The organism is Bradyrhizobium sp. SZCCHNGR1005, from assembly GCF_032489995.1.
In the GTDB taxonomy this organism is placed as follows: domain Bacteria; phylum Pseudomonadota; class Alphaproteobacteria; order Rhizobiales; family Xanthobacteraceae; genus Bradyrhizobium.
The window spans coordinates 1,312,748-1,362,255 of the sequence record NZ_JAUEZC010000002.1; the positions used below are offsets into that span (position 1 = coordinate 1,312,748).

Below are 49,508 nucleotides of genomic sequence, written 5' to 3' on the forward strand. Positions count from 1 at the left end.
GACCATCCGTGCGCTCGAAGACCGGCTCGACGTTCGGTTGTTCAATCGCACGACGCGGAGTGTCGCGCTTACGGAAGCTGCCGAACGCCTGCTGCGCGAGGTGCAGCCGATCCTGCGCGCCGTCGATGACGCGCTCGAGAACGTCAATCTCTTCCGCGACAAGCCGATGGGAACGCTGCGCCTGGCCGTGGTCCGCGCTTTCGCATCTCGCGTGCTCGTTCCTCTCATCGAGCCGTTCCTGCTTGCCTATCCGGACATCCGTCTGGAACTCGCGGTCGACGATACCGAGAGCGACATCGTCAGGAATCGCTTCGATGCGGGTGTCCGGCTCGGCAGCATGGTCGAGCGCGACATGAAGATCGTCAGGGTCACCGACGACTTCCGGCTGTTCGCGGTTGCCGCGCCGGCCTATCTCGCGTCCCATCCCGCTCCGCTGCAGCCGCAGAACCTGCATGCTCACAACTGCATCCGCTATCGGCGCCCCGGTGACGGCGCGATACAACCATGGGCCTTCGCGAAAGGCCGTCAGCGCGTTGAGATTTCGGTGGAGGGGTCGCTCACGATCAACGACGTCGAATTGCAGCTGGATGCGGCTCTCGATGGCGTCGGGATCACCTATCTCCCTGAGCCGATCGTGAGCGGGCATGTCGCGACCGGCCGGCTGGTCCGAGTTCTGCACGGTTGGGAAGATCTGGTTCCCGGACTGTTTCTCTATCATCCGAGCCGCCGGCAGACGCCGGCGCCACTCCAGGTGTTTCTCCGCTTCGTCAAGGATTGGCGCAAGAAGCAGCCGGCATAGGGCACTCTCCTGAGTGCTGTGTCCATCTGTCCGCGGATGTCTCGGTGATCGCGGCCGCGCCAGGCGTTGATCACGCGCATCATCGTCTCGATACCTGCCTTGTCGTTCTGCAGAGTTGTAGGGTGCACAAAGGCGCGGAGCGCCGTGCCCACGGCCTATCGAGCTGGAAAAAATTGGTGGGCACGCCTCCGCCTTCGCCCTTCGGGCTACGGCGGACAAGTCGCTTTGTCCACCCTACCCGATTTGTTGCACGCGCGATCGAAACAAGCGGAACTCCATTTGGGCGTGCGAGTCTGCTAGAGCTTGAGCGCGCACCTGAAGCCGGAGCAGAGCATGTCAGCCAATCCGCCCCAATTCCCGTCCCGCCTTCTCGACCGCTACGCCCTCGTCACCGGGGCGCCGCAAGGCATCGGCCGTGCGGTCGCCATTCGCTTCGCGCAGGAGGGGGCGCATGTCGCCCTCAACTACATCGGTCCGCGCGCGGCGGCGGAAGACGCGCTGGCGCGGGTCCAGGCGGCCTCGGCCGCGCGCGGACATGAGAAGCGCGACCATGTCATCGTGCATGCCGATATCGGCGTCGAGGCCGATATCGACGCCATGTTCGAGACGCTGCTGTCGCGCTGGCCGCGGCTCGACTGCCTGGTCAACAATGCCGGCTTCCAGCGGGAGTCGCCGAGCGAGGCGCTGGACGTCGAAACCTATCGCAAGATCCTCGAGGTCAATCTCACCGGCGCCGTGCTCTGTGCGCGACATGCGCTGGCGCATTTCGTTGCGCGCGGCGAAGGAGGCAACATCATCAACACGTCGAGCGTCCATCAGATCATCCCGAAACCAGGCTATCTCGCTTATTCGATCTCAAAGAGCGCGATGGCGGGTCTCACCCGTACGCTGGCGCTCGAGTTCGCCGGCCGCGGCATTCGCGTCAACTCCGTCGGCCCGGGTGCCATCGACACGCCGATCAACGCGGCCTGGACCGACGATCCGGTCAAGCGCGCCGCTGTTGAATCCCACATCCCGATGGGGCGGGTCGGCACGGTGGAGGAGATTGCCGCCGTGTTCGCATTCCTTGCCTCGGACGAGGCGAGCTACATCACCGGCCAGACCCTCTATGCCTGCGGCGGCGTCTCGCTGTTTCCCGAATTCCGCGACAACTGGGCGAGTTAACTCTGCGGGGACAGTGCTACGACGGGCTTGATGAATGGCCTGAGGAGGCGCAATGTCGAGCCGGTTTCGTGATTGTGATCAGGGAACAATTCGTCGCGCTTAACGGGTCCGGCCAGTCGATGAACGTGGTGAGCAGGACATCGAACATCCGAGTCATCCTGTTGCTGGTGGCGATTGTCGTCAGCGGTAGCTTGGCGCCGCTCTATTTCAGCGACCTGTTCACACGCCATGATCAGCCGGCCCCCGTCGCGCCTTCGGCGAGTAACGACAGCGATGCTGCGAAGCCGCCGACTTCGCAGCAGGCCGCCCCCACGACCCTCGCCGGGGTGCAGAAACAGGCCAGCGATCTCGCCGCGACGCTGGGACCATCGCCATCTCCTTCGGCACCGGACGACGGCACCCCGTCGTTCGATGTCGTCAGTGTCGAGCCGACGGGCGAGGCCGTGGTCGCCGGCCGGGCGGCGCCCGGTGCGACGGTCGAGCTGTTGCGCAATGGCGAAGTGCATGATCGGGCGGTTGTGGACAAGTCCGGACAGTTCGCGATGGTGCCGCGCCCGCTGCCACCCGGAACCTACGACTTGACCCTGCGCGCCAGGCAGCCGGACGGCAAGGAGATCGCGTCCAAGCAGAGCGTGGCAGTGGTGATCGATCCCACCAGCGAGCGCCAGAAATCTGCCGGCGAGCGGCCGATGGTGGCGCTGATGACCCCCGATAAGCCGACGGTCGTGTTATCGCGCCCGACCGGTCCGGCGGAGAGCGTGGCGGTGGAGACGGCCGACGTCGATGCCTCCGGCAAGCTCCAGGTGAGCGGCCGCGCGCATCCCGGCGCCGATGTCAGGCTCTATCTCAACGACAGCTTCATCGCGTCTGCGACGGCCGGCGCAGACGGGCGGGTTGCCATCACGATCAAGGAAGGCGTGGCGCCGGGCCGCTATCGTGTCAGGCTCGACGAGGTGGAGTCCGGATCCGGAAAGGTCCGCAGCCGCGCCGAGGTGCCGGTCACGGTGCCCGAGATGACGGCTGCGCTGTCGCCCCGGGAGCCTGCAGCGGCCGCGCCGGAGAAAGGTGCGGCGCGGCAGACGGCATCGGCCGACGCCTCCGGCACTGTCCCGCCGGATGAAGGCAATCCGTCGTCCGTGGTCGTATCCAAGATCGCCACCGTCACCGTGTCCCGCGGCGATAGTTTGTGGCATATCAGCCGGAAGGCGCTTGGCATCGGCGCGCATTACGCCGTCATCTACAAGGCTAACCGCGAGCAGATCCGAAATCCCGACCTCATCTATCCCGGCCAGGTCTTCGTGCTTCCAAAGCGGCCGTAATTACGCATAGGGGTCGATCAGCTTCTGGTGCTCGGCGCTGTGCCGAACGAGCATGTCGATGAAGGCCCGGACCTTGGCGGACAGGTGATGCCGGTGTGGGTAAACCGCATTCATCGACATCTCCACCGGCCGGTACTCGGGCAAAAGGCGCACCAGCCGTCCGGCTTCGAGATCGTCGCGCACCAGAAAGCCGGCCGCGAGCGCAATTCCGACGCCCTCGAGCGCTGCACGCCGCAAGGCCTCGCCGCTGCTCGATACGAGATTGCCGGACACGCGTACTGATGCCGGGTGCCCGTCCCGATCGACGAAGCGCCATTCGGTGCCGAACGGATAGTTGGCGTGACGGAAGCAGTTGCGTGCGCTCAACTCGTCCAGCGTTTGCAGCGGCCCATGCTTTTCCGTGTAGCCTGGCGAGCAGCACAGCACATGCCGCCAGGTCGCGAGGCTGCGGACGATCAGGCTGGAATCCGGCGGCGTCGTCAGCCGTAGCGCCACGTCGAAACCCTCCTCGATCAGATCGACACTGGTCTCGCCCATCATCAGCTCGACCTTGACGTCTGGATAGCTGGAGAGGAAGTGCGCCACCACCGGTGCGATGAACGGCACGATATGGGTCGCCGAATGGACCCGGAGGGTGCCGCGCGGGGTCGCGTGCAAGGCGCTCGCGATGTCGTCCGCCTGCTCGAGATCGGCGAGAATCTGCGCGGTGCGGTCGTAATAGGCCTTGCCGATCTCGGTGAGGCTCACCTTCCGGGTGGTCCGATTGAGCAGCCGGACGCCCAGGCGGTCCTCGAGCGCCTGCACATGGTTGCTGACCATGGTGGTCGACATGTTGAGGCGGCGCGCCGCGGCTGAAAAGCCGCCGGTTTCGACCACCCCGGCGAAGGCGGTCAGGCTGGCAAAGCGGTCCATGTCCGATCTCCGATTGTCCGCTCTGACCGGATAATCCTTTCAGATTTGGACGGATTATCACGAGCCGCAGGACATCGCATCTGCAGCTGCAAAGGACGGCGCCTCTGTCACGCGCAGCGTCCGGAGCAAGCCATGTCAAATGTTGCCTATGTCTCTGAAGCAAAACAGAAAACGAGTCTCCGCCCATCGCGCACGGCGATCAAGCGGGCTGGGCTCGGGCTGCTGCTGGTGCTCGGCGCCGTTGCCGCCTCCCGTTACGGCTACGATTATCTGACCGTCGGGCGCTACCTGGAGTCGACCGACGACGCCTATGTGAAGGCGGATTCCACGATCATCTCGCCCAAAGTGTCCGGCTATATCGCCAAGGTGCTGGTCGGCGACAACGAGAAGGTCAGCGCCGGCCAGGTGCTGGCGCGGATCGACGATCGCGACTTCAAGACGGCGCTCGACCAGGCCCGCGCCGACGTCGCCGCGGCTGACGCCTCGGTCCATAACCTCGATGCGCAGCTGGAACTGCAGCAGCAGATCATCGCGCAGGGCAGCGCCGATGTCGCCGCCGCCGAGGCCAATCTGAAATTCGCGCAGGAGGAGCGCGCCCGCTACGACGATCTGATGAAGACCGGCTCCGGCACGGTGCAGCGGGCGCAGCAAACCGATGCCGCATTGCGCGCCGGCAACGCGCAAGCGCAGCGCGCGAAGTCGGGGCTCGCTGCCGCGCAGCGGCAGGTCGATGTGCTCACCACCGAACGCGCCAAGGCCGTGGCGCAGCTTGCCCGGGCCCGCGCGGTCGAGCAGCAGGCGTCGTTGAACCTCTCCTATACCGAGATCACTGCGCCGGTTGATGGCACGGTCGGCGCACGGTCGCTGCGTGTCGGCCAATATGTGCAGGCGGGCACGCAGCTGATGGCCGTGGTGCCGCTGGATGCGGTCTATGTGGTCGCCAATTTCAAGGAAACCCAGCTCACTTACGTGCGCGCCGGCCAGCCGGTCGAGATCAGCATCGACGGCTTCCGCGACCAGACCCTGCGCGGCCATGTCGACAGCCTGTCGCCGGCCAGCGGGCTCGAATTCGCGCTGCTTCCGCCGGACAATGCGACCGGCAATTTCACCAAGATCGTGCAGCGCGTGCCGGTGAAGATCGTGCTCGACGATCACGGCCTGACCGGCCTGTTGCGTCCGGGCATGTCGGCGGTGCCGACCGTCGATACCAAGGCCACCGTGCTCGCCGCGCGCGACGAAGCCAAGCGGCTGGCCGCCAACGCCATCCGGCCGCACGGCGGCTGATGTTCTTACGTCCCGCGAGCAAGAGCTGCTCGCGGGCAAAAGACTGGATCGCGTCGCTGCGCTCGCGATGACGAGAGTTGTGGGCGCATGACGGCGAACCCCGGCCGTCATTGCGAGCGAAGCGACGCAATCCAGACTTCATCCACGGACGAATCGTCCGAGATTTATCTTCCAGGAGGCGCCGATGAGCGCTCGTCATCCCTCAACTGCGGTGCAGTCCGCGGCTTCGGCCTCGCCAAATTCTCCGAGTTCAGCCGCTTCTGCGACCGTCTCAGCCAAGACCTGGATCGCGGTGATCGGCGCCACGCTCGGCGCCTTCATGGCGGTGTTGAACATCCAGATCGTCAATGCCTCGCTCGCCGACATACAAGGCGCGATCGGCGCCGGTATCGACGACGGCGGCTGGATCTCGACCTCCTATCTGGTCGCCGAGATCGTCGTGATCCCCTTGAGCGGCTGGCTCGCCCAGGTGTTCTCGATCCGCCTCTATCTCTTGACCAATGCGATCCTGTTCCTGGTGCTGTCCGCGGCCTGCGCCCTGGCGCAGGACCTGCCGCAGATGATCGTGCTGCGCGCGGTGCAGGGCTTCACCGGCGGCGTTTTGATCCCCATGGCATTCACCTTGATCATCACATCGCTGCCGCGCGCCAAGCAGCCGGTGGGGCTCGCGCTGTTTGCGCTGTCCGCGACGTTCGCGCCGGCGATCGGCCCGACCATCGGCGGCTATCTGACCGAGAATTTCGGCTGGCAGTACATCTTCTATGTCAACCTGGCGCCGGGCGCGATCATGGTCGGCATGCTCTGGTATGCGCTGGAGCCCAAGCCGATGAAGCTTGCGCTGCTCCGCCAGGGCGACTGGCCGGGCATCGTCACCATGGCGATCGGCCTGTCGGCGCTGCAGACCGTGCTGGAGGAGGGCAACAAGGACGACTGGTTCGGCTCGCCCTTCATCGTCAAGCTCTCGGTCATTGCGACGCTCGCGCTGACGGCGTTTTTGCTTATCGAGCTCAGCGTCGAGAAGCCGCTGCTCAACCTGCGCCTGTTGTTCCGGCGCAATTTCGGCTTCGGCATCCTCTCCAACTTCCTGCTCGGCATCGCGCTGTACGGTTCGGTGTTCATCCTGCCGCAATATCTGTCGCGCATCCAGGGCTACAATGCCGAGCAGATCGGCATGGTCTTGGCGTGGACGGGGTTGCCGCAGCTCGTGCTGATCCCGTTGGTGCCGCAGCTGATGCAGCGCTTCGACGCGTGCGTCGTGATCGGAATCGGCTTCGTGCTGTTCGCCGGCTCCAACTTCATGAACATCTTCATGACCAACGATTACGCCGCCGACCAGCTGTTCTGGCCCAATGTCGTGCGCGCCATCGGGCAGGCGCTGGTGATGGCGCCGCTGTCGGCGGTTGCGACCGCCGGCATCGAGCCGGAGAACGCGGGCTCGGCCTCCGGCCTGTTCAACATGATGCGCAATCTCGGCGGTGCGGTCGGCATTGCTGTGCTGCAGACCGTGCTGACCAAGCGCGAACAGTATCATTCCAACGTGCTGACGCAGTCGGTCACCGTGTTCGAGCCGGCGACGCGGACGCGGCTCGATCAGCTCACACAGTATTTCGTCAACCATGGCATCGCCGACCGCACTGATGCCTCGCGCCGCGCCTTCGTCGCGATCGGTCACATCGTGCAGAAGCAGGCATTCATCCAGGCCTTCAGCGATACGTTCTATTTGCTCGGACTGGCGCTGATCGTGGCGCTGGTCGCGGCCATGTTCCTGAAGAAGCCCGGCCACGTCGCGGCGGGCGGGGCGCATTGAGCCGCGCCACCATGGAGCGAGCGTCTCCTTCCCTCGAAGCCCGCAAGCCAGGCAAAACCCGTCATCGCGATGCGATGGGCTGGCCACGGTCGGTCCATCCTGCGATTTTGTGACAAGCTCGCGTCAACCCATCCGACGTTTCAATCACGTTTGCGCATGCCTCGTGACTGACGTCATGCACGCACCTGCTTGCGGCCGTCAGGCGGGCCTGTTCTAGTTCGAGCATAAGCGGACGTTTGAGATCGCACCACAAGCGCTTCTGATCCGCCACTCGGGAGGAACGTATGAGGACAAGAACGAAGACGCTCGTCATGGCGGCGGCTGCGGCCGCCTTCGCATTCCACGCCGCCAGCGCCGCGCCGTTGCCCGAAGCCAAGCCGGACGATGTCGGCTTCTCGCAGGCCGGTCTTGCGCGGATGGATGATTTCTTCGCGCGCGAAATCGCTGCCAAGCGTGTACCGGGTGCGGTGGTCGCGATCGCCCGCGACGGCAAGCTGGTGCACTACAAGGCTTATGGCAAGCTCGATCCCGCCAAGGATGTGCCGATGCCGCTCGATGCGATGTTCGCGCTGGCGTCGATGACCAAGCCGATGGCGGCGGTCGCTGGGCTGACGCTGATGGAGCAGGGCCGGCTGCCGCTGCAGGCGAAGCTGTCGGACTACTATCCCGCTTTCGCCGACATGAAGGTCGGCGTCCCGCAGGCAGACGGATCGCTCAAGCTGGAGACGCAGCTGTCGCCGATTCATATCCACGATCTCTATCGCCACACCTCCGGCCTGATGTATGGCGGCCGGCCCGACAGCGCGAGCCCGGTGGCCCGGCTCTATCCGGATGGCGTTGCGCCGGCGATCGAGGGCGACACGCAGGCCTTCATCGAGCGCATCACCAGGCTGCCGCTGGCGCACCAGCCATCGACGGAGTTCGAATACGGCTTCTCGATCGATGTGCTCGGCGCCGTCATCGAGAAGGTCAGCGAGCAGCGGCTCGGCGACTATCTGTCGAGGAATGTCTGGCAGCCGCTCGGCATGCGTGATGCGACGTTCGCGCCGTCGGATGCGCAGCGGGCGCGGCTCGCCCGGCCGTTTGCCAATGATCCGCTCACCGGCAAGCCGCAGTCCATCAGGCTTTTGGACACGCCGACCAAATTCGACTGCGGCGGCGCCTGCTCCTTTGCGACCGTCGGAGACTATCTTCGGTTTGGTCAGATGCTGCTCAATGGCGGCGAGCTCGACGGCCAGCGCATCCTCAGCCCGAAGACGGTGCACCACATGACCTCCAACCATCTGGGGCCCGAGATCAAGAACAACGTCGCCAATATCGAGCCGCACCGCGCCGGCTTCGGTTTCGGCCTCGCGGTCGCCGTGCGCACCAATGAGGGCCTGTCGTCGGTGCCTGGCAATCCCGGCGAGTTCACCTGGAATGGCGCCTTCGGCACCCAGTTCTTCTGCGATCCCAAGGAGCGCCTTGTCGTCGTCGTCGGCACCGCCGCGCCCGGTGAGCTGCGAAAATATTATCGCGAGCAGGTGCAGGACATCGTCTACGGCGCGATGGTAAAGTAAGGCCCCCGTACGTTTGTCATCCATGGCCCCGGACGAGTGTCGGCGCGACCCGTGGGCCCTTCCCGCACGTTGCTTGCGCTCATGCGGGCCATTGTCCACCGGAGTCCCCATGCTCACCGTCCATCATCTCGGCCGATCGCAATCCGAGCGCATCGTCTGGCTCTGCGAGGAACTCGACATACCCTACGAGCTGAAGACCTATGCGCGCGACGCCGACACCATGCTGGCGCCGCCGGAATACAAGGCGCTGCACCCGATCGGGTCGGCGCCGGTCATCACCGATGGGGGTGTGGTCCTCGCCGAATCGGCTGCTATCGTCGACTATATCGTCGCGAAGTACGGCCAGGGGCGGCTCACCCTGCGCGCGGATGATCCCGGCTTCGCAGCCTTCCTGTACTGGTTTCACTTCGCCAACGGCACGCTGCAGCCTGGGCTGGGGCGGCTGATGATCCTGAACCGGCTGACATCGGCCGAGGACAATCCGATGCTGGTGGCCATGAAGGCACGCACAGACCGCGCGTTCGATCTCGTTGAAGCCCGCTGCGGCGAGGCGGACTATCTGGCCGGCAGCGCCTTCACCGCTGCCGACGTCATGATCGTCTTCACGCTCACCACGATGCGCTACTTCCAGCCCTATGATCTCGGCCGCTTGCCGAACATCCGCGCCTATCTCGCCCGAATCGGCGCGCGACCGGCCTATCAGCGCGCGATGGCGAAGGGCGATCCAGGGATGGAGCTGCTACTGAGCTGAGTGCTTCGTCTTCTGTCATTCCGGGACGCTCGCGACAGCGACCAAGGCTGGAGTGACACCAAGCCTGGAGTGACATGGAGAGTGAGGAGTCATTGCGAGGAGCGTGAGCGACGAAGCAATCCAGGTTTTCGCCTCGAACGACACGGGATTGCTTCGCTCGCGCTCGCAATGAAGGCGGAGAGGGTGCAGTGCATGTCCGCCATGCGCGAATTGCCCGTCGTGCCAACGTGTCGCACGCTGCACGCCTTGTCGTGTCGGGCAAATCAGGACGATCTTTGGTGTGTCCCGTGCCCCACAGAGAGGGGCGCTTCGCGATCGTCACGAAACGTTGGGCGCGGGATGCGGTGGACGTGGTGTCGTGAGGCGCTATTGCGCAAGACGACTTGCGATGCGACGGACGTGAAATCTTGTGGTCCTGGCGCCCCGGTGCTGGCGCTCAGCGCGACGCGCGTAGCGCGTCGTCGCGATGTGGGGGCAAAAAAGCCGGTCCCCAAGGAGAGCAGGTATAAGCGTTAAAACCATCGCGCAGGGAAGGCCGGGATGTCTTGGCCGAACCTGTGGTACCTGCCGCCTGCATTTTCTTTCGCAGGCGGGCCATGGGGGCGGCAAGCTCCCGGCCTTCCCTGTGCCCTCTTCCAAGAAGAGGGTGACCAGTTGCAAAGCTCGGGCGCAGATCGCGCCGCGAGAGTGACGGCGCGTGCGCTCCGATCGCTGTTTGAAATGTGAATCCGTCCACCGAATTCTTCCCCACAGGGGAGCATACCGCCGCTGGCGAAGCGGCGAGGTCGTTGTTACATTGGGTCGGCGAAGCTGTGGCGCGCGTCAGGAGCCATATATCCCCGGGGCCTTATCGATCCTTTAGGGAACTGTCCCTGGCCGGGTCCGTGGATCCGGACATATGGTGCCCACCTACTTTCGTAGGGAACTCCGGGATCGAGCGCTTCAACGGCGTCCGCGGCTTCGCGCTTTCCTTCCCGTGCCCCCTTCAGTTGCTGATCCCCTGCGTTTCTGCGAGGTTCGATCGCCCGCTTTGGGCTTCCAGCGGAGATAACGTTGCATGCCGTCGAAGGCGGCTCAGCATTCCAAGCAGGAGTTGCGCGCCGCAGCGCTCGCGGCGCGGGACGCGTTGAGCAACGAGGAGCGGACGGCCGCGGCGCAGACGATCGCGGCGCGGGGACTGCCCTTTGCCATTCAGCCCGGCACGGTGGTCTCGGGCTATGCGCCGATCCGGAGCGAGTTCGATCCGATGCCGCTGATGCTCAAGCTTGCGGAAGAGGGCGCCCGGCTCGCGCTGCCGGCGATCACGGCTCGGGGACACGCGCTGCTATTCCGGGCCTGGGCGCCGGGCGACCGTCTGGTGCTCGGCTCGCTCGGCATCACCGAGCCGTCGCCGGCCGCAGCCGAACTCGCGCCTGACGTGATGCTGGTGCCGCTCGCCGCCTTCGATCGCTTGGGCCATCGCATCGGCTATGGCGGCGGCTACTACGATTACACCTTTTCGCATCTGCGGAAGGCAAAGCACGTGATCGGAGTCGGCCTTGCCTTTGCCGTGCAGGAAATCCCGCTGGTGCCGGCACTAGCCCACGACGAGGCGCTGGATTATGTGCTAACCGAAGCTCAGACATTCGACTTCCGGAGCACATAGATTTGCGAATTCTCTTTGTCGGCGATGTGGTCGGCCGGGCCGGCCGCACCGCCGTCTCGGACCATCTGCCTGGTTTGATCCGCGCCTGGGCGCTCGATCTGGTCGTCGTCAACGGCGAGAACGCCGCCGGCGGCTTCGGCATCACCGAAGCGATCTATCAGGAGCTGTGCGACGCCGGCGCCGATGCGATCACGCTCGGCAATCACGCCTGGGACCAGCGCGAGGCGTTGGTGTTCATCGAGCGCGCCCCGCGCCTGGTGCGTCCGACCAATTTTCCGCGCGGCACGCCGGGCCGTGGGGCCGCCTTGGTCGAAACCAAGACCGGCGCGCGCGCGCTGGTGGTCAATGCGATCGGGCGCGTGTTCATGACGCCGTTCGATGATCCCTTCGCCGGGATCGGCGCCCAGCTCGATGCCTGTCCCCTGCGCGAGGCGGCCGATGCAATCGTGGTCGACGTGCATTGCGAAGCGAGCAGCGAGAAGCAGGCGCTCGGCTACTTCTGCGACGGACGCGCGAGCCTCGTCGTGGGCACCCACACCCATGTTCCGACGGCCGATCACCAGATCCTGCCGGGCGGCACGGCCTATATGACCGACGCCGGAATGACCGGCGATTATGACTCGGTGATCGGGATGCAGAAGGACGAGCCACTGCGCCGCTTTACGTCAGGCATTCCCTCGGCACGGTTCGAGCCTGCGGCGGGAGCGGCGACGCTGAGCGGCGTCGCGGTCGAGACCGACGATGCGACCGGGCTTGCGGTGAAGGTGGCGCCGGTGCGGATCGGCGGCCGGCTCTCTCCGGCAGCGCCGGAGTTCTGGGGGAGCTGATCAGCTCTGCCGGAAGCCCATGCGGAAGGCGCCCCAATGCCGTCCCTTGACGAAGATCGGGGCCGACAGATCCTTCATCAGCACGAACTGACCGCCGCCCATGTCGCGCCGATAGGTCTGCAGCAGGAACGGCCGCTTGCTCTCGGCGACCTTTTTGACTGCGCGATCACTGAATAGCCGGCGGTTGCGGCAGTTCGCGTTGTTCCAGACCGGGTCGGAGCCTTGCGGCAGGCGGTAGTTCGGATTGTGGGTCGGCAGGTAGCCGCCCTTGGCCCAGGCGACGCAGAACACGATCCGCGGATCTGATTTCTGGATCGGGTCCTGGATGGCCGGCAAGATCCGATCGGTGAATTCGACATAGTCGGTCAGGTACTGCTTGGGATCGGTGCCGAGAATTTCACGGTAGTTCTCGTCCATCAGCTGCGCCACCGTGATCTCGCCGCGCTCCACCGCCGCATCGAACGCGCTTGAGATCACCTTCGCGGTTTCGACCACGGTGCGGATCAGCGGTGCATCCGCGGTCTCGACGCCGCTTTCGGCGATCAATGCGATCAAGCCTTCCGACAGGTCGAGCAATTTGGCGATCCGGCTGTCGGCCTGCTTCAATTCGATCGAGGACCGATCGACGCCCTTGGCGAGTTCGGCGAGCTCGGTGATGACCATGTCGCAATGCGCGAGATTGGAGGTCGCGGCGCGCGCGACCCCGTCGATCTCCTGGCCGACATGGGTGAAGCCGTTCTGCACCCGCGCGATGATGTCCTCGATCCGCTGGGCGCCGTCGCCGGCATTCTTGGCACGCGAGGACGCCTCGCCGCTCTCCCCGAGCAAGCCCTTGATCTGGCCATCGAGCCCGCGCAGCGTATCGCCGATCTGCTGCGTCGCCTGGCGGGTCGCTTCGGCCAGGCTCTTCACCTCGCTGGCGACCACGGCGAAGCCACGCCCGGCCGTGCCGGCCCTGGCCGCCTCGATGGTGGCGTTCAATGCGAGCAGGTTGGTCTGCTTCGCAATCGCCTCGATCGAAACCGAGACTTTTGCGACCTGCGACAGCGCCGAGCCGACCGCTCCGAGCCGGTTCTCGATCCGGTCCACCGCCTCGATCAGCTCGGAGATATGCTTCACCGCGGTCTCGACCACCGTGCGCGACTGCGTGATCTCGCCGACTGCGGCGGAAGCTGCCGTCTGCACCGCCTGGGACGCCGTGGCGATGTCGTGATTGGCGGCGACCATGGTCTGCGCCGTGTTCTGCAGATGGCCGAAGCGCTCCGACTGGTGGGCGACGCGGCTTGCGACCTCCTGGACGTTGCCGGCGACGTCGGCAAGCTCGACGCCGAGCCCGCCGATGCGGTTGGCGAGCTCGTCGATCAGGCGTTCGGCGCCGGAGGATGCGTCGGCAGTTTCCAGGAACACGCGCTGCGCGAGCGACATCGTAAGGCTCCGTCAGAATGAAGTGAAAAATACGGCTGGTCTTTTCGCACTCATAATTTGTAAGCCGTCCGGAAGCCGCCCCAATGGCGGCCACGGACACGGATCGGCACGTCGATCTCGCGCATCATCACGGTGTTGCCGTTGCCCATGTCGCGCGCGTAGCTCTGAATCAGATAAGGCCGCTCGTTGCGGCCGGCGGCGAGGCCGGCGGCATCGTTGAAGATGCGGCGGTTGCGGCTGTTGGCGGTGTTGAAGGCGACGTCGCCCGGCCGCTGCGGATGCGAATAGATCTTGTTGTGGACCGGCAGATAGCCGTTGCGGTCGATGGCAACGCAAAACACCATTCGCGGGTCCTTGGCCAGGAAGGTTTCCTGGAACGGCGGCAAGGCGCGGTCGGCCCAGTCGAGAATCCTGGTGCGGTGCTGCTGCGGGTTGGTGCCGGGGATTTCGACATAGTCGGCGTCGAACATGTCATCCATCGAGAGCTCGCCGCGGGCGACCGCGCTCTCGAACATCCTGGTCAGCTCGGTCCCGGCCTCCATCGCGCGCGCGACGAATTCGTTGTTCTCCTCGCGGAGCGCCCACAGCTTGTCTTCGACCTTTTCGCGCAGATCGGGCGTGTTCGCCTCGAACCGCGCCTGCGCGCCGGCCTTGGTCTGCTCGGTGATACGCAGTGTGCAGGGACCCACGTCTTCCAAGACTCCGCCGAAGCGCTCGATGGCAGGGCAAGCGCTGGCTCGACAGCTTGTCCTCGCCTTGCCCTTGGCGCAGCAGCACCGCAGCGCGGGCCTTCAGTTTCTGCGCATACATGGTGACGGCCTTGCCCGCGCTGCTGACGCGCTCGCCGTAGCTTTCGGCCTGCTTGGTCGCCCCCTCGATCTCGGATGCGCTGTCGACCACGGAGGCGATGAAGCCCGAGGCCCGGGTGGCGTTGTCGGAGATCTCGCCGGTGGTCTGGTTCTGCTCGGCGACTGCGCCGTCGACATTGGCAAATACCGGGCGGATCGCCTCGATGGCCTGCGCGATCCGGTGCACGGCGTCGGCCGAGCCGTTCGCGTCCTTCTGCAGTGCCTCGATCTTCTTGGTGATCTCCTCCGTCGCATTCTGCGTCTGCACCGCCAGCGCCTTGACCTCGGTGGCGACCACGGCAAAACCGCGGCCCGCTTCGCCGGCACGGGCCGCCTCGATGGTGGAGTTGAGCGCCAGCAGCGTGGTCTGGCGGGCGATCTGCGCGATCAGGTTGACGACATTGCCGATCGCAGCCGAGGACTCCCGCAGGCGGTCGACATTGGCCCTGGCTTCCCGGGCGGCAGCGCTCGCCTGATCGGCGAGCGCGCCGGCGCCGCGGACCTGGGTGCCGATGTCGTGCGCCGACCGGGTGACCTTCTCCGCGGCTTCAGCGAAAGTTGCCGCGGTCCCTTGCGCGGCGCTGCTGCGTCGGGTCAGTGCATCGGCGCGCGTGCGGATATCGGCGAGGGTGCTGGCGGTGGCCTCGGCGCCGCTCGCCACCGAATTTGCGGCGCGTTCGAGCTGGCGGATCATGCCGCCGAGTTCCAGCTCCAGGAGTTCGAGGATTGCCTTGGCCGATTCGGCCTCAGCCTGGCCACGCGAGTCCAGCGCTGGGGCTGCCGGCGGTGCCATGATTTCCTCCACCGGTGCAGCGCGCTTCGGCGCGCCTCTTCCGAACCACGCGAACGGCATCGGGGCTCTCTTGTATGCATTGACGGCTGAGGATCCATCCTTGCATCTGATGGTTAACAATGGCTTCAGAGAAGCTCTACTAAAATACCTCTGCACTACCATCTTTGATTTTGATCATCGCCGGCCTATAAGGCCGCGCTCCCCCAATTCCCCAGACGATTCCGAAGAGACTTCGCATGGCCGGCCATTCCCAATTCAAGAACATCATGCATCGCAAGGGCCGGCAGGATGCGATGAAGTCCAAACTGTTCGGCAAGCTGGCCCGCGAAATCACCGTCGCGGCCAAGCTCGGCACGCCGGATCCGGCCATGAACCCCCGCCTGCGCGCCGCCATCGTGGATGCGCGGGCCGAGAACATGCCGAAGGACAATATCGAGCGTGCGATCAAGAAGGCGCTCGGCGGCGAGGGCGAGAATTACGAAGAGATCCGCTATGAGGGCTATGGACCCGGCGGCGTCGCCGTCATCGTCGAAGCGCTGACCGACAACCGCAACCGCGCCGCCTCGGACATCCGCTCCTATTTCACCAAATCCGGCGGCAACCTCGGCGAAACCGGCTCGGTGTCCTTCATGTTCGACCGGGTCGGGATCATCGAATACGATTCCAGTGTCGCCTCCGACGATGCTATGCTGGATGCAGCGATCGAGGCCGGAGCCGACGACGTTGTGTCGAGCGAAGGCGGCCACGAGGTCTATGCCTCCCCGGAGAACTTCCGCGAGGTCGCCAAGAACCTGGAGGCCAAGTTCGGCGAGCCGCGCAAGGCGGCGCTGACCTGGAAGCCGCAGAATACGGTCGCCGTCGACGACGAGACCGGCGAAAAGCTGCTCAAGCTGATGGATCTCTTGAACGAGCATGACGACGTTCAGAACGTCTATGCGAACTTCGACATCTCGGACGCCCTGATGGCCAAGATGGGCGGTTAGCGTTCTGTTGACCAAGGGCGCACACCGGCCGTCATCCGTTCTGTTTATGTTTCGCTTCAGGCGGACGGACGCTATCACTACAGCATGACCGTCCAGCCGATTCGCTCACCCGTTCGTATTCTCGGCATCGATCCCGGCCTCCGCCGGACCGGCTGGGGCGTGATCGAGAGCGAGGGCAATCGTCTGGTCTTCATCGGCTGCGGCTCTGTCGAGCCTCCTGACGATCTGCCGCTGGCGGGCCGATTGCTTGCGATCCATGAGGGACTTGCCCGCGTGCTCGGCGAGTTCAGTCCGATGGAAGCGGCCGTCGAGCAGACTTTCGTCAACAAGGATGGCGTCGCCACGTTGAAGCTTGGGCAGGCGCGCGGCATCGCCATGCTGGCGCCGGCAATGTACGGCATCACTGTCTCCGAATATGCGCCGAACCAGGTGAAGAAGACCGTGGTCGGCGCCGGCCATGCCGACAAGAACCAGGTCGCCGTGATGTTGAAGCTGCTGCTGCCCAAGGCCGATCCGCCTTCGGCTGACGCAGCCGATGCACTGGCGATCGCGATCACGCACGCCCACCATCGCCAGGGCGCGGCGCTGCGAAGGAAGGTGGCGGGGTTATGATCGGCAAGCTGAAGGGCCTGATCGACTCCTATAGCGAGGATTTCGTGATCCTCGATGTCGGCGGCGTCGGCTATCAGGTGCATTGCTCGACGCGCACCTTGCAGGCGCTGCCATCGCCCGGTGAGGCGGCGGTGCTCTCGATCGAGACCTATGTCCGCGAGGATCAGATCAAGCTGTTCGGTTTCAGGACCGACGCCGAGCGCGAATGGTTTCGCCTGCTGCAGACGGTCCAGGGCGTGGGCGCCAAGGTCGCGCTGGCCGTGCTCGGGACCTTGCCGCTGGCCGACCTCGCCAATGCGATCGCGTTGCGCGACAAGGCGGCGGTGGCGCGCACGCCGGGCGTCGGCCCCAAAGTGGCCGAGCGCATCGTGACCGAACTGAAGGACAAGGCGCCGCAGCTTGCCAGCGTCGATCCGGCCGTGGTCCACCTGTCCGGCGCCTTGGACGAGGCGCGGGCGCCCCAGCCGGTCGCGGACGCGATTTCGGCCCTGATCAATCTCGGCTACGGCCAGCCGCAGGCCGCGGCTGCGATCGCGGCGGCGACCCGAACGGCAGGTGACAAAGCCGAGACGGCGCAATTGATCCGGCTCGGTCTCAAAGAGCTCGCAAAATAGGCTATCGTCGGCCAGTGCCGACCGATGAAGGACTTGATCCCGATCATGCTGAGTAAGGAAGACCAGGAACTGATCGACGCCGCGACCTCCGTGATCAGCGACCGCTATCGCAACGACTGGCAGGAAGTGGGCGCGGCGATGCGCACCCGCGACGGCCGCATCGTTACCGGCGTCAATATCGACGCCTATATCGGCCGCATCGCGGTCTGCGCCGAGGCGATCGCGATCGGCCGCGCCATTACCGAACATGGCGATCACGGTATCGAGACCATCGTCGCCGTGCGCCATCCCAAGCCGGACGAGCCCGGCAAGATCGCGGTGGTGTCGCCCTGCGGTATCTGTCGCGAGCTGATCCATGACTATGACGCCAAGGCGCGCGTGATCGTGCCTGACCAGGGTCGCGAGCCGAAGGTGACGAGCATCGGAGAGCTTCTGCCCAACAAGTACAAGCGCGGCAGCGAATGAAGCCGCCCGCCCGCATGGTCAGCCCGGAGCGCCGCTCCGACGATGTCGGGGACACCGCGCTGCGCCCGCAGCAATTGTCGGAATTCGTCGGGCAGCAGCAGGCGCGGGCCAATCTTTCGATTTTCATCGAAGCCGCGCGCAAGCGCGGCGAGGCGCTGGACCATGTGTTGTTCGTCGGTCCGCCGGGTCTCGGCAAGACCACGCTGGCGCAGATCGTCGCGCGCGAGCTCGGCGTCGGCTTTCGTGCAACTTCGGGCCCAGTGATCGCAAAAGCCGGTGATCTCGCCGCGCTGCTCACCAATCTCGAAGAGCGCGACGTGTTGTTCATCGACGAGATCCATCGGTTGAGCCCCGCGGTGGAGGAGGTGCTCTATCCCGCGATGGAGGACTTCCAACTCGATCTCATCATCGGCGAAGGTCCGGCTGCGCGCTCGGTGAAGATCGATCTGGCGAAATTCACGCTGGTCGGCGCCACCACCCGCGCCGGGCTTCTGACCAATCCGTTGCGCGATCGCTTCGGCATTCCGATCCGGCTCAACTTCTACACCGTCGAGGAGCTGGAAAGGATCGTCACCCGCGGCGCCCGCGTGCTGGAAGTCGGCATGACGGCCGATGGCGCCAACGAGATCGCCCGCCGTGCCCGCGGCACCCCGCGTATCGCCGGCCGGCTGCTCCGCCGTGTCCGGGATTTCGCGTCCGCCGCCAATGCCGATGCGATCGATCGCGCCATTGCGGACCATGCACTGAGCGCGCTGGAGGTCGACGCCGCCGGGCTCGACGCCATGGACCGCCGCTATCTTTCGACCATCGCGCTGAACTATGGCGGCGGTCCGGTCGGCGTCGAGACCATGGCGGCCGCGCTGTCCGAGCCGCGCGATGCGATCGAGGACATCATCGAGCCTTACCTGATCCAATGCGGTTATCTGCAAAGGACGCCGCGCGGCCGGCTGCTCACCTCGCACGCGTTCCGGCATCTTGGCCTCGCCGAGCCCAACCGCGATCCGGCGCAGTTCGGATTGTTCGGCAGTGATGCGGATGATTAACGAAACTGCTGAGAATCTGCAAAAGCGCACCCAAAATCGGCTTTAATCCCTGCGCACAAGATCGCGCAGGGATCATGGTTCATAAGTCATGCTGACACGTCGACGTTTCCTGCAATTCTCCGGTGCGTTCGCGGCCTCCGGAGTTTCCACGACGGCCTATGGCGTCGGTGTCGAACCCCTGGTCCGGCTGCAGGTCGCGGACTATCACGTCCAGCCGGCACGCTGGCCCGAGCGCCTGCAGCTCAAGATCGCCGCGATCGCCGACCTCCATGCCTGCGATCCCTGGATGTCGCTGGCTCACATCGAGGAGATCGTCGCGCGCACCAACTCGCTGCACCCGGACATCATCGTCATGCTCGGCGATTATGTCGCCGGTCATCGGCACATCATCCAGCGTATCGAAGCGCCCGCATGGGCCTCCGTACTGGCCGGCCTGAAGGCGCCGCTTGGCGTTCACGCCATCCTCGGCAATCATGATTATTGGGACGATCACGAGGTGCAGCGCGCCGGCCGCGGACCGACGGTCGCACGGCGCGCGCTGGAAGCGATTGGAATTCCCGTCTACGAGAACGATGCCGTGCGGCTCGTCAAGGACGGCCAACCGTTCTGGCTTGCTGGCCTCGGCGATCAATTGGCCTACATGCCGGCACGCCGCTTTCGTCCCGTGAACCGGATCGGCGTCGACGATCTCGCAACCACGCTCAGGAAGGTGACCGACGATGCGCCGATCGTCCTGCTCGCCCACGAGCCGGACATTGCCGCGCACGTGCCGCAGCGGGTTTCGTTGCAGCTGTCGGGTCACACACATGGCGGCCAGGTGAGGCTGCTCGGCTGGGCGCCGATCGTCCCCTCCCGCTACGGCAACAAGCTCGCCTACGGCCACACGCAGATGGCCTGCGACGTGGTCGTGTCCGGAGGGCTCGGTTGCAGCATCATGCCGGTTCGCATCGGCGTGCCGCCGGAGATCGTCCAGGTGACGGTCGGTGGCACTCCGCCGGACACCGTGTCCTAGCGCGTCCCAGCGCTTGCGCTTGCCGCTCGATTTGCGCAAAACGAGCCTTTGCTCGGCAACCGAGGGCATCCGGTGACATATTCTCATCTTGACGGCGAGATCCGCGACGGCCGTCATCATATGCAGGTGCGCGTCTACTACGAAGATACGGACTTTTCCGGCATCGTCTATCACGCCAACTATCTGCGCTTCATGGAGCGCGGGCGCACCAATCACCTGCGGCTGATGGGCGCGGAGCAGCACGCGCTGTTTGCACAGGCCGAAAGCGAGGCGCCGGGATTTGCCTTCGTCGTGCGTTCGATGGCACTCGACTATCTCAAGCCGGCGCGGATGGACGACGTGCTCGACATCGTGACCTGGCCGGTCGCGGTGAAGGGCGCTTCCATCACCCTGGCGCAGGAGGTCCGCCGCGTCGATGAGGTTCTGGTCAAAGCCGAGGTGCGGGTCGCCTTCATCAGCGAGGGACGGGCGCATCCGATTCCGAAGGCGCTGCGCGAGCTCTTGAAGGCCGATATCATTTAGCAATGGTGCGATCAGAAATGCGCCATCGACTCGCACCGCTTCGGCGCTAGAGTGCCGGCTCCTTCGGCTGACGATCACGAGGTCCCGATGTCGCGCCCGCCATTTCCGCCGTTCACGAAAGAGACTGCGATCCAGAAAGTCCGGATGGCGGAAGACGCCTGGAATTCGCGCGATCCGGAGCGGGTTTCGCTGGCCTATACCGAGGACAGCCGCTGGCGCAATCGCAGCGAGTTTCTTCAGGGGCGGCCGGCCATCGTCGCGTTCCTGACCCGCAAATGGCAGAAGGAGCTGGACTACCGCCTGATCAAGGACCTCTGGGCCTTCGACGGCAACCGCATCGCGGTGCGCTTTCAATACGAGTGGCACGATGCCGACGGGCAGTGGCATCGCTCCTACGGCAACGAGCAGTGGGAATTCGATGTGCAAGGCCTGATGCAGCGGCGCGAGGCCAGCATCAACGACATCGCGATCGCCGAGGCGGATCGCCGCTTTCACTGGGCTGCGCCGGGGCCGCGGCCGGCCGACGTGCCGGGCCTGAACGAAGACCCGTTCTGACGATCCGCGCCGCCGCGGCAAAAGTCGGGGCGGCGCGATCGACATCATTCAGGCCGCTGCCTTGTGGCGGGCGATCTCGGCCTTGTACAGCTCGAACTCCTCGGCGATCGCCTTCGCGATCGATGGCCGCGCGCGCAGCCGCTCGTAATAGGCTTTCACGGCCGGCCATTTTGCCAGCTCGATCGGCGGCGTCGCCATGGTCCAGTTGATCACCGTCACCAGATAAGCGTCGGCCACGCTGAAATGGTCAAGCAAATAGTCGCGCCCTTTCAGATAGGTCTCGAGATAATCGAGGCGCGAGAGGTTCTTCTTCAACACATGCGCCTTCATCTCCTCCGGCGCGGTCTTGTCCAGCATCGGAATGAACAGGCCCTTGTGCAGCTCGGTGCCGATGAAGCAGAGCCACTGATGCAGTCGGCTGCGATCCATGCCGGGCGAGGTGCCAAGATGAGCGTCGGGGAAATGATCGGCGACATATTGCAGGATCGCCGCATTCTCGGTGAGCACCTGACCGTCATCGGTGCGCAGGGTTGGGACCAGACCGAGCGGATTGATGGCGCGGAAATTCGATCCATCCTTCAGCACGACCTTGGTCTTCGGATCGACCTCGATGAAGCTCGCAGGCGCGCCGGCCTCATAAAGCGCGATGCGGGTGGCGAGCGAGCAGGCGAGTGGCGAGAAATAGAGATCCATGGACGCCTCCATAAGCTCCAGACCGGAGCTGTTATTGATTTTTATACTGTTCTGCATAATATGGATGTCGTCAAGGAATTTATTGCGATATGGTACAAAAAAGAAAAGGTGGCTCCGATCCGGCTCCGCCAAGCGAGCCCGTCGCCACGAAGCGCCGCGGCCGGCCGCGCGCCTATGAGCCGGACGTCGCGCTTGGCAAGGCGCTGGATCTGTTTCGGCAGAGCGGCTTCGCCGCGACTTCGCTTGATGATCTCTCCGCCGCGACCGGGATGAACCGGCCGAGCCTCTACGGCGCCTTCGGCGACAAGCGCGAGCTCTATATGAAGAGCTATCAGCGCTATCGCGACGAGGCCCGTGCCAAAATGGCGGAGATCTTCCGCAACGACTGGCCGGTGCGAAAGCAGCTCGAACGCATCTATGCCAGCGCCCTCGATATCTATTTGTCGGGCGAGGAGGGGCCGCGCGGCTGCTTCACGGTGATGACGGCAGGCTCGGAGGCGGTGGCCGATCCTGCTATCCGGGCGATGGTGCAGGATGCGCTGAGTGAGCTCGACAAGGCTTTCACCGTTTGCTTTCGCAGTGCCCTGGAGAAGGGTGAGCTGCCCGAGCGCGCCGATCCGGTCGTGCTGGCGCAGCTTGCCTCGGCGACGATCCACACGCTCGCCGTCCGCGCTCGTGCCGGCGCGCCGCGCAAGGAGCTGGACGCGATCGTGAAGGGGGCGATCGACGTGATGCTGGGCAAGGGCTAGCCAGCCTGTCGTTCCGGCGAACGCCGGGACCCAGACCGCGCGATGTCGCTGTGGGATGCGACTGCAACGACCAGCTCGCGCCATCATGATGGACTGTGGTTATGGGTCCCCGCTTTCGCGGGGACGATGATCATGGGCATCGGTAAGCCTCGATGGACATCAGTATCCCCGCGTCCGATCCACCACATTCTGCAGCGCGTTGCCGGCTTCGAAGCGCGCGATCTGCTCGGCGACGTAGCGCGAGATGGCGTCGGCATCGGTATCGGCCGCGTTGTGCGGCGTCAGCACCACCTTGGGATGGGTCCAGAAGCGGCTGCCGGCGGGCAGCGGCTCCTGCGCGAACACGTCGAGCGAGACGGCGCCAAGCGTGCCGTCGTCGAGGCAGGCGAGGATATCGTCCTCATTCTGCAGGCCGCCGCGGCCGGCATTGATCAGGACCGGTGCGCCGAGCGGGCTGGCGCGGTTGAGCTTTTCAAACAGGCTGCGGTTCAGAATGTGCCGCGTGTCCGGCGTCAGCGGCAGCAGCGATACCAGAATGTCGGTTCGCGAAAGAAACCCATCGAGCTGCTCCGCGCCATGGAAACAGTCGATGCCATCGATCCGCTTTGCGCTGCGGCTCCAGCCGGCCACGCGGAAGCCGAGCCGCTTCAAGACATCGGCCGCGTCGGCGCCGAGTGTGCCGAGCCCCATGATGCCGACGCCGATCGCAGAGGCCGGCCATTGATAGTGGGGCGCCCAGCGCTTCACGCGCTGTGAGTCCCGCAAGTACAGCTCCTGGCGATGATGCATCAGCACATGCAGCGCGACATATTCGGTCATGCGCGCGGTCAGGTCATCGACCGCAACCCGGACCAGCGGCACAGCCGGCAATGTCGTGTCGGCCATCAGCGCGTCGACGCCGGCGCCGAGATTGAAGATCACGCGCAGGTTCGGAAAGGCGGCCAGCTCGCCGGGAACGGGCTTCCACACCGCGGCGTAGTGCACCTCGGCCGGATCGAGACCGGCATCGGGCAGCAGCACGACGTGGCGGTCGCCGCAGACCTCGTCGAAACGTGTTTTCCAGCGCTGCGGCGACCAATTGTCGGTGCCGCCGTGGATCAGAAGCGCCAGCGCGCCTTTGCTCATCCTATCGTCCTTCTTGGTGTGTGGAAAAATCGGTGACGGGTCCGACCGCGGCGCGCGACCGCTTTCCGCAGGGAACCCGGCAAAATTTCTTCGCTGATGTGTCGGCTGAAGGCATACTGCACCGTCTTAAGAACAAATGGAGACGCCTTCAGATGCTGTATGCCCTGCTTTGCTATCACGACGAGGATTTCGTCGGCTCCTGGAGCAAGGAGCAGGACGCCGCGGTCATGGCCAAGCTCGCCGTGGTGCAAGAGAAGCTCGCCAAGCAGGGCCGGCTCGGGCCGGTGGCGCGGCTGTTGCCGACCACGGCGGCTGCGACCTTGCGCAAGGAGGATCCGCCGCTGGTGATCGACGGTCCTTATGCCGAAACCAAGGAGCAGCTGCTCGGCTTCTATATCATCGACTGCAAGAACCTCGACGAGGCGCTCGAGGTCGCGCGCGAGCTCGGGCAGGCCAATCCCGGCGGCGCCTACGAGATCCGTCCGGTCGGCATGTTTGCGCCGGGAGGTGTCCTGAAATGACCGACACGGCCTGGATCGATGCGGCACTAACATCGGCGCGTCCCCAGGCCGTCGGCGCGTTGTTGCGCTATTTCCGCGATCTGGATACGGCGGAGGAGGCCTTTCAGAACGCGTGCCTGCGCGCGCTGAAGAGCTGGCCGGAACACGGGCCGCCGCGCGATCCGGCTGCGTGGCTGATCATGGTCGGCCGCAACGCGGCCATCGATGAGGTCCGGCGCGGCCGGCGGCAGCAGCCGCTGCCGGCCGATGAGGCGATCTCCGATCTCGACGATGCGGAAGCCGAGCTCGCCGAACGGCTCGATGGTTCGCACTACCGCGACGACATCCTGCGGCTCCTGTTCATCTGCTGCCACAAGGAGCTGCCGGCGACCCAGCAGATTGCGCTGGCGCTGCGCGTGGTCTCCGGCCTCACGGTGAAGCAGATCGCTCGCGCCTTCCTGGTCGGCGAGGCGGCCATGGAGCAGCGGATCACGCGGGCGAAAGCGCGCGTGGCGCAGGCCAATGTGCCGTTCGAGACGCCGGGCCCCATCGAGCGCAGCGAGCGGCTCGCGGCCGTTGCGGCGATGATCTATCTGATCTTCAACGAAGGCTACACGGTGAGCGGAGAGACGGCCGACATCCGCAGGCCGCTCTGCGAAGAGGCGATCCGGCTGGCGCGGCTGTTGCTGCGGCTGTTTCCGAGCGAGCCGGAGATCATGGGGCTGATGGCGCTGCTGTTGCTGCAGCATGCGCGCTCGGCCGCGCGGTTCGCAGCCGACGGCACGCTGATCCTGCTGGAGGATCAGGATCGCTCGTTGTGGAACCAGCCGATGATCGCGGAGGGCATGGCCCTGATCGACAAGGCCATGCGTCATCACCGCAGCGGGCCATACTTGATTCAAGCTGCGATCGCGGCCCTGCATGCCCAGGCCGCGACGCCGGAGCAAACCGAATGGGCCCAGATCGACCTGCTTTACGGCGCGCTGGAACTGGTGCAGCCCTCGCCGGTGGTGACGCTCAATCGCGCCGTTGCCGTGTCGAAGGCTCGCGGTCCGCAAGCGGCGCTCGAGATGATCGAGCCTCTGGCCGAACGGCTGCAGAACTACTTCTATTTCTACGGCGTCCGCGGCGCGCTCTTGATGCAGCTTGGACGCAATCAGGAGGCGCGAACGTCGTTCGATCGCGCCATCGCGCTGGCGCACAGCCCGGCCGAAGCCGCCCATATCCGCATGCAGCTCGACCGCCTGATGCGCGACTGCGCGCAGGAGCAGGCCACGGCCGGCCGGTGAACCCGCCCTGGCATGCGCGCAGGGCTGCGGCTCTGAGATAAATTTCTCGCCCGAGCTGTCGTCCGTCGCCATCCCCGTTCGTCCTAGGAACAAAGCAGCACGATGGAGCGGAACATGTCGACGGTCACGCTGGATCAGCCGGTTTCGAAAGCCGAATTGTGGAGCGGCCGGGTTCTCAGCGGCCTGGTCATCCTGTTCATGCTGTTCGACGGCGCGATCAAGCTGTTGCCATTGTCTGTTGTCACAGAAACGATGGAGCGGATAGGTTATGGCTCCAGCGAGGCGATGGCGCGATCGCTCGGCGTCATCACGATCGCCTGTACAGTGCTGTACGCGATCCCCCCGACCTCGATGGTGGGAGCCATCCTGCTCACCGGGTATCTTGGCGGCGCCATCGCTGCGCATGTCCGCATCGGCAGCCCGCTGTTCAGCCATGTGCTGTTCGGGCTCTATCTTGGGCTGATGGTGTGGGGCGGCCTTTGGCTCCGCGACCGGCATCTCCGCGCGCTGCTGCCGTGGCAGCGCTGACGATTGAACGAGTTCACCAAGGAGGAAGCGATGCTCAATCCCTATCTGAACTTCGATGGCAACTGCGAAGAAGCGTTCAAACATTACGAGAAGGTGCTCGGCGCCAAAGTCCAGGCGCTGTTCCGCAACGCGGACGCACCGCCCGAGATGCCGTATCCACCCGAGCGCAAGGACAAGATCATGCACGGCTCGATCACGATCGATGGCCAGGTGCTGATGGCCTCCGATGTGCCGCCGGAATATTTCCAGAAGCCGCAGGGTTTCGCGGTGTCGCTGACCGTCAAGGATCCTGTGGAAGCCGAGCAGAAATTCGCAAGCCTGGTGGAAGGCGGCTCGGTCACGATGCCGTTCGGCAAGACCTTCTGGTCGAAGGGTTTCGGCATGGGCTTTGATCGCTTCGGCATCCCCTGGATGATCAACTGCCCGGCCGAAGGCTACTGATCGCGTTAGCGGCACGTCGGGTATATCGCCTTCAGCTCGCGTCCGCGCAGCAACAGAAGCCGCGACGTCAATCCGCCGCGGCGTTCGATCCAGGCGCGGACTGCGTTCGGATAAGCCTTGAGCACGATCTTCGATGCCTCGGGCTCGGAGAAGGTGTGGCCGCGGGGATCGACCGAGCGCGCGGCGTGAAAGCCGAGCACGGCACGGCGGGTCACGCAAATGCGGTTCTGCGGCACCACGCTCAGGACCAGCGTGCAGGCCGACAGGCACGGGCCGTCGATCACGACGCGCTCGCCGGAATCGCGCACCTTTTCGAACAGGTCGAGAAACGGCCCGACCTCTCCGCCGGGGCTGGCGAGGATGCGGACGTCGGCCCGCGCCAGCACCGAGGCGATGGCCCATAGTGCGACCGCAAGAACGAGGGTCAGGATGATGCGGGTCCAGCTGAACATGATCTCATCCGTTCTGTCCCCCGCCTCGCAAGGCCGGCAAGCCGATCCCGGCGGCATCGAACCCGCCGTCCACGGCGAGAACCTGGCCGGTGATGTAACTGGAGCGGTCGCAGCTCAGGAAGAAAATAGCCTCCGCCAATTCCTCTTCAAGGCCGTAGCGGTTGAGCGGAATGGCGTCGTGATATCCGGCACGGATATCGGGCGTATGCACGGCCTTGGCCATCGCGGTGTCCACGGGGCCCGGCGCGACCGCGTTGACGCGGATGCCGGCGGACGCGAGCTCGACGGCGAGCTGCTTGGTGAGATGCGCGAGCCCGGCCTTGCTGGTGCCGTAGGCCGAGCGCAGGGTGGAGGCGCGCACCGCAGAGATCGACGTGATATTGACGATCGTGCCGCCCTGTTCGCGCAGCAGCGGCACAGCGGCCTTGGTGCAGAGAAACGGGCCGGTCAGATTGACCGCCAATATGCGATGCCAGTCGTCGTCCGAGGTCTCCATCAGCGGCGCGAATTGGGCGATCCCGGCATTGTTGACCAGCGCGTCGAGCCGGCCGAAACGTCGAGCCAGCCGCACGAAGGCGCGAGTCACCATCGCCGGGTCCGCAACGTCGCAATGCAGCGCCAAGGCCGCATCAGGACGTTCGAGTTGTGTTGCTGCGTCCTGGAGCAATTGCTCCTCGATGTCGAGCAATGCCACCCGCCAGCCCTCGCGGAGGAAGCGCTTGGCGGTCGCAAGCCCGATGCCGCGCGCGGCTCCGGTGACGAGGGCTACTTTTTCGGAAGACGTCATCGCTGTCAGCTACTCCGGCCGGGTCTTCCGGCGCCATCTGGCGCGATCCTAGCACAAGGTCCGGGCGGCCGCTGCAGCGAAGCTGCATCGAGATGAACGACCGCCTTCTCGCGGCGCGATTTGCGTCCGAGCTTTGCCACGTCAATCGCCCTCAAGATAGCGAGGGCGCAGGGAAGGCCGAGTGTTTAGCCAACACCCATGGCCCGCCTGCAACAAAGAAAGCAGGCGGCAGTCACCACAGGTATGGCCGCACACCGGCCTTCCCTGCGCGATGGTTTTAACGCTTATACGCGCTCTCCTCGGGGACCGGCGTTCTTGCCCCCGTCATCGGCGCGATGCGCAGCATCGTCGCCAACTTGACACCAGCACCGGGATGCCAGGACCACGCGATTTCGCGTCCGCCGCCATATCAGTCGTCTTGCGCAATAGCGCCGGATATGAGGACGGCCACCGCATCCCGCGCTCAACGTTCGTGACGATCGCGAAGCGCCCCTCTCATGAGCACGGGACGCACCAAACATCGTTCTGATTTGCCCGACATGACAAGGCGAACAGCATGCGACATGTTGGCACGACGGGCAATCTGCGCAAGGCGCCCATCTCTCTCCGTCATTGCGAGGAGCGCAGACGACGAAGCAATCCAGAAATGGTCCTGGCCTCAAGTCTGGATTGCTTCCGCCTTCGCTCTTTGAGCTTCGGCGAACATGTCGCTTCGCTCGCAATGACGGCATTGTCTGATATCTGCGGCCCCTCATGTCCGATCAAATTCAGTTTCGCTCTGATAGTCCTCACCCCTTGGCCTTCTTCTTCGCCAGCACCTTCTCATAGCCGGCTTGCTCATAAGCGGCTTGCAGGCGCTCGCCGACGCTCGGGCCGGTTTTGCGCCTCGGTTTGCGGCCCAGGTGAATCTCGCGCAGCTCGTCCATTAACTCGGCCCACAGCTTCGGGCCGCCCTCGGTCAGGAGCTTGGCGCGGATGCCGAGCTCTTCGGTGACCGGCAGATACTTATAACCCCAGCCGGCCATCTGCGCGAGGACCGGCAACAGCTCGATGCCCTGCTCGGTCAGCGAATAGATCCCCTTTTGCTTATGCGTCGGGTCATCCTCGCGCGTGATGATGCCGGCCTCGAGCAGCGTCTTCAGGCGGTCGGCCAGGATGTTGGATGAGATGCCTTCTTCGGACTTGCCGAGCAGCTCGCGAAAATGCCGGCGGTTGCCGAACATGATGTCGCGGATGATCAGAAGGCTCCATTTGTCGCCGAGCACTTCCAGCGAAAGATTGATCGGGCAGCCGGAGCGTTGTGCGTCGGTCATTGGGCATTCCAGTCAGGGGCATTCCAGTCAGGCTTCGTCGAGGTAAAAACCGCTTGCAATATTGCATCGGTTTCGGCAGTCTACAACCAGTTGCAAAATGCAAGCGGTATGGGAAGGCGACGGGTTGGCCAGGTTGATCATGTGGGACCTGATGACGTTGGACGGATTCGTGGAAGGACCGGGACGCGACATCACCTGGCACAATGACGTCTGCGGTGAGGAGCTCGAACGGCTCTCGCTCAGGCAATTGCACGGGGCCGGTGGGCTTCTGTTCGGTCGCGTCACTTATGAGCTGATGGCCGGCTACAGGCCGACCGCGAGCGGCGAGATCGCGGACTTCATGAATTCGGCGCCGAAATATGTCTTCTCGTGATCCTGAACTACGTTCCGCAGCTCTAGGAGGGGCCATGTCGCTCACGCGGGGCGGGAACGCGGGCCAGCCTGCGACGCAATGACCTCCGAAATAATTTCCTCCCCGATGTCGGTGCCGTAAGGGCCGGTTCGTCTTTGTGGTGAGGCCGGGGTGATCCCGGCGGCAGCGGACCGGGGAGAGCGACGATGCGGTTCATGGTGATCGTGAAAGCCACCAAGGATTCGGAAGCCGGCATCTTGCCGAGCACCGAGGAGTTTGCGGCGATGGGCAGGTTCAACGAAGAACTGGTGAAGGCGGGCATGATGGAAGCCGGCGAGGGGCTGCATCCGACCGCCAAGGGCGCACGGATCGATTTCTCGGGCGATCAAGTCCAGGTGACGCGAGGACCGTTCGAACTCTCGCGCGATCTGACCGCGGGCTTCTGGATCCTCAAGGCCATGTCGCTCGACGAGGTGATCGAGCAGATGAAGCGGGCGCCGTTCCCGAGCGGCGAGATCGAGATTCGGCAGGTCTATGCGGCGGAGGATTTCGGCGAGGCCCTGACGCCGGAACTGCGTGCCCAGGAGGAACGGCTGCGCGCGAGGGCCGCCAACGGCTGATCGGACAGGACGATCCAGGAGAGGAGCAGGCAAAGATGCGATTCATGATGCTGATGATTCCGCTCGGCTATGAGAATGCGCCACCGGACGTGAAGCTCGATCCGGAGCGGGTCACTGCGATGATGCGCTACAACCAGGATCTGCAGGATGCCGGCGTGCTGATCACGCTGGACGGGCTGCATCCGCTGTCGATGGGCGCGCGGGTCTCCTTTGCCGCCGGCAAGCCGGTGGTGACCGACGGTCCGTTCGCCGAAGCCAAGGAGGTGCTCGGCGGCTATTGGATGATCGAGGTCGCCTCGCGGGACGAGGCGATCGCATGGGCCACGAAATGCCCGGCCTCCGACGACGAGATCATCGAGATCCGCCAGGTCCAGGAACTGACGGATTTTTCCGAAGACGTGCAGAAGGCCGCGGCCGGGTTCGACGATCTGCCGCGCGCCGGCCGTTGTTAATCCAGCAGATCGAACAAGCAGAGGGAAGAACCGATGAGCGACAACAGCAACACCTATCTCGCCGTGTTTCTTGGCAGCAGGACCAGTCCGCAATGGAAGGCCTGGGAGGCGCTGTCCGAAACCGATCGGAAGGCGAAAGAGCAGCAGGGCATGGCCGCCTGGCACACCTGGGTCGACAAGCACAAGGACGCGATCGTCGGCATGGGCGGTCCGCTCGGCAAGACCAAGCGGGTCGCCAAGGACGGGATCGCCGACATCAGCAACGAGATGGGTGCGTTCACGACGGTTCGCGCCGCCTCGCATGAGGCAGCGGCGAAGATGTTCGAGAACCATCCTCATTTTGCGATCTTCCCGGGCGAGCGGGTCGAGATCATGCCGGTGCTGCCGATCCCCGGCGGTTAGGACAGAGTGGCTCTGGAGAGGCTCCCATCGTGCGGCGCGGGCGGTGCGTTCCCTCCCCCCTTGCGGGGGAGGGTCGGGGAGGGGGTACTCCATCCACAGTGTCCGGTGTGGACCCCCGCCCCCAACCCCTCCCCGCAAGGGGGAGGGGAGTCCACGGCCTCCGGTGTTGGAGATCGCGCCCTGTCGGCTGTTCACCCCGCTGTCGCTTAAGCGCGGGACATCTCCGTGTGAAAGTTTCTGGCCTCCGGCCGTTCCGCTCATGTAAAAGCCATTCACATGAGCTGGCGCAAGGAAGAGCGCCGCGCCGAGCGCGGCTATCATCACGGCAACCTCAAGGAGGCGCTGCTGCAGGCGGCGCTCGACCTGATCGCGCAGAAGGGCGCCGCCGGCTTCACCTTTGCCGACGCCGCGCGGATGGCGGGCGTCAGCCCCGCTGCGCCCTATCGCCATTTCCGCGACCGCGACGAGCTCCTGACCAGCATCGCCCAGCGCGGCTTCGAGCAGTTCGAGAGCCAGCTCACGGCGGCCTGGGACGACGGGCGGCCCGATCCGGTCACCGCATTCGAGCGGGTCGGCAAGGCTTACCTCGCCTTCGCGCGCGAGGAGCCGGCCTTCTATTCGGCGATGTTCGAATCCGGTGTGCCGGCCGATTCCACGCCCGGCCTCATGGCTGCCGGCGAGCGTGCATTCGGCGTTCTGCGCGCGGCCGCGGAACGGCTTACGGCATTGGCGCCGGCGGGCATCCCGCGTCCGCCCGCAATGATGATGGCGCTGCACATCTGGTCGATGGCCCATGGCATCGCCTCGCTGTTCGGGCGCGGCGATGCGGCGCGCCGCAAGCTGCCGATGTCGCCGGAGGAGCTGCTCGAAGCCGAACTCCTGATCTATCTGCGTGGCCTCGGTTTCCCCGGCGATCGCCGCGCCGCGCCGCCTCCTCTGCCCGAGGACGAGCGGCCGTCGGGACCGTGGGGCCGGGCGAAATAATCTTTCAAAAATAATTCGGGCGGCGCGTCAGGTGGTCGCCTTGACAAAATCCCGGGTTGAGCTAGCTATGTAAATGTTATTTACATTCACAGCGGCGTGACGCCGTGATGGAGATGCAGATGGCCTACAGCGCAGATGTCAATCGATGGCGCGGCCCCGACGAGGACCAGTACCGGCGACCCCACATGATGGGGTCGCCCTGGCATCCCGGCTGGATCGCTGTGACCATCCTCGGCTTCATCATTTGGTGGCCGATCGGACTTGCCCTTCTCTTTTTCACACTCGGGAGCAGAAAGATGGCGTGCTGGAACGGCGGCGATCGCTGGCAGAGCAAGATGGAACGGATGCAGTGGAAGATGGAGCGGATGCGCGACAAGATGGAGCGCCGCGGCTTCGGTTTCGGCTTCACTCCGGCCTCGAGCGGCAACCGCGCCTTCGATGAATACCGCATGGAGACGCTGCAGCGGCTCGAGGAGGAGCAGCAGGAATTCAAGGAATTCCTGAGCCGGCTGCGCCATGCCAAGGACAAGGAGGAGTTCGACGCCTTCATGGCCCAGCACCGCCAGCGTCCGACCCCGCCGAACGACCAGCCGCAGCAGGGCTGACGACCTCCGCGACATCGCGCCTCAGGTTGATCCAGCCCCAAACCTGACGGCTCACAAGACGCCCGTCTGCCTCGGCAGGCGGGCGTTTTGCATGGGTGGCTGTGAAGCCGGCGTCGCGCCGCGGCCTTGCGCGCCCAGATGCCGAGCTTGTGATCGCGCCGTGACTATAACGGGTTGCGTTGCCTCAGCTTTCACCCTTGAAACGCACGCGCGGTAACTCCGCCTTAACCACCGGCGGGGTTTGGTGACCCCCGAGTAAAGTCGCGCAAGCAGCCCTTGTTTTGACATTTTGGCGGGAGAAGGAGGCCAGAAGGCTTCGGCGGGCCTCCCAAGCGACCAAGACAGGGTTTCATCGCGTAGGCGCTTTACCGCCGCGACGGCAGCGGCCATGAAACCTGCCAGCTGCCTGTTCCCGGAATACCTGCAGCACGCGTTTGCAAGACGGGGCTTGCAACACGGGATTTGGAACGATCAAGGCTTTGAGGTTCGAGATTTGGAACATCAAGGCTTGGACACTTGAGAGGATACTGCCAATGAATCCGGCCGACGTCGGTCAGTCCGCCCTCCCGGTCGTCTCGGGCGACGTCTCGCTGATCGCGCTGTTCTGGCAGGCGCATTGGGTGGTGAAATGCGTCATGCTTGGCCTCATCACCTGCTCGGTCTGGGTCTGGGCGATCGCCATCGACAAGGTCTTTCTCTATTCGCGGACGCGCCGGGCGATGGATCGCTTCGAACAGGCGTTCTGGTCCGGTGAATCGATCGAGGAACTCTATCGCGCGCTCTCCGCCAAGCCGACGCATTCGATGGCGGCCTGCTTCGTGGCCGCGATGCGCGAATGGAAGCGCTCCTTCGAGGGCCATGCGCGCTCCTTCGGCGGGCTGCAGATGCGGATCGAAAAAGTGATGAACGTCTCGATCACGCGCGAGGTGGAGCGGTTGGAGCGCCGGCTGCTGGTGCTCGCCACGGTCGGTTCTGCCGGCCCCTTCGTCGGCCTGTTCGGCACCGTCTGGGGCATCATGTCGAGCTTTCAGTCGATTGCGGCCTCGAAGAACACCTCGCTCGCGGTGGTCGCGCCCGGCATCGCCGAGGCGCTGTTTGCCACCGCCATCGGCCTGATCGCCGCCATTCCCGCGACCATTTTTTACAATAAATTCACATCGGAGGTGAACCGGCAGGCCCAGCGGCTCGAAGGCTTTGCGGATGAATTTTCCGCCATCCTGTCGCGTCAGATCGACGAGCGGGGATGAGGACGGGTATAGTGCGGCACGGATGGTGAGCGCCACGACATGGGCATGAGCATGGGAAGCGCGTCCGGCGGCGGTGGCCGTCGTGGCCGGCGCAACAAGGCTGTCATGGCGGAGATCAACGTCACGCCCATGGTCGACGTGATGCTGGTGCTGCTGATCATCTTCATGGTCGCAGCACCACTCCTGACCGTGAACATCCAGGTCGACCTGCCGCAGGCGCAAGGCGGCTCCGCCTCGACCGCGGACGCCAAGCCGCCGCTCGAAGTCACCGTGAAGCGGACCAGCGGCGGCTGCCAGTCCAAGGTCGACGTCTATCTCGGCGACACCCAGATCGCGCTCAACGAGCTCGAGCCGAAGATCAAGGCGATCAAGGACGCCAATGCCGGCGGCGAGAACGTCGTCAAGATCCGCGGCGATCGCGACGCCTGCTATGCCGACATGATGAAGGTGCTGGGCATGGCGCGTGACGCCGGCTACCGCGCCAGCATTGTGGTGATTCCGGACCAGGGCTCATGACGGTTTCCGACCTCGTCAGTTTTGTGCGGACGCGCAAGGGCACGGTGCTCTCCGTGCTTCTGCATCTGTTCGTGCTCGGCTGGGGTCTGTTCAGCTTCTCGGCGCGCTCGATGGTGCCGCCGCCCGAGGATCTCGTACCGGTGGACGTGATCTCGGAGGAAAGCACCAAGTCGAAGCTCGGCTCGCGTGAAGGCAAGAAGGAGCATCCGAAGCCGCTCGCGGACAAGATCGGCGAGTCCAAGCCGTCCGATGACATCGTCGGCAAGGTCGATTCCAAGCCGGTGACCGAGACGGATTCCGCACCGACGCCGCAACCCAAGCCGGACAAACCCGTCGAAAAGAAGCCCGATCCACCCAAGCCGGTCGAGAAGAAGCCTGATCCGCCCAAGCCGGTGGTCGAGAAGAAACCAGATCCGCCGAAGCCCGTCGCGCAGGACAAGCCGAAGCCGGAGGACAAGAAGCCCGATCCGTTCAACCCCGATCAGATCGCGAGCATGCTGAACAAGGACAAGGCCAAGCAGCCGCCGAAGCAGCAGCAGGCGCAAGCCGCGCAGCCGGAGCCGCCGAAGCACAAGAGCGAGCGCAAGTTCGATTACGAGAAGATCGCAGAGGCGATCAATCAGAAGGATCCGACCCGACGCGCGGTCACCGGCACCGAATTGAATGCCAATGCAGCGCTCGGTACTGCCACAGGCAACGCTGCTGCAAACGTCGCGAGCTGGCAGATCGCTTTTCAGGAGGCGGTCGGCCGCTGCTTCAATACGCCCTTCAATGGCGTGGATGAGGACAAGATCGAGGTCGACATCGACATTCAGATGCGCCCCGACGGATCGCTCGCCGCTGTTCCGACGGTCGTCGGCATGAGAGCGCCGACCAAGGCAGTCGGACTGGCGATGGCCGAGAGCGCCAAACGCGCGGTCGAGAATTGTCAGCCCTACGCATTTCTGCCGAAAGACCGGTACAGCGACTGGAAGCTGATACCGACGACATTTAACCTCAAAATGATGAATTCGATGCGAGGCCGAACTTGACCACACCTCCGAGGAGTAAAGCCGGACTGATCACGCGGCGCCAAATGGTGGCGGGCGTGGGAGCCGCATGCGCGGCGCTTGGCATCGGACCCGCGCTCGCGCAGGCGCCGCAAGGGCGACTGTCGATCGTTCCGGGAGGCGAGTTCAAGCCGATCCCGATCGCGATCCCGCCTTTCGTGCCGGGCGGGCCGGGCGATGCCGATGTCGCCAACGGCATCTCGCAGGTCATCACCAACAACCTGAAGCGCAGCGGGCTTTTTGCGCCCGTCGATCCCGCAGCTTTCGTCGAACGGATCACCAACTTCGAGGCGCCGCCGCAATTCGCGAGCTGGAAGCCTCTCAACATCCAGGGACTGGTGACCGGGCGGGCCACTCGCCAATCGGACGGAAGGCTCAAGGCCGAGTTCCGTCTCTGGGACGTCAATTCCGGGCAGCAGCTCACGGGCGCGCAATATGTCACCGCGCCGGAATATTGGCGGCGCATCGCCCATATCATCTCCGACCAGATCTATACGCAGATGACCGGCGAGAAGGGCTATTTCGACAGCCGTGTCGTGTTCGTCGACGAGAGCGGCCCGTCCGAGCGCCGCGTCAAGCGGCTCGCGCTGATGGATCAGGACGGCGCCAATGTGCGCTACCTGACGCGCGGCGCCGACCTCGTGCTGACGCCGCGCTTCTCGCCGTCGACCCAGGAAATCACCTACATGGAATTCGGGCAGGGCGACCCGAAGGTCTATCTGTTCAATATCGAGACCGGCCAGCGCGAGATCGTCGGCAATTTCCCCGGCATGTCGTTCTCGCCGCGCTTCTCGCCGGACGGTCAGCGCATCATCATGAGCCTGCAGCAGGGCGGCAATTCCAACCTGTTCGTGATGGATCTGCGCTCGCGCACCACCACGCGGCTCACCGATACGCCGGCGATCGATACTTCGCCTTGCTACTCGCCCGATGGCAGCCAGCTCTGCTTCGAGTCCGATCGCGGCGGCAAGCCGCAGATCTATGTCATGCCGGCCGGTGGCGGCAACGCGCAGCGCATCTCCTTCGGCGACGGCACCTACTCGACGCCGGTGTGGTCGCCACGCGGCGACTACATCGCCTTCACCAAGCAGGGCGGCGGCCAGTTCGCGATCGGCGTCATCAAGCCGGACGGCTCGGGTGAGCGCATCCTCACGGCGGGTTTCCACAATGAGGGGCCGACCTTTGCACCGAACGGTCGCGTGCTGATGTTCTTCCGCGATCCCGGCGGCAATGCGGGCCCGTCGCTGTATTCGATCGACATCTCCGGCCGCAACGAATTGAAGGTGCCCACCCCGGGCTATGCCTCGGACCCGGCCTGGTCCCCCCTGTTGTCCTGAGGGATGGCAGGCCTTCATCGAGAAACGCATGTCCGCGTGTGTCGACAACTCGATACACGCATCGGTGTCATGGTGCCGGTGCCGGGTAAGCCTTGCCTACTTCATTGACTTACTGAGCGGTTTTGCGCGTTACGCGGCTGCTGCAAGCTTCCGCTAACGATATTCGCTCAGAAAGGCTTCACCTGACACCAGTAATACTACGCGCGAACGGGACACGCGCGGCCGAATGCAGCTTGCAAGTCAGAACGGATATGCGGACCAGAGGATGTCGCCCGCGATTCACGCGGCGCTGATCAATTCTCTGTTCCAGGACCCCGGTCCGATGTTCGCCGGCGCGCTCTGCGCTGCGATTGCGGCCATCATGACCGCCGTCAAGAGCGGCGACCTTTATCTCTGGCCGTGTGCCGCTCTGCTGATCATCGTCGGCGCGTTGCGCTCGCTCGACATGCGCCATTACCGGCGGCTGCGCGACGCCAATCAGCTGTCGCAACCCGCAACCGCGCGCTGGGAAATGCGCTACCAGATCGGCGCGATGGCCTACGCATTGGTGCTCGGGGTGTGGAGCCTGGCAGCGGTGCTCGACAGTCGCGACCCCGTGGTCCATTTGATCGCGATTACCGTCACCCTCTGCTACATGTCCGCTGGCGCCGGCCGGACCTATGGACGTCCCTGGATATTCCATGTCCAGATCCTGCTGGCCTGTGGACCGCTGACTGTCGCGCTGATGCTGGACGGCAGCCCATACTACCTGGGCATGGCTGTGTTCTGCGTGCTGTTCTTCCTCTCGCTGAAGCATATCTCGACCAATCTGCAGAAGATGTTCGTGCAGGCCTTCGTCGCCCGGGAGGGCGAGACGGCGCTGGCCAACCAGTTCGATACGGCGCTCAACAACATGCCGCACGGCCTGTGCATGTTCGGCGCCGATGGCCGGCTCGCCGTCATGAACTACCGCTTCTGCCAGATGGCGGGCCTGCCGGACGATATCATCCACAGCGGCGCCAGCGCCTCCGACATCGTCGGAGCGTGCGTCAGCGCCGGCTCGATCTCGGCGGTCAACGGCACGATCATTCTGGCGCAGATCGAGCACACCAAGGCCCACAACATCGTCACCACCGATTCGGACGGCAGACGCAACCGCTCGCTGTCCTGGACCTTCCAGCCGATGGACGGCGGCGGCGCCGTGGTGTTGCTCGAAGACGTGACGGAGCGCCGCCAGGCCGAAGCGCGGATCACCCATCTGGCGCGGTACGACGAACTGACTGCGTTGCCGAACCGCGTCAGTTTCCGCGACGAGATCGAGCGTCTGCTCACCATTCGCCAGCAGGACGGCCAGCTCTCGGCGCTATTGTTCGTCGATCTGGACCAGTTCAAACAGGTCAACGACACGCTCGGGCATCCGTGCGGCGACCAGCTGCTGTGTGCGGTGTCGCAGCGGCTGCGCGACATGCTGCGGCCTGAGGATTTCGTCGCCCGCTTCGGCGGCGACGAATTCGTCGTGTTCCAGCGCAACATCCGTTCCAACGACGATGCCGCGACCTTGGCGCGGCGCATCGTCGACCATTTGAGCGAGCGCTACAAGATCGACAATCACCTGGTCGAGATCGGTGCCAGCATCGGCATCGCGATGACGACGCCGGGCATCAGCGCGGATACGCTGTTGAAGAACGCCGACATGGCGCTGTATCGCGCCAAGGCCGATGGGCGCGGCACTTTCTGTTTCTTCCGCGACGAACTGGCCCAGACGGTGGAAGCGCGGCGCACGCTCGAGCTCGACCTGCGCAAGGCGCTGGCCAACGAGGAGTTCGAGCTGTTCTATCAGCCGCTCGTCAGTCTCAAATCCGGCAAGATCTCGACCTGCGAGGCGCTGCTGCGCTGGAATCATCCGGTGCGTGGCACCGTCTCCCCGGTCGACATCATTCCGGTCGCCGAGGACATGGGGCTGATCGTCGATCTCGGGCGCTGGATCTTGCGCAAGGCGTGTCTGGAATGCGTGAAATGGCCGGAAACGGTCAGCGTCGCAGTCAATTTCTCGCCGCAGCAGTTTCACCAGCGCGATGTGCTGAGCGAGGTGCGCTACGCGCTGGAGATCTCGGGCCTGCCGCCGCATCGCCTGGAAATCGAGATCACCGAGTCCTCGTTGCTGCGCAACACGCAGCTGACCCACGACGTGCTCTCCCAGCTGCATGCGATCGGCGTTCGGATTTCGCTCGACGATTTCGGCACTGGCTATTCCAGCCTGAGCTATCTGCACAACTTCCCACTGCAGAAGGTCAAGATCGATCGCTCCTTCCTCGAAGGCATCGACAGCGATCGGCCGCTGACCTTGTTGCGCGGGGTGGCGCGGCTATCAGCCGATCTCGGCATGTCGGTGGTGGTCGAAGGGATCGAGACCAACGAGCAGCTCGAACTCATCAGCGTCGACGGTACCGTGAGCGAGGCGCAGGGCTATCTGTTCAGCCGGCCCGTGCCGGCCATTCGCATCCGCCAGCTCCTCAACGCTTCGCATGGCCGCCAATCGGACAGCGATCCTTTCCTCGCCGTCGGCGGCCGCTCCCTCGGCTGAGACTCAAAGGCACCAATCACATCGGTTGTATTGCGCAAGACCTGCACTCCATTAACTCTACATCCCTGAAATCTTTGCATCCCCGTTAACGAGCCGTTAAGCTTCTTTCGGTTCGCGTAAGAGTTTGTGGTGTAAAGAGGTTTCCTATGAAGTCTGCGGCTGGAGCTGCCGCTGATGCTCTGGAACGGAAGGCGGATCCGCTCGAGAACGTCGATTACCGACTGGCTGTAACCCCGGAAGACAAGGATCGAATTTACCGCCTCCGCTATAATGCCTATCTGCGTGAAGGGGCGATCCTGCCGTCCGAGAGCGGGCGCGTCACGGACGAGTACGACGATCTTCCGAACAGCTTCATCTTTGGGGTCTACGTCGACGATGAACTGTACAGCTCGATTCGCATCAGCGTTCTGACCCCGGACTGGCGCGACTCCCTCTCGGCCGGCATGTTCTCCGACCTGATCTATCCGGAGCTCGATCGCGGCAAGGTGATCATCGATCCGACGCGATTCGTCGCAGACCACGAGAAGGCACGCCGTTTTCCGGCTCTGCCCTACGTCACGGTGCGTCTCGGCTATGTCGCCTGCGCCCACTTCAACGCCGACATTGGCCTTGCCAACGTCCGACCTGAGCATCGGGCGTTCTATCGCAAAGTGTTTCTCCAGGAGCCTTGGGGCGAGCCGAGACTCTATTCCGGCCTGACCAAGCCCGTCGGATTGGTCGCCGCGCACTATCCCTCGATCCGCGATCGGGTCTTTCAGCGTTTCCCCTTCATGCGATCGAGCGCGTTCGAGCGGCGCGTGCTGTTCGAGCGCTCGGGCGATGACGCTTTTGCCCGTTCGTTCAGGATTCGCCCGGCCGCGATTGCGGGCTGACCGGCGCGCCATCGGTCCGGTTCTTTGGGCTGCATGCTCAAAATGCCTACCAAAAGGGCACTAATGTAAGCGGCGGAACGCCAGATCCGTCGCCGGGCCGCGTTTTGTTGCGGAAATCCCGACTGGAACGTCCGCATTTCCGGCTGCCGGACTCTTGCCTTCACCCTGGCGCCACATTTACAACGCATTAACCAACGCAGTCGCTTTTGGCGGTTCCTTGGCTTTTGACCCAGTCCGGCAAGACCTCGTCAAGGTTGACGGAACGTTCGCTTAACCATCGCCCTGTAGACCGGACGACAGTCTAGAACGTGAGCGTGGAGGCTCCGGAATGAAATATCAGATGCGTATCCTCCAGGGATTGAAGCTGGCCGCCGTACTCGCGGTCGCGCTGTCGATGGGCGCCTGCGCCAACAAGAATCTCGGCGGTGCCGACGCCATGGCGAGTGCCGCGACCCCGGGCAGCCAGCAGGACTTCGTCGTGAACGTCGGCGACCGCGTGTTCTTCGAGAGCGACCAGACGGACCTCACGCCGCAGGCGACCGCGACTCTCGACAAGCAGGCGCAATGGCTGCAGACCTATTCGCGCTATTCGTTCACGATCGAAGGTCATGCCGACGAACGCGGTACCCGCGAATACAACATTGCGCTCGGCGCCCGCCGCGCCCAGTCGGTCCGCAACTATCTTGCCTCGCGCGGCATCGACCCGAGCCGCATGCGCACGATTTCCTATGGCAAGGAGCGCCCGGTCGCGGTCTGCAACGACATCTCCTGCTGGTCGCAGAACCGCCGCGCCGTCACGGTCCTGAACGCCAGTTCATAAGCCTGAACGACATTCCGAGAATGCAAGCCGGCGTCTGCTGTGGACGCCGGCTTAGTTCGTTACGGGGCGTGTTTTTCGCTCGAACGTCATTTGTCTGAAAGCCATTTTTGCAGTAAGTGCCTCGCGCAAACGGGCGCGTTCTGGTGGCGCCGATCCGGTCGTCAGGGCAACATGTCATCGAAAACTCTTCAAGGAAGCGCAGCTGCAGCGGTCGCTGCATTTGTGATGCTATCGTCGCAGCTATTGCCGTCGCAGGCCTTCGCGCAGGCCGATGAAGATCCGGAGGTTCGCATCGAGCGGCTGGAGAATCAGCTGCGGCAGCTCACGGGTCAGAACGAGGAACTGCAGTATCGTAATCGCCAGCTGGAGGAGCGGCTGCGGCAGCTCCAGGGTGGGGTGCCGGGAGCGCCCGGCGCGCCGGCGGCGTCGGCACAGCCGAGCCCCGCTTATGGTCAGCCAGCGCAGCCGGCCTATGCCCAGCCGGCCCAACCGCAATATGGCGGCCAGCCGCAGACCTATTCCCAGCAGCCTGGTTATGGCCAACCGCAAGGTGCTGCGCCTGCGCCGATCGCGCAGGATTCGGCTGCGAACGGAGGCGGGCGGCGACGCGGCGACGCGTTCGATCCGGGCCAAAATCCCGGTGCACCAGGCGCACCGCAGGCGCTCGGCGGCGGTCAGTTGCCGATCCAACCCGGCGGCGGCGCGCCCTCCGGACGCCCGGTCGGCGAGCCGATGGACCTCGCCAACACCCCGGGCCGCTATCCGCAAGGCGCGCCGCCGGCCGCGGCGGCTGGTCCAAGAGCGGGCGGTCTCGACACCGCGCCGCCGACGCAGTCGCCGCGCGACGAATACGACCTCGGCATCGGTTATATGCAGCGCAAAGACTATGCGTTGGCAGAGCAGACCATGCGCAATTTCGGCCAGAAATATCCGAACGATCCGATGGTCGGCGATTCGCAATATTGGCTCGGCGAGAGCTTCTTCCAGCGGCAGCAATATCGAGAGGCCGCGGAGGTCTTCCTGGCGGTGACCACGAAATATGAGAAATCGGGGAAGGCGCCGGATGCGTTGCTCAGGCTCGGCCAGTCGCTGGCCGCGCTGAAGGAGAAGGAGGCCGCCTGCGCGGCCTTCGGCGAGGTGACCCGCAAATATCCGCGGGCGTCCGCCGGCGTGAAGGCTGCGGTCGATCGTGAGCAGAAGAAGGTGAAGTGCTGAAGACAGCTCGCGCGTAGGCGCGCTGGCGGCGTTCGCCGGGACGACGGCTGAGTTTGTGGTTTGCAGCTCCCGCGCCTAATCTGCCGGGCATGGCACGGCAGAAGACAGCGCAGACCGACGCCTCAGACGATGGTCGTCCCATCACGGCCGCGGAGGCCGAACGGCTGTTCGCGGCTTTTGTCGACGCGCCGGGGCTGGTGCTTGCGGTTTCCGGCGGTCCCGATTCGATGGCGCTGATGTGGCTTGCGGCACGCTGGCGGCAATCGCTGGCGCGCGGCCCGCGGCTGATCGCGGTGACGATCGACCACGCCCTGCGGCCTGAAGCCGCCCGCGAAGCGCGTGAGGTCAAGCGAGTGGCGCGTACCCTCGATCTGCCGCACCGGACCTTGCGCTGGCGCGGCGACAAGCCTGCCTCCGGGGTGCCTGAAGCCGCGCGGGCGGCGCGCTACCGATTGCTGGCGCAGGCGGCGCGCACGGCCGGCGCAAGCCATATCGTCACGGCCCATACCAGGGACGATCAGGCCGAAACGCTCTTGATGAGACTGTTGCGCGGCAGCGGCGTCGCCGGCCTGGCGGCCATGGCCGCTATCAGCGAGCGGGAGGGACTGCTGTTGGCGCGCCCGCTGCTCGGCATCGCCAAGGCGCAGCTCGTCGCAACGCTGCGGGCGGCCAACATCGATTTCGTCGAGGATCCAACCAATATCGATCCGGCATTCACCCGGCCGCGGCTGCGTGCGCTGATGCCGGCGCTCGCAGCCGAAGGCGGCGATGCACGCAATTTGGCGCGGCTCGCGGCCCGGCTTGCCCGGGCCAATGCGGCGATCGAGGTGCTGGCCGACGGCGCCGAACGCTATCTTGCTCTGACCGGCCACATCGAATCAGGGGGGCTGCGCGCCGGGCGCAATCCGCTCCCGAACCGCCAAGTGAAGGGCCTGGTGAATGGCCAAGCCTTCGATCTCCAGGCATTCGCGCGGCTGCCGGAGGAAGTTCGGCTGCGGCTCCTGATGCGCGCGATCGATCGCTACGGCTCCGAGGGGCCGGTGGAACTCGGCAAGGCCGAGGTCCTGCTCGCGAAGTTGGACCGGACTCTTGCGGGGATCGCCGGAGGTGGCGCAGCCACGCCAGACAGGCTAAAACAAACCCTTGCCGGTGCATTGGTAAGCGTAACCAAAGGACAGGTCCGCATCGAGCCGGCGCCAGCCCGCCGCCGAGGCGGTGGCTAGCGGCCTTCGCGGACCCTTAACCACCTGCGATGACGCGGTTTTCCTGCGTCATTTTTCGAGCAGGAATCGGCGATAGATGCGGTAAATAGTCCTGCGTGGTTCCCTTGGCATTGTCGCGAGTGGCACCTAGATTAAACGACGGTCGACCGGGGGATTCCCTCGTGGCTACCTAGGGATAAGTCCGGGATCAATCCAAAGGACAGACGGCCGCGATCCGCGCGACCACGAAGGAAAATCGATGAACGCCAATCTGCGCAACTTCGCCCTTTGGGTCATTATTGTTCTGCTGCTGTTGGCACTCTTCACGCTGTTCCAAAATCCAAGCCAGCGCGCGTCCTCGACCGATATTTCGTTCTCGCAGCTGCTGACCGAAGTGGATCAGGGCCATGTCCGCGACGTCGTGATCCAGGGGCCGGAGATTCACGGCACCTTCACCAACAATACCTCGTTCCAGACCTATGCGCCGAGCGACCCGAACCTGGTCAAGCGGCTGTACGACGCCAAGGTTCAGATCACGGCGAAGCCGCCGGGCGACAACGTGCCGTGGTTCGTGTCGCTGCTCGTGTCCTGGCTGCCGTTCATCGCGCTGATCGGCGTCTGGATCTTCCTGTCGCGGCAGATGCAGGGCGGCGCCGGCAAGGCGATGGGCTTCGGCAAGTCGCGCGCGAAGATGCTGACTGAAGCGCATGGCCGCGTCACCTTCGAAGACGTCGCCGGCGTCGACGAGGCCAAGCAGGACCTGCAGGAGATCGTCGAATTCCTGCGCGATCCCGGCAAATTCCAGCGCCTTGGCGGCCGCATTCCGCGCGGCGTGCTGCTGGTCGGTCCTCCCGGCACCGGCAAGACCTTGATAGCGCGTGCGGTCGCAGGTGAAGCGAACGTGCCGTTCTTCACCATTTCGGGTTCGGACTTCGTCGAGATGTTCGTCGGTGTCGGCGCCAGCCGCGTCCGCGACATGTTCGAGCAGGCCAAGAAGAACGCGCCCTGCATCATCTTCATCGACGAGATCGACGCGGTCGGCCGTCATCGTGGCGCCGGCCTCGGCGGCGGCAATGATGAGCGCGAGCAGACGCTGAACCAGCTGCTGGTCGAGATGGACGGCTTCGAAGCCAATGAGGGCGTAATCCTGATCGCGGCCACCAACCGGCCCGACGTGCTCGATCCCGCCTTGATGCGCCCCGGCCGCTTCGACCGCCAGGTCGTGGTGTCGAACCCCGACATCATCGGCCGCGAGCAGATCCTCAAGGTCCACGTCCGCAAGGTGCCGCTGGCGCCCGATGTCAACCTGAAGACCATTGCCCGCGGCACGCCCGGCTTCTCCGGCGCCGACCTGATGAACCTCGTCAACGAGGCCGCCCTGACCGCCGCGCGCCGTAACAAGCGCATGGTGACTCAGGCCGAGTTCGAAGAGGCCAAGGACAAAGTGATGATGGGCGCCGAGCGCCGCTCCATGGTGATGACCGAGGAGGACAAGCTGCTGACCGCCTATCACGAGGCGGGCCACGCCATCGTCGCGCTCAACGTGCCGAGCCATGATCCGATCCACAAGGCCACGATCATTCCGCGCGGCCGTGCGCTCGGCATGGTGCAGTCGTTGCCGGAGGCCGACCGTCACTCGCATACCCGCGAATGGTGCGTCTCCAAGCTGGCGATGGCGTTCGGCGGCCGCGAGGCCGAGGTGCAGAAGTTCGGTCCGGAAAAGGTGACCAACGGCGCCACCGGCGACATCCAGCAGGCCACCAACCTCGCCCGTGCGATGGTGATGGAATGGGGTATGTCGGACAAGCTCGGCCGCGTGCGTTACCAGAGCAATGAGCAGGAGGTCTTCCTCGGCCATTCGGTGGCGCGCAGCACCAACATCTCCGACGACACCGCCAAGCTGATCGACTCCGAGATTCGCGGGCTGATCGAGGCCGGCGAACAGGAGGCGCGCCGCATCATCACCGAGAAGCGCGAGCAGTGGGAGGCGATCGCCCAGGCGCTGCTCGAATATGAGACGCTGACCGGCGAGGAGATCAACGACCTGCTGAAGGGCAAGAAGCCCAACCGCGAGTCCGTGGTCGAGCCGTCGACGCCGCGAGCCTCCGCCGTGCCGCCGGCCGGCAAGCCGCGGCCGCGCCCCGATCCGGATCCCGGCCTGGAGCCGCAGCCGCAGGCCTGAGCAAATCTATCCGCGTTGACGAAAAGCCCGGCGATGAGCTGGGCTTTTCCTATTTTGGCGACCGACCGCTTTCTTTGTCAGGGGGGAAGAGGGCGCCGCGGACCTTGAGCCTGTTTAAGCCTTCCTCAAGCGGTCTTCACTTATTGCTCCTCGGTGCGAGCATCATTCTCAGTCCGCACGAGGATTAGATGGCCAACAGCTTCCGCGCTTCGCGGCTCGAGCCGCAGGCGAGCCTCGTTCCGGGCGGCCTGTTTGCCGTCTGCTTCGTGCTGGCCTGGATCAACGCCTCGTTTTTCCCGGCGGCCTATCTTTGCGGTGGGTGGATCTGGGACGCGCACGGCCTGGGCATTCCGACCGATTTCGTCAATGTCTGGGCGGCGGGCAAGCTCGCGCTGCAGGGCCATCCGGCGCTGGCCTGGGACTGGGACGTCCAGCGCGCCGTCGAACTCGATGTGCTCAAGCAGGATTGGCCCGGCGGCTATTTTGCCTGGCACTATCCGCCGCCGTTCCTGTTCGTGGCGGCGTTCCTGGCGCAGTTTTCCTATTCGATCGCCTTCATCGGCTGGGTCTGCGCAAGCTTCGTACCCTATCTGGTGGTGATGCGCGCGATCGTGGGCCGCGCCTTCGGCTTCGTGCTTGCGGCCGGCTTTCCGATCGTGTTCTCGAATACGATCGTCGGGCAGAACGGGTTTCTGACTGCCGCCCTGGTCGGCGGCACGCTCTACCTCTTACCCGTGCGGCCGGTGCTCGCCGGCATCTGCCTCGGCCTTCTCACCTACAAGCCGCAATATGGTTTCCTGTTTCCGATCGTGCTGATCGCAACCGGCCGCTGGCCCACCTTCGTCTCCGCCGCCATCACCGCCGTCGTGCTTGCCGGCATCTCCACGCTCGCTTTTGGTGTCGAGAGCTGGCAGGCCTTCTTCCATTGGATGCCGACCTTCTCGCAGGCCTTCCTCACCGAGGGCAAGGCGACCTGGTGGAAGCTGCAGAGCATCTTCTCGCTGATCCGCTATTTCGGCGGCACCGAGGCGCTGGGCTGGGCGTTCCAATGGGTGCTGACCGCGGCGGTCGTGGTGGTCCTGGTCGCGATATGGCGCAGCCCGGTGCGCTACAGCCTGAAAGCCGCAGCCCTGGCGGTGGGGACCCTGCTCACCACGCCGTATCTGTTTCTGTATGACATGATGGTGCTGGCGATCGCGGTGGCGTTCCTGGTGAGGATCGGGCTGAAGGACGGCTTCCGTCCCTATGAACTGCCCGCGCTCGGTTGCGCCGCGCTGCTCCTGATCGCCTTCATCCTGTTCGGAGTTCCGGTGGGTCTTGCCGCCAATCTCATTGTCGGCAGTCTGGTGTTGCTCCGGGCGGGGCCGTGGTGGCGGCGCGAGCCGGCGCGCGCTGCGCACGCGCTAGCGGCGGCGTGAAGCCATTCCGGCAGATCAGACCTTCGTCCGAGTCAGCCCATTTCCGGCTTGTCATCCGCTCTGAATAGTTGTTCAGTTCTTCCTGACGCATAACGGGGCTTGCCTCCAAAAACAGTGAATTCCTATTCGTCGCGGCTCGGCCGGGACGGTGGGTGGGATGAGAGACGCGCCATGGTCTATCGGCGAACCCATCAGGTGGTGAAGCGGCTGGCCGCGCGGCGCAGCGCGATCCTGGCTGCTGCACGCGAGGCCGCCGCCGAAGGCGGCATGGCGGCGGTGCAGATCGCCCCGGTCGCGGTGAAAGCCAACGTCGCCGCCGGAACGGTGTACCGCTACTTTCCTTCCAAGGCAGATCTGATCTCCGAATTGATCGCCGAGGTGTCCCGCGACGAGCTTGCGGCGATCCGGCGCGCCGCCGATGCGGCGCCGGGACCATCCTCGGCGCTGGCAGCCGCCATCTCGACGGTGGCGGTTCATGTCCTATCGCAGCGCAAGCTCGCCTGGGGCATTCTCGCCGAGCCGGTCGATGTCGATGTCACGGCGTCCCGCATCGCAAGCCGGCTTGAGATCGCGAGCGAGATCGGCACCCGGATCGAAGCTGCGGTTCGCGCCGGCCACCTGCCGGCGCAAGACACTCAGCTGGCTGCGACCGCGCTGCTGGGCGCGCTGCACGAGGCGCTGGTCGGGCCGCTGGCCCCGGAGAATCTCGACGATCCCATCAAGCTGCGCGATACGGTGCAGGCGGTCACGCTGCTGGCGCTGCGCGCAGTCGGCGTGATGGATGCCCGCGCCCGCGGCCTCGTGGTGCAGGCCGTGCTGCCGGTGAAGACCCTGGTCGGCGCCTGAGCGCGACCACGCGCCTCAATCCGGCTTAAGCAAGGATTCACGCGCGAAGGTCATGTTGCGGGAGGCTTCCAGGATGCGCCCGCGAACGGCGGCCGCATCGCTCACGCAGGCGCTTCTGCCGGGATGTTCATCGCACGCAAACGAGTAGTTATGCCGCTGGTGATCGCCGCCGCGAGCGCGGCCGGCGCGATCTACGCCTATTTCGCCGGCGAAGATATCAACTGGGACTGGCAGAACTATCACGACTATGCCGGCTTCGCGTTGCTGCATGGCCGCTTCGATGTCGACGTCATGCCGGGCGGCTTCCAGAGCTTTCTCAATCCGCTGGTCTACCTGCTGCCTTATCTGCTGCGCCACGGCCTCGCCGCGCCGTGGTGGGGCGTTGCACTCGGCGCGCTGCACGGGCTCAATCTTGCGCTGGTGTGTTGGGTCACGCGGGTGATGCTGGAGAAGGATGCACGCGTGCCGGCGCTGCTCGCCGCCGTGCTGATCGCCGCATGCGGGCCGATGACCTTGTCGGAGGTCGGCACCAGCTTCGCCGATATCCTCACGGCCATGCCGATCCTTGCCGGCGTCGCGCTGATCTTTGCGGACAGCGAACAGGACGGCCGGCGTATTTTGCTGGCCGGGCTACTGATCGGCGCGGCGACCGGATTGAAGCTGACCAATGCGACCTTCCTGATCGGCGCCGGCGTTTGCTTGTTGCTTGCGCCGCGCCCGCTTGTCGCGATGCTCCATTTCGGCGCGGGCAGTGCTGTGGGGGGACTTGCGACCGGTGGCGCCTGGGCGCTCAAGATGTGGCGCGACTTCGGCAACCCGCTGTTTCCGTTCTACAACGCGATCTTCCGCTCGCCGGAGGCACCGCCGGTCTCGATCATCGACACGCGCTTCATGCCACATGGTCTGATCGAAGCTCTCGCCTATCCCTTCGATTGGCTGGTCGGACGGCATCCCTCCTCGGAGTGGCCGTTTCGCGATCCGCGCTTCGCCGTCGTTGTTGTACTGCTGCTTGCGACGATCGCCGTCGGCGCATGGCGCCGGCGTGAGCTCTTGCAAGCGCGCGACAGACAGTTCCTGCTGTTATTCTGGGTGAGCTACGCGCTGTGGATGCTGGCCTTCTCGATCCAGCGCTATCTGATTCCGCTCGAGCTGCTGTCAGCGCCGCTGATCGTGCTGCTGCTCACGCGGCTCGCGGCGGCAGGGCGGCCGTCGCTCTCGTTCGAACAGGGCGCGGCTTTGCGCGCATGTCATCTCCTCACCATGACGGCCGTGCTTGCGGTCGCGCTGTGGTCGCAGCCGACCGATTGGATGCGGCGGCCATGGTCGGATCCATATCGCCCGCAGCTTGCGGCCGCATTGCAGAAGCCGGCGACCTTTCTGCTCCTGCACAAGCCGCTGGGCTATATCGTGTCCCAGCTTCCTGCCGGTTCGCGCGCCTATCAGCTCTCCGAGATTGTGCTGCCCTTGGTGCCCGGCGGCGTGCTGGACCGCCGCGTCCGCGCCGGGCTGGCCGAGCCGCTGCCCGGCGGGACCTGGGCGCTGTATTTCGCGACGAGCCCGGCGGACAATCCGCCCCGGCTCGCGGCGCTGGTTGCCTATGGTCTCGAGCGTGACCCCGGGAGGGCTTGCGAGCGGATCGCTGCCGTGGACGGCAGCGACATCGAGGCGTGTCCGGTGATCTCGCCTGCGTCGTCGGCATCGGCGGCCGAACTCGATCGCACCGGCCGCGATTCGAATTAGAGCATGATCCGGAAAAGTGGAAACCGGCTTTCCGAAAAGATCATGCTCAATAAAAGAGACTAGATCGTGATGCGATTCCCTCTAATCGCATCATGATCATCTAGGTTGCGTACTCATAAATTAACCGCGTGAATCGATGTCCGCTTGTCTCCAAGAGCGGCGCGAAAGCGGACGTTGTCGGACTTCCGAGAAGGGCCGATTCCGTTGAAAAAGTCGGCAGTAGTTTCGTCGTGAACGCCAGCTGTTTCGAGGACGAATTGGCGCGGTGTG

Annotated in this window: 48 protein-coding genes, 1 other RNA gene and 1 pseudogene (1 of these 50 cut by a window edge); 42 read left to right on the forward strand and 8 right to left on the reverse strand. The window is 64.7% G+C overall.

Annotation, left to right across the window (positions count from 1 at the left end):
• The 3 genes from QXZ85_RS12090 to QXZ85_RS12100 form a co-directional block, all read left to right on the forward strand.
• Positions 1–799, forward strand: partial view of a LysR family transcriptional regulator gene (locus QXZ85_RS12090; protein ID WP_315742488.1) — the 3' portion only. Its footprint begins 110 nt before the window's first position; 799 of the gene's 909 nt are visible here — the last part of the coding sequence; its start codon lies off the left edge, out of view; it ends in the stop codon at positions 797–799.
• 333 nt (positions 800–1,132) lie between these two features.
• The gene (locus QXZ85_RS12095) at positions 1,133–1,963 is read left to right on the forward strand and encodes an SDR family oxidoreductase (RefSeq protein WP_315701642.1); all 831 of its coding nucleotides are present in this window, start codon (positions 1,133–1,135) and stop codon (positions 1,961–1,963) included.
• 68 nt (positions 1,964–2,031) lie between these two features.
• A complete protein-coding gene (locus tag QXZ85_RS12100) occupies positions 2,032–3,282 on the forward strand; it encodes a LysM peptidoglycan-binding domain-containing protein (protein WP_315742490.1) in 1,251 nt (416 codons plus the stop codon).
• On the opposite strand, the gene QXZ85_RS12105 is transcribed toward QXZ85_RS12100, so the two are convergent.
• Complete coding sequence (locus QXZ85_RS12105) at positions 3,283–4,194, reverse strand: LysR family transcriptional regulator (protein ID WP_315701640.1); 912 nt, start codon at positions 4,192–4,194, stop codon at positions 3,283–3,285. It abuts the gene before it with no gap.
• Positions 4,195–4,326: 132 nt separating this feature from the next.
• On the opposite strand from QXZ85_RS12105, the gene QXZ85_RS12110 reads away from it, so the two are divergent.
• The 7 genes from QXZ85_RS12110 (at position 4,327) to QXZ85_RS12140 (ending at position 12,067) form a co-directional block, all read left to right on the forward strand.
• A complete protein-coding gene (locus QXZ85_RS12110; RefSeq protein WP_316174188.1) occupies positions 4,327–5,478 on the forward strand; it encodes an HlyD family secretion protein in 1,152 nt (383 codons plus the stop codon).
• Positions 5,479–5,662: 184 nt separating this feature from the next.
• Entirely contained in the window at positions 5,663–7,285 is a 1,623-nt protein-coding gene (locus QXZ85_RS12115; protein WP_316174190.1) for an MDR family MFS transporter, read from the forward strand.
• Positions 7,286–7,569: 284 nt separating this feature from the next.
• Complete coding sequence (locus QXZ85_RS12120) at positions 7,570–8,844, forward strand: serine hydrolase domain-containing protein (protein WP_316174192.1); 1,275 nt, start codon at positions 7,570–7,572, stop codon at positions 8,842–8,844.
• A gap of 109 nt (positions 8,845–8,953) precedes the next feature.
• Positions 8,954–9,595, forward strand: a complete 642-nt coding sequence (locus QXZ85_RS12125) for a glutathione S-transferase family protein (protein ID WP_315742496.1) — start codon at positions 8,954–8,956, stop codon at positions 9,593–9,595.
• An 804-nt stretch (positions 9,596–10,399) separates the two neighbouring features.
• Positions 10,400–10,560: non-coding RNA, 6S RNA (gene ssrS, locus QXZ85_RS12130), on the forward strand.
• Between the two features lie 92 nt (positions 10,561–10,652).
• Positions 10,653–11,240, forward strand: coding sequence for a 5-formyltetrahydrofolate cyclo-ligase (locus tag QXZ85_RS12135; protein WP_315701635.1), 588 nt, complete (start codon positions 10,653–10,655; stop codon positions 11,238–11,240).
• Between the two features lie 2 nt (positions 11,241–11,242).
• The gene (locus QXZ85_RS12140) at positions 11,243–12,067 is read left to right on the forward strand and encodes a TIGR00282 family metallophosphoesterase (RefSeq protein ID WP_315701634.1); all 825 of its coding nucleotides are present in this window, start codon (positions 11,243–11,245) and stop codon (positions 12,065–12,067) included.
• Here the strand turns inward: QXZ85_RS12140 and QXZ85_RS12145 are convergent, their stop codons facing one another.
• Together QXZ85_RS12145 and QXZ85_RS12150 are read right to left on the reverse strand one after the other, a co-directional pair.
• Complete coding sequence (locus tag QXZ85_RS12145; protein ID WP_316174194.1) at positions 12,068–13,492, reverse strand: methyl-accepting chemotaxis protein; 1,425 nt, start codon at positions 13,490–13,492, stop codon at positions 12,068–12,070. It lies immediately after the preceding gene.
• Between the two features lie 50 nt (positions 13,493–13,542).
• Positions 13,543–15,133, reverse strand: a pseudogene (locus QXZ85_RS12150) (methyl-accepting chemotaxis protein).
• Between the two features lie 236 nt (positions 15,134–15,369).
• Between QXZ85_RS12150 and QXZ85_RS12155 the strand changes: the two are divergent.
• From QXZ85_RS12155 to QXZ85_RS12190, 8 genes are all read left to right on the forward strand, one after another.
• Positions 15,370–16,116: a YebC/PmpR family DNA-binding transcriptional regulator gene (locus QXZ85_RS12155; protein WP_315701631.1), complete on the forward strand. Its 747-nt coding sequence runs from the start codon at positions 15,370–15,372 to the stop codon at positions 16,114–16,116.
• Positions 16,117–16,200: 84 nt separating this feature from the next.
• Positions 16,201–16,728 carry a crossover junction endodeoxyribonuclease RuvC gene (gene ruvC, locus QXZ85_RS12160; RefSeq protein ID WP_315701630.1) on the forward strand — a complete coding sequence of 176 codons (528 nt, stop codon included), beginning with the start codon at positions 16,201–16,203 and terminating at the stop codon, positions 16,726–16,728.
• Positions 16,725–17,342 (forward strand): Holliday junction branch migration protein RuvA, encoded by a 618-nt coding sequence (ruvA, locus tag QXZ85_RS12165; protein ID WP_315701629.1) that lies wholly within the window; start codon positions 16,725–16,727, stop codon positions 17,340–17,342. Before ruvC ends, ruvA begins: the two co-directional genes overlap by 4 nt.
• 45 nt (positions 17,343–17,387) lie before the next feature.
• Positions 17,388–17,807 (forward strand): cytidine deaminase, encoded by a 420-nt coding sequence (locus tag QXZ85_RS12170; protein WP_315701628.1) that lies wholly within the window; start codon positions 17,388–17,390, stop codon positions 17,805–17,807.
• Positions 17,804–18,850 (forward strand): Holliday junction branch migration DNA helicase RuvB, encoded by a 1,047-nt coding sequence (gene ruvB, locus QXZ85_RS12175; RefSeq protein WP_315701626.1) that lies wholly within the window; start codon positions 17,804–17,806, stop codon positions 18,848–18,850. Before QXZ85_RS12170 ends, ruvB begins: the two co-directional genes overlap by 4 nt.
• 88 nt (positions 18,851–18,938) lie before the next feature.
• On the forward strand, positions 18,939–19,862 hold the full coding sequence (locus QXZ85_RS12180) for a metallophosphoesterase (protein WP_315730145.1): 924 nt from the start codon (positions 18,939–18,941) through the stop codon (positions 19,860–19,862).
• Positions 19,863–19,934: 72 nt separating this feature from the next.
• A complete protein-coding gene (gene ybgC, locus QXZ85_RS12185) occupies positions 19,935–20,384 on the forward strand; it encodes a tol-pal system-associated acyl-CoA thioesterase (RefSeq protein ID WP_315701622.1) in 450 nt (149 codons plus the stop codon).
• Between the two features lie 87 nt (positions 20,385–20,471).
• A complete protein-coding gene (locus QXZ85_RS12190; protein ID WP_315730144.1) occupies positions 20,472–20,939 on the forward strand; it encodes a nuclear transport factor 2 family protein in 468 nt (155 codons plus the stop codon).
• Positions 20,940–20,987: 48 nt separating this feature from the next.
• Here QXZ85_RS12190 and QXZ85_RS12195 read toward each other — a convergent pair whose 3' ends face one another.
• Positions 20,988–21,632: a glutathione binding-like protein gene (locus tag QXZ85_RS12195; RefSeq protein ID WP_315730143.1), complete on the reverse strand. Its 645-nt coding sequence runs from the start codon at positions 21,630–21,632 to the stop codon at positions 20,988–20,990.
• A gap of 89 nt (positions 21,633–21,721) precedes the next feature.
• Here QXZ85_RS12195 and QXZ85_RS12200 point away from each other — a divergent pair, with 89 nt between their 5' ends.
• Positions 21,722–22,381: a TetR/AcrR family transcriptional regulator gene (locus tag QXZ85_RS12200; RefSeq protein ID WP_315763137.1), complete on the forward strand. Its 660-nt coding sequence runs from the start codon at positions 21,722–21,724 to the stop codon at positions 22,379–22,381.
• A 159-nt stretch (positions 22,382–22,540) separates the two neighbouring features.
• Here QXZ85_RS12200 and QXZ85_RS12205 read toward each other — a convergent pair whose 3' ends face one another.
• Positions 22,541–23,506 carry a glyoxylate/hydroxypyruvate reductase A gene (locus QXZ85_RS12205; RefSeq protein ID WP_315701615.1) on the reverse strand — a complete coding sequence of 322 codons (966 nt, stop codon included), beginning with the start codon at positions 23,504–23,506 and terminating at the stop codon, positions 22,541–22,543.
• A 152-nt stretch (positions 23,507–23,658) separates the two neighbouring features.
• On the opposite strand from QXZ85_RS12205, the gene QXZ85_RS12210 reads away from it, so the two are divergent.
• The 4 genes from QXZ85_RS12210 to QXZ85_RS12225 all read left to right on the forward strand — a co-directional run bounded on the left by QXZ85_RS12210 (position 23,659) and on the right by QXZ85_RS12225 (position 26,264).
• Positions 23,659–24,027: a YciI family protein gene (locus tag QXZ85_RS12210; protein WP_315701613.1), complete on the forward strand. Its 369-nt coding sequence runs from the start codon at positions 23,659–23,661 to the stop codon at positions 24,025–24,027.
• On the forward strand, positions 24,024–25,295 hold the full coding sequence (locus QXZ85_RS12215; protein ID WP_315767507.1) for an RNA polymerase sigma factor: 1,272 nt from the start codon (positions 24,024–24,026) through the stop codon (positions 25,293–25,295). Before QXZ85_RS12210 ends, QXZ85_RS12215 begins: the two co-directional genes overlap by 4 nt.
• 114 nt (positions 25,296–25,409) lie before the next feature.
• Complete coding sequence (locus tag QXZ85_RS12220) at positions 25,410–25,823, forward strand: DoxX family protein (RefSeq protein WP_315701611.1); 414 nt, start codon at positions 25,410–25,412, stop codon at positions 25,821–25,823.
• Positions 25,824–25,853: 30 nt separating this feature from the next.
• Entirely contained in the window at positions 25,854–26,264 is a 411-nt protein-coding gene (locus QXZ85_RS12225; protein ID WP_315703102.1) for a VOC family protein, read from the forward strand.
• Positions 26,265–26,269: 5 nt separating this feature from the next.
• On the opposite strand, the gene QXZ85_RS12230 is transcribed toward QXZ85_RS12225, so the two are convergent.
• From QXZ85_RS12230 to QXZ85_RS12240, 3 genes are all read right to left on the reverse strand, one after another.
• Positions 26,270–26,716 (reverse strand): hypothetical protein, encoded by a 447-nt coding sequence (locus QXZ85_RS12230; RefSeq protein ID WP_315701610.1) that lies wholly within the window; start codon positions 26,714–26,716, stop codon positions 26,270–26,272.
• Positions 26,717–26,720: 4 nt separating this feature from the next.
• Positions 26,721–27,503: an SDR family oxidoreductase gene (locus tag QXZ85_RS12235; protein WP_315701609.1), complete on the reverse strand. Its 783-nt coding sequence runs from the start codon at positions 27,501–27,503 to the stop codon at positions 26,721–26,723.
• Positions 27,504–28,291: 788 nt separating this feature from the next.
• Positions 28,292–28,816 (reverse strand): helix-turn-helix domain-containing protein, encoded by a 525-nt coding sequence (locus QXZ85_RS12240; protein ID WP_315701607.1) that lies wholly within the window; start codon positions 28,814–28,816, stop codon positions 28,292–28,294.
• A 124-nt stretch (positions 28,817–28,940) separates the two neighbouring features.
• Between QXZ85_RS12240 and QXZ85_RS12245 the strand changes: the two genes are divergently transcribed.
• The 19 genes from QXZ85_RS12245 (at position 28,941) to QXZ85_RS12335 (ending at position 49,238) form a co-directional block, all read left to right on the forward strand.
• Positions 28,941–29,189, forward strand: a complete 249-nt coding sequence (locus QXZ85_RS12245; protein WP_315763129.1) for a hypothetical protein — start codon at positions 28,941–28,943, stop codon at positions 29,187–29,189.
• Between the two features lie 185 nt (positions 29,190–29,374).
• A complete protein-coding gene (locus QXZ85_RS12250; RefSeq protein WP_315701605.1) occupies positions 29,375–29,788 on the forward strand; it encodes a YciI family protein in 414 nt (137 codons plus the stop codon).
• Between the two features lie 35 nt (positions 29,789–29,823).
• On the forward strand, positions 29,824–30,240 hold the full coding sequence (locus tag QXZ85_RS12255; RefSeq protein WP_315701604.1) for a YciI family protein: 417 nt from the start codon (positions 29,824–29,826) through the stop codon (positions 30,238–30,240).
• Between the two features lie 33 nt (positions 30,241–30,273).
• Positions 30,274–30,642: a hypothetical protein gene (locus QXZ85_RS12260; protein WP_315701602.1), complete on the forward strand. Its 369-nt coding sequence runs from the start codon at positions 30,274–30,276 to the stop codon at positions 30,640–30,642.
• Positions 30,643–30,918: 276 nt separating this feature from the next.
• A complete protein-coding gene (locus QXZ85_RS12265) occupies positions 30,919–31,626 on the forward strand; it encodes a TetR/AcrR family transcriptional regulator (RefSeq protein WP_315701600.1) in 708 nt (235 codons plus the stop codon).
• A gap of 119 nt (positions 31,627–31,745) precedes the next feature.
• Positions 31,746–32,231 carry a DUF2852 domain-containing protein gene (locus QXZ85_RS12270; protein WP_315767506.1) on the forward strand — a complete coding sequence of 162 codons (486 nt, stop codon included), beginning with the start codon at positions 31,746–31,748 and terminating at the stop codon, positions 32,229–32,231.
• Between the two features lie 533 nt (positions 32,232–32,764).
• Complete coding sequence (gene tolQ, locus QXZ85_RS12275; protein WP_315701597.1) at positions 32,765–33,478, forward strand: protein TolQ; 714 nt, start codon at positions 32,765–32,767, stop codon at positions 33,476–33,478.
• Positions 33,479–33,517: 39 nt separating this feature from the next.
• The gene (locus QXZ85_RS12280) at positions 33,518–33,994 is read left to right on the forward strand and encodes a biopolymer transporter ExbD (protein WP_315701596.1); all 477 of its coding nucleotides are present in this window, start codon (positions 33,518–33,520) and stop codon (positions 33,992–33,994) included.
• On the forward strand, positions 33,991–35,025 hold the full coding sequence (locus QXZ85_RS12285) for a protein TolA (RefSeq protein WP_315767505.1): 1,035 nt from the start codon (positions 33,991–33,993) through the stop codon (positions 35,023–35,025). Before QXZ85_RS12280 ends, QXZ85_RS12285 begins: the two co-directional genes overlap by 4 nt.
• Positions 35,026–35,069: 44 nt before the next feature.
• Entirely contained in the window at positions 35,070–36,380 is a 1,311-nt protein-coding gene (tolB, locus tag QXZ85_RS12290; RefSeq protein WP_315767738.1) for a Tol-Pal system beta propeller repeat protein TolB, read from the forward strand.
• Between the two features lie 226 nt (positions 36,381–36,606).
• Positions 36,607–38,943, forward strand: a complete 2,337-nt coding sequence (locus QXZ85_RS12295; protein ID WP_315767503.1) for a putative bifunctional diguanylate cyclase/phosphodiesterase — start codon at positions 36,607–36,609, stop codon at positions 38,941–38,943.
• Between the two features lie 146 nt (positions 38,944–39,089).
• The gene (locus tag QXZ85_RS12300; RefSeq protein ID WP_315701589.1) at positions 39,090–39,815 is read left to right on the forward strand and encodes an N-acyl amino acid synthase FeeM domain-containing protein; all 726 of its coding nucleotides are present in this window, start codon (positions 39,090–39,092) and stop codon (positions 39,813–39,815) included.
• Between the two features lie 328 nt (positions 39,816–40,143).
• The gene (pal, locus tag QXZ85_RS12305) at positions 40,144–40,635 is read left to right on the forward strand and encodes a peptidoglycan-associated lipoprotein Pal (RefSeq protein ID WP_315701587.1); all 492 of its coding nucleotides are present in this window, start codon (positions 40,144–40,146) and stop codon (positions 40,633–40,635) included.
• Positions 40,636–40,806: 171 nt separating this feature from the next.
• Positions 40,807–41,850 carry a tol-pal system protein YbgF gene (gene ybgF / locus QXZ85_RS12310; RefSeq protein WP_315767501.1) on the forward strand — a complete coding sequence of 348 codons (1,044 nt, stop codon included), beginning with the start codon at positions 40,807–40,809 and terminating at the stop codon, positions 41,848–41,850.
• Between the two features lie 89 nt (positions 41,851–41,939).
• The gene (gene tilS, locus QXZ85_RS12315) at positions 41,940–43,073 is read left to right on the forward strand and encodes a tRNA lysidine(34) synthetase TilS (RefSeq protein ID WP_315767499.1); all 1,134 of its coding nucleotides are present in this window, start codon (positions 41,940–41,942) and stop codon (positions 43,071–43,073) included.
• A gap of 238 nt (positions 43,074–43,311) precedes the next feature.
• Positions 43,312–45,234: an ATP-dependent zinc metalloprotease FtsH gene (ftsH, locus tag QXZ85_RS12320; RefSeq protein ID WP_315701583.1), complete on the forward strand. Its 1,923-nt coding sequence runs from the start codon at positions 43,312–43,314 to the stop codon at positions 45,232–45,234.
• Between the two features lie 188 nt (positions 45,235–45,422).
• Positions 45,423–46,652, forward strand: a complete 1,230-nt coding sequence (locus QXZ85_RS12325; RefSeq protein WP_315767497.1) for a glycosyltransferase family 87 protein — start codon at positions 45,423–45,425, stop codon at positions 46,650–46,652.
• Between the two features lie 171 nt (positions 46,653–46,823).
• Positions 46,824–47,498: a TetR/AcrR family transcriptional regulator gene (locus tag QXZ85_RS12330; protein ID WP_315701579.1), complete on the forward strand. Its 675-nt coding sequence runs from the start codon at positions 46,824–46,826 to the stop codon at positions 47,496–47,498.
• A 150-nt stretch (positions 47,499–47,648) separates the two neighbouring features.
• Complete coding sequence (locus QXZ85_RS12335) at positions 47,649–49,238, forward strand: glycosyltransferase 87 family protein (RefSeq protein WP_316174200.1); 1,590 nt, start codon at positions 47,649–47,651, stop codon at positions 49,236–49,238.
• The last annotated feature ends 270 nt before the right edge of the window (positions 49,239–49,508 follow it).

Bases quoted from the DNA above. Each gene is read 5' to 3' on its own strand.
- QXZ85_RS12205 (WP_315701615.1), bottom strand. From the start codon at position 23,506: ATGAGCAAAGGCGCGCTGGCGCTTCTGATCCACGGCGGCACCGACAAT.
- QXZ85_RS12295 (WP_315767503.1), top strand. From the start codon at position 36,607: ATGCAGCTTGCAAGTCAGAACGGATATGCGGACCAGAGGATGTCGCCC.
- tolQ (WP_315701597.1), top strand. From the start codon at position 32,765: ATGAATCCGGCCGACGTCGGTCAGTCCGCCCTCCCGGTCGTCTCGGGC.
- QXZ85_RS12330 (WP_315701579.1), top strand. From the start codon at position 46,824: ATGGTCTATCGGCGAACCCATCAGGTGGTGAAGCGGCTGGCCGCGCGG.
- tilS (WP_315767499.1), top strand. From the start codon at position 41,940: ATGGCACGGCAGAAGACAGCGCAGACCGACGCCTCAGACGATGGTCGT.
- QXZ85_RS12200 (WP_315763137.1), top strand. From the start codon at position 21,722: ATGGTACAAAAAAGAAAAGGTGGCTCCGATCCGGCTCCGCCAAGCGAG.
- QXZ85_RS12215 (WP_315767507.1), top strand. From the start codon at position 24,024: ATGACCGACACGGCCTGGATCGATGCGGCACTAACATCGGCGCGTCCC.
- QXZ85_RS12265 (WP_315701600.1), top strand. From the start codon at position 30,919: ATGAGCTGGCGCAAGGAAGAGCGCCGCGCCGAGCGCGGCTATCATCAC.
- QXZ85_RS12190 (WP_315730144.1), top strand. From the start codon at position 20,472: ATGTCGCGCCCGCCATTTCCGCCGTTCACGAAAGAGACTGCGATCCAG.
- QXZ85_RS12120 (WP_316174192.1), top strand. From the start codon at position 7,570: ATGAGGACAAGAACGAAGACGCTCGTCATGGCGGCGGCTGCGGCCGCC.
- QXZ85_RS12155 (WP_315701631.1), top strand. From the start codon at position 15,370: ATGGCCGGCCATTCCCAATTCAAGAACATCATGCATCGCAAGGGCCGG.
- QXZ85_RS12230 (WP_315701610.1), bottom strand. From the start codon at position 26,716: ATGTTCAGCTGGACCCGCATCATCCTGACCCTCGTTCTTGCGGTCGCA.
- QXZ85_RS12180 (WP_315730145.1), top strand. From the start codon at position 18,939: ATGCTGACACGTCGACGTTTCCTGCAATTCTCCGGTGCGTTCGCGGCC.
- ftsH (WP_315701583.1), top strand. From the start codon at position 43,312: ATGAACGCCAATCTGCGCAACTTCGCCCTTTGGGTCATTATTGTTCTG.
- QXZ85_RS12300 (WP_315701589.1), top strand. From the start codon at position 39,090: ATGAAGTCTGCGGCTGGAGCTGCCGCTGATGCTCTGGAACGGAAGGCG.
- QXZ85_RS12135 (WP_315701635.1), top strand. From the start codon at position 10,653: ATGCCGTCGAAGGCGGCTCAGCATTCCAAGCAGGAGTTGCGCGCCGCA.
- QXZ85_RS12255 (WP_315701604.1), top strand. From the start codon at position 29,824: ATGCGATTCATGATGCTGATGATTCCGCTCGGCTATGAGAATGCGCCA.
- QXZ85_RS12170 (WP_315701628.1), top strand. From the start codon at position 17,388: ATGCTGAGTAAGGAAGACCAGGAACTGATCGACGCCGCGACCTCCGTG.
- QXZ85_RS12240 (WP_315701607.1), bottom strand. From the start codon at position 28,816: ATGACCGACGCACAACGCTCCGGCTGCCCGATCAATCTTTCGCTGGAA.
- ruvA (WP_315701629.1), top strand. From the start codon at position 16,725: ATGATCGGCAAGCTGAAGGGCCTGATCGACTCCTATAGCGAGGATTTC.
- QXZ85_RS12095 (WP_315701642.1), top strand. From the start codon at position 1,133: ATGTCAGCCAATCCGCCCCAATTCCCGTCCCGCCTTCTCGACCGCTAC.
- QXZ85_RS12235 (WP_315701609.1), bottom strand. From the start codon at position 27,503: ATGACGTCTTCCGAAAAAGTAGCCCTCGTCACCGGAGCCGCGCGCGGC.
- QXZ85_RS12210 (WP_315701613.1), top strand. From the start codon at position 23,659: ATGCTGTATGCCCTGCTTTGCTATCACGACGAGGATTTCGTCGGCTCC.
- ruvB (WP_315701626.1), top strand. From the start codon at position 17,804: ATGAAGCCGCCCGCCCGCATGGTCAGCCCGGAGCGCCGCTCCGACGAT.
- ruvC (WP_315701630.1), top strand. From the start codon at position 16,201: ATGACCGTCCAGCCGATTCGCTCACCCGTTCGTATTCTCGGCATCGAT.
- QXZ85_RS12260 (WP_315701602.1), top strand. From the start codon at position 30,274: ATGAGCGACAACAGCAACACCTATCTCGCCGTGTTTCTTGGCAGCAGG.
- QXZ85_RS12145 (WP_316174194.1), bottom strand. From the start codon at position 13,492: ATGTCGCTCGCGCAGCGCGTGTTCCTGGAAACTGCCGACGCATCCTCC.
- tolB (WP_315767738.1), top strand. From the start codon at position 35,070: ATGGTGGCGGGCGTGGGAGCCGCATGCGCGGCGCTTGGCATCGGACCC.
- QXZ85_RS12285 (WP_315767505.1), top strand. From the start codon at position 33,991: ATGACGGTTTCCGACCTCGTCAGTTTTGTGCGGACGCGCAAGGGCACG.
- QXZ85_RS12195 (WP_315730143.1), bottom strand. From the start codon at position 21,632: ATGGATCTCTATTTCTCGCCACTCGCCTGCTCGCTCGCCACCCGCATC.
- QXZ85_RS12250 (WP_315701605.1), top strand. From the start codon at position 29,375: ATGCGGTTCATGGTGATCGTGAAAGCCACCAAGGATTCGGAAGCCGGC.
- QXZ85_RS12225 (WP_315703102.1), top strand. From the start codon at position 25,854: ATGCTCAATCCCTATCTGAACTTCGATGGCAACTGCGAAGAAGCGTTC.
- QXZ85_RS12220 (WP_315701611.1), top strand. From the start codon at position 25,410: ATGTCGACGGTCACGCTGGATCAGCCGGTTTCGAAAGCCGAATTGTGG.
- QXZ85_RS12105 (WP_315701640.1), bottom strand. From the start codon at position 4,194: ATGGACCGCTTTGCCAGCCTGACCGCCTTCGCCGGGGTGGTCGAAACC.
- QXZ85_RS12270 (WP_315767506.1), top strand. From the start codon at position 31,746: ATGGCCTACAGCGCAGATGTCAATCGATGGCGCGGCCCCGACGAGGAC.
- QXZ85_RS12115 (WP_316174190.1), top strand. From the start codon at position 5,663: ATGAGCGCTCGTCATCCCTCAACTGCGGTGCAGTCCGCGGCTTCGGCC.
- QXZ85_RS12110 (WP_316174188.1), top strand. From the start codon at position 4,327: ATGTCAAATGTTGCCTATGTCTCTGAAGCAAAACAGAAAACGAGTCTC.
- ybgF (WP_315767501.1), top strand. From the start codon at position 40,807: ATGTCATCGAAAACTCTTCAAGGAAGCGCAGCTGCAGCGGTCGCTGCA.
- QXZ85_RS12325 (WP_315767497.1), top strand. From the start codon at position 45,423: ATGGCCAACAGCTTCCGCGCTTCGCGGCTCGAGCCGCAGGCGAGCCTC.
- pal (WP_315701587.1), top strand. From the start codon at position 40,144: ATGAAATATCAGATGCGTATCCTCCAGGGATTGAAGCTGGCCGCCGTA.
- QXZ85_RS12280 (WP_315701596.1), top strand. From the start codon at position 33,518: ATGGGCATGAGCATGGGAAGCGCGTCCGGCGGCGGTGGCCGTCGTGGC.
- QXZ85_RS12335 (WP_316174200.1), top strand. From the start codon at position 47,649: ATGCCGCTGGTGATCGCCGCCGCGAGCGCGGCCGGCGCGATCTACGCC.
- QXZ85_RS12125 (WP_315742496.1), top strand. From the start codon at position 8,954: ATGCTCACCGTCCATCATCTCGGCCGATCGCAATCCGAGCGCATCGTC.